Annotated in this window: 36 protein-coding genes and 9 pseudogenes (1 of these 45 cut by a window edge); 30 read left to right on the forward strand and 15 right to left on the reverse strand. The window is 70.4% G+C overall.

The annotated features are described in order from the left end of the window. The 5 genes from KGS77_RS34270 to KGS77_RS34290 all read left to right on the forward strand — a co-directional run. Positions 1-1715, forward strand: the 3' portion of a protein-coding gene (locus KGS77_RS34270; protein ID WP_242587199.1) for a TIR domain-containing protein. 1300 nt of this gene lie to the left of the window's left edge; the window shows 1715 of its 3015 coding nt (coding positions 1301-3015); its start codon lies off the left edge, out of view; its stop codon occupies positions 1713-1715. Positions 1716-1772: 57 nt separating this feature from the next. After that, a complete protein-coding gene (locus KGS77_RS34275; protein ID WP_242587200.1) occupies positions 1773-2360 on the forward strand; it encodes a hypothetical protein in 588 nt (195 codons plus the stop codon). A 533-nt stretch (positions 2361-2893) separates the two neighbouring features. Next, complete coding sequence (locus KGS77_RS34280) at positions 2894-3943, forward strand: protein TolB (protein WP_242587201.1); 1050 nt, start codon at positions 2894-2896, stop codon at positions 3941-3943. A gap of 107 nt (positions 3944-4050) precedes the next feature. After that, positions 4051-4254, forward strand: a complete 204-nt coding sequence (locus KGS77_RS34285; RefSeq protein ID WP_242587202.1) for a hypothetical protein — start codon at positions 4051-4053, stop codon at positions 4252-4254. Further along, entirely contained in the window at positions 4251-4946 is a 696-nt protein-coding gene (locus KGS77_RS34290; protein ID WP_242587203.1) for a hypothetical protein, read from the forward strand. The genes KGS77_RS34285 and KGS77_RS34290 overlap by 4 nt, the downstream gene beginning before the upstream one ends. On the opposite strand, the gene KGS77_RS34295 is transcribed toward KGS77_RS34290, so the two are convergent. Then, positions 4909-5835, reverse strand: a complete 927-nt coding sequence (locus KGS77_RS34295; RefSeq protein WP_242587204.1) for an XRE family transcriptional regulator — start codon at positions 5833-5835, stop codon at positions 4909-4911. The genes KGS77_RS34290 and KGS77_RS34295 overlap by 38 nt on opposite strands. 46 nt (positions 5836-5881) lie before the next feature. On the opposite strand from KGS77_RS34295, the gene KGS77_RS34300 reads away from it, so the two are divergent. Next, complete coding sequence (locus KGS77_RS34300) at positions 5882-6406, forward strand: GNAT family N-acetyltransferase (protein WP_242587205.1); 525 nt, start codon at positions 5882-5884, stop codon at positions 6404-6406. 219 nt (positions 6407-6625) lie between these two features. Here the strand turns inward: KGS77_RS34300 and KGS77_RS34305 are convergent, their stop codons facing one another. Next, positions 6626-7462, reverse strand: coding sequence for a MurR/RpiR family transcriptional regulator (locus tag KGS77_RS34305; RefSeq protein ID WP_242587206.1), 837 nt, complete (start codon positions 7460-7462; stop codon positions 6626-6628). A gap of 65 nt (positions 7463-7527) precedes the next feature. Between KGS77_RS34305 and thrC the strand changes: the two genes are divergently transcribed. Then, a complete protein-coding gene (gene thrC, locus KGS77_RS34310; RefSeq protein ID WP_242587207.1) occupies positions 7528-8592 on the forward strand; it encodes a threonine synthase in 1065 nt (354 codons plus the stop codon). A 220-nt stretch (positions 8593-8812) separates the two neighbouring features. On the opposite strand, the gene KGS77_RS34315 is transcribed toward thrC, so the two are convergent. Next, complete coding sequence (locus KGS77_RS34315) at positions 8813-9685, reverse strand: DMT family transporter (protein WP_242587208.1); 873 nt, start codon at positions 9683-9685, stop codon at positions 8813-8815. 140 nt (positions 9686-9825) lie between these two features. Between KGS77_RS34315 and KGS77_RS34320 the strand changes: the two genes are divergently transcribed. Continuing rightward, positions 9826-10779, forward strand: a complete 954-nt coding sequence (locus tag KGS77_RS34320; RefSeq protein WP_277994301.1) for a LysR family transcriptional regulator — start codon at positions 9826-9828, stop codon at positions 10777-10779. 163 nt (positions 10780-10942) lie between these two features. Here KGS77_RS34320 and KGS77_RS34325 read toward each other — a convergent pair whose 3' ends face one another. Continuing rightward, the gene (locus KGS77_RS34325; protein ID WP_242587210.1) at positions 10943-11677 is read right to left on the reverse strand and encodes a trypsin-like serine protease; all 735 of its coding nucleotides are present in this window, start codon (positions 11675-11677) and stop codon (positions 10943-10945) included. 199 nt (positions 11678-11876) lie between these two features. Between KGS77_RS34325 and KGS77_RS34330 the strand changes: the two are divergent. Next, positions 11877-12020: pseudogene (locus tag KGS77_RS34330) on the forward strand (helix-turn-helix domain-containing protein); the annotation flags it as partial. Between the two features lie 125 nt (positions 12021-12145). On the opposite strand, the pseudogene KGS77_RS34335 reads toward KGS77_RS34330, so the two are convergent. Continuing rightward, positions 12146-12781: pseudogene (locus tag KGS77_RS34335) on the reverse strand (condensation domain-containing protein); the annotation flags it as partial. A gap of 318 nt (positions 12782-13099) precedes the next feature. Then, complete coding sequence (locus KGS77_RS34340) at positions 13100-15181, reverse strand: EamA family transporter (protein ID WP_242587211.1); 2082 nt, start codon at positions 15179-15181, stop codon at positions 13100-13102. A 212-nt stretch (positions 15182-15393) separates the two neighbouring features. Between KGS77_RS34340 and KGS77_RS34345 the strand changes: the two genes are divergently transcribed. From KGS77_RS34345 to KGS77_RS34385, 10 genes and pseudogenes are all read left to right on the forward strand, one after another. Continuing rightward, positions 15394-15846, forward strand: a complete 453-nt coding sequence (locus KGS77_RS34345; protein ID WP_242587212.1) for a hypothetical protein — start codon at positions 15394-15396, stop codon at positions 15844-15846. Further along, on the forward strand, positions 15789-16304 hold the full coding sequence (locus KGS77_RS34350; RefSeq protein ID WP_242587213.1) for an FAD-dependent monooxygenase: 516 nt from the start codon (positions 15789-15791) through the stop codon (positions 16302-16304). Before KGS77_RS34345 ends, KGS77_RS34350 begins: the two co-directional genes overlap by 58 nt. A gap of 284 nt (positions 16305-16588) precedes the next feature. Continuing rightward, entirely contained in the window at positions 16589-17776 is a 1188-nt protein-coding gene (locus KGS77_RS34355) for an MFS transporter (RefSeq protein ID WP_242587214.1), read from the forward strand. A gap of 40 nt (positions 17777-17816) precedes the next feature. Continuing rightward, positions 17817-18059: a hypothetical protein gene (locus KGS77_RS34360; RefSeq protein ID WP_277994340.1), complete on the forward strand. Its 243-nt coding sequence runs from the start codon at positions 17817-17819 to the stop codon at positions 18057-18059. A gap of 32 nt (positions 18060-18091) precedes the next feature. Next, positions 18092-19030, forward strand: a complete 939-nt coding sequence (locus tag KGS77_RS34365) for a hypothetical protein (RefSeq protein ID WP_242587216.1) — start codon at positions 18092-18094, stop codon at positions 19028-19030. Positions 19031-19475: 445 nt separating this feature from the next. After that, positions 19476-19841, forward strand: a complete 366-nt coding sequence (locus KGS77_RS34370) for a MerR family transcriptional regulator (RefSeq protein WP_242587217.1) — start codon at positions 19476-19478, stop codon at positions 19839-19841. Between the two features lie 543 nt (positions 19842-20384). Then, entirely contained in the window at positions 20385-21113 is a 729-nt protein-coding gene (locus KGS77_RS34375; protein ID WP_242587218.1) for a dienelactone hydrolase family protein, read from the forward strand. 97 nt (positions 21114-21210) lie between these two features. Continuing rightward, a pseudogene (locus KGS77_RS34380) lies at positions 21211-21432 on the forward strand (hypothetical protein); the annotation flags it as partial. A gap of 196 nt (positions 21433-21628) precedes the next feature. Next, complete coding sequence (locus KGS77_RS35150) at positions 21629-21739, forward strand: hypothetical protein (RefSeq protein WP_347404566.1); 111 nt, start codon at positions 21629-21631, stop codon at positions 21737-21739. A 74-nt stretch (positions 21740-21813) separates the two neighbouring features. Beyond that, positions 21814-22083 (forward strand): hypothetical protein, encoded by a 270-nt coding sequence (locus KGS77_RS34385; RefSeq protein WP_242587219.1) that lies wholly within the window; start codon positions 21814-21816, stop codon positions 22081-22083. A gap of 132 nt (positions 22084-22215) precedes the next feature. Here the strand turns inward: KGS77_RS34385 and KGS77_RS34390 are convergent, their stop codons facing one another. Beyond that, a complete protein-coding gene (locus tag KGS77_RS34390; RefSeq protein ID WP_242587220.1) occupies positions 22216-22827 on the reverse strand; it encodes a TetR/AcrR family transcriptional regulator in 612 nt (203 codons plus the stop codon). 98 nt (positions 22828-22925) lie between these two features. Here KGS77_RS34390 and KGS77_RS34395 point away from each other — a divergent pair, with 98 nt between their 5' ends. Next, positions 22926-23312, forward strand: coding sequence for a nuclear transport factor 2 family protein (locus KGS77_RS34395; RefSeq protein ID WP_242587221.1), 387 nt, complete (start codon positions 22926-22928; stop codon positions 23310-23312). A 158-nt stretch (positions 23313-23470) separates the two neighbouring features. Here the strand turns inward: KGS77_RS34395 and KGS77_RS34400 are convergent, their stop codons facing one another. Beyond that, positions 23471-24034, reverse strand: coding sequence for an HD domain-containing protein (locus tag KGS77_RS34400; RefSeq protein WP_242587222.1), 564 nt, complete (start codon positions 24032-24034; stop codon positions 23471-23473). 985 nt (positions 24035-25019) lie between these two features. Between KGS77_RS34400 and KGS77_RS34405 the strand changes: the two genes are divergently transcribed. Further along, positions 25020-26321, forward strand: coding sequence for an MFS transporter (locus KGS77_RS34405; RefSeq protein WP_242587223.1), 1302 nt, complete (start codon positions 25020-25022; stop codon positions 26319-26321). Between the two features lie 251 nt (positions 26322-26572). Further along, a pseudogene (locus KGS77_RS34410) lies at positions 26573-26718 on the forward strand (methyltransferase domain-containing protein); the annotation flags it as partial. A gap of 482 nt (positions 26719-27200) precedes the next feature. Here the strand turns inward: KGS77_RS34410 and KGS77_RS34415 are convergent. After that, positions 27201-27406 (reverse strand): annotated as a pseudogene (locus tag KGS77_RS34415) (LysR family transcriptional regulator); the annotation flags it as partial. 134 nt (positions 27407-27540) lie between these two features. Here KGS77_RS34415 and KGS77_RS34420 point away from each other — a divergent pair. Further along, positions 27541-28821: an MFS transporter gene (locus KGS77_RS34420; RefSeq protein WP_242587224.1), complete on the forward strand. Its 1281-nt coding sequence runs from the start codon at positions 27541-27543 to the stop codon at positions 28819-28821. Between the two features lie 271 nt (positions 28822-29092). Here KGS77_RS34420 and KGS77_RS34425 read toward each other — a convergent pair whose 3' ends face one another. From KGS77_RS34425 to KGS77_RS34435, 3 genes are all read right to left on the reverse strand, one after another. Then, entirely contained in the window at positions 29093-29785 is a 693-nt protein-coding gene (locus tag KGS77_RS34425; protein ID WP_242587225.1) for a phosphotransferase, read from the reverse strand. 981 nt (positions 29786-30766) lie between these two features. Further along, on the reverse strand, positions 30767-33316 hold the full coding sequence (locus KGS77_RS34430) for an FtsX-like permease family protein (RefSeq protein ID WP_242577835.1): 2550 nt from the start codon (positions 33314-33316) through the stop codon (positions 30767-30769). After that, positions 33316-34116: an ABC transporter ATP-binding protein gene (locus tag KGS77_RS34435; RefSeq protein WP_242577834.1), complete on the reverse strand. Its 801-nt coding sequence runs from the start codon at positions 34114-34116 to the stop codon at positions 33316-33318. Before KGS77_RS34435 ends, KGS77_RS34430 begins: the two co-directional genes overlap by 1 nt. 277 nt (positions 34117-34393) lie before the next feature. On the opposite strand from KGS77_RS34435, the gene KGS77_RS34440 reads away from it, so the two are divergent. Together KGS77_RS34440 and KGS77_RS34445 are read left to right on the forward strand one after the other, a co-directional pair. Further along, positions 34394-35755: a sensor histidine kinase gene (locus tag KGS77_RS34440; RefSeq protein WP_242577832.1), complete on the forward strand. Its 1362-nt coding sequence runs from the start codon at positions 34394-34396 to the stop codon at positions 35753-35755. After that, positions 35743-36387 carry a response regulator transcription factor gene (locus tag KGS77_RS34445; RefSeq protein WP_242577830.1) on the forward strand — a complete coding sequence of 215 codons (645 nt, stop codon included), beginning with the start codon at positions 35743-35745 and terminating at the stop codon, positions 36385-36387. The genes KGS77_RS34440 and KGS77_RS34445 overlap by 13 nt, the downstream gene beginning before the upstream one ends. Before the next feature lie 20 nt (positions 36388-36407). On the opposite strand, the gene KGS77_RS34450 is transcribed toward KGS77_RS34445, so the two are convergent. Beyond that, complete coding sequence (locus KGS77_RS34450) at positions 36408-37304, reverse strand: IS982 family transposase (RefSeq protein WP_242577829.1); 897 nt, start codon at positions 37302-37304, stop codon at positions 36408-36410. 114 nt (positions 37305-37418) lie between these two features. Here KGS77_RS34450 and KGS77_RS34455 point away from each other — a divergent pair. From KGS77_RS34455 to istB, 5 genes and pseudogenes are all read left to right on the forward strand, one after another. Then, positions 37419-37966, forward strand: a pseudogene (locus tag KGS77_RS34455) (transposase); the annotation flags it as partial. A gap of 415 nt (positions 37967-38381) precedes the next feature. After that, the gene (locus tag KGS77_RS34460) at positions 38382-38540 is read left to right on the forward strand and encodes a hypothetical protein (RefSeq protein WP_242577823.1); all 159 of its coding nucleotides are present in this window, start codon (positions 38382-38384) and stop codon (positions 38538-38540) included. A gap of 1088 nt (positions 38541-39628) precedes the next feature. Beyond that, positions 39629-41200 carry an FAD-dependent oxidoreductase gene (locus KGS77_RS34465; RefSeq protein WP_242577822.1) on the forward strand — a complete coding sequence of 524 codons (1572 nt, stop codon included), beginning with the start codon at positions 39629-39631 and terminating at the stop codon, positions 41198-41200. A 741-nt stretch (positions 41201-41941) separates the two neighbouring features. Further along, positions 41942-43575: pseudogene (istA, locus tag KGS77_RS34470) on the forward strand (IS21 family transposase). Beyond that, positions 43565-44353 (forward strand): IS21-like element helper ATPase IstB, encoded by a 789-nt coding sequence (gene istB, locus KGS77_RS34475; RefSeq protein WP_242577821.1) that lies wholly within the window; start codon positions 43565-43567, stop codon positions 44351-44353. The pseudogene istA and the gene istB overlap by 11 nt, the downstream one beginning before the upstream one ends. Positions 44354-44406: 53 nt before the next feature. Here the strand turns inward: istB and KGS77_RS34480 are convergent. Both KGS77_RS34480 and KGS77_RS34485 read right to left on the reverse strand, forming a co-directional pair. Continuing rightward, positions 44407-45004 (reverse strand): annotated as a pseudogene (locus tag KGS77_RS34480) (DinB family protein). A gap of 93 nt (positions 45005-45097) precedes the next feature. Then, positions 45098-45374: pseudogene (locus KGS77_RS34485) on the reverse strand (hypothetical protein); the annotation flags it as partial.

The raw sequence follows: 45374 nt of genomic DNA on the forward strand, positions 1-45374 counted from the left end.
TGCTCGCCTCGGTTTCCGAGAAGGGCGGGATCGAGTGGTGGCAGGTGGGAAGCGGACACCGGCTGGGAGGACCGCTGCCCGGGTCGCCCGGGGACATCAGCAATCTCACCTGGTCTCCCGACGGCGGACGGCTCGCCGCCGTCGGCGGGCGGGGCCTCTTGGTCTGGGACATGCGGCGGGGCACGCTGTTGTGGTCCGCACCGGCCAAGCACCGTGTCAAGGCGCTGGACTGGTCCCCGGACGGTCGCCGTATCGTCACCGGCGACGAGAAGGGGATGGTTCAGCGGTGGGATACGCGTAAGGGCACGGCATCGCCGGCGTTCGGCCAGGAGACGCAGGGCGACGCGATCAGTGAGGTCCGCTGGTCGCCCGACGGTGCCCGGATAGCCGTCACCGATACCGCAGGAACGCTTCGCCTCTGGGACCCGGCCGCCGGCACGGCCGTCGGACCGGCGCTCGCCAGTGACCGGAACCATGCCCTGGCATCCCTCGCCTGGTCGCCCGACAGCCGGTTCCTCCTGGGGCGGCTCGAACACGCGGACCGCCCCCGGGACCACAACGAGCCGCACAGTGCCGTACTCCGCCTGTGGGAGGTCCAACCGCCCACGGCCCGTCACCGGACCTTGCACGGGCCCACCGGCAGTGTGCTCGCCCTTTCCTGGTCACCCGACGACCGGCGGATCGCCGGCGGCAGCAGCGATGAAACCGTATGGATCTGGGACTCCCGCACCCGGGAACCGCTCCCCGGGAGCCCGTTTCGGCAGTCGGCTCCCGCGGGGGTCCCCATCGACGGGGTCAACAGCATCGTCTGGGACCCCGGCGGGCGCCGGCTGCTGAGGGTCGGCAACCACGGCCTGCGCATCTGGCCGGTGAGCGGGGGAGCGGGGGCCTCGCCGCCTCCCTGGTGGGGCAGCGGGGGCGCGGTCACCGCTGCCTGGTCTCCCGACGGCTCCCGGGTCGCGTCCGGTACGGACGGCGGTGAGGTCCGCGTCTGGGACGCCGCCACCGGCCGGCTGACACCCCGGCAACCCCGGCACGTCACCGCCGTCGGCCGGGCCGGGGCATCCGCGGTCACCGCGGCGGTACGGTCCGTCGCCTGGTCACCCGACAACCGCCGCCTCGCCGCCGCCCTCGCCGACGGCTCCCTGCACTTCTGGGACGCGGCAAGCGGACGGCCACTGGGCCCCGCACCACGGATCTCGCCCCACCTGGCCAGGGCCATGGCGTGGTCCCCGGACGGGGAACTCATCGCCACCGGCGGGGTGGACGGAACCATCCGTCTGTGGGACGGCAGGACCGGCGAGCAGTCCCCGACAATCCTCAAGGAGGGAGACAGTTGGATCCAGGCACTGGCCTGGTCGCCGGACTCCACCCGCCTGGTCTCCGGAGACGGCAACGGCACGATGCGCGTATGGGACCCGCGGCGCGGCGTACCCCTGCAGCGGCGCGGCGGCGCGCACTCCGCCGGTGTCACCGCGCTGAGCTGGTCCCCGGACGGCAGCCGCCTGGTCAGCGGCGGCGAGGATCATGTCGTACGACTGTGGCAGGGCCGGACCGAGCGGGAAATCTGCCGCCTGGTCGACCAGGCACTGCACCGGACGCGGACGACACCCGCACTGACCGGGGCCACCGACATCGCCACCGATGCCTGTGCGCACCCCTCACGGATCCACAACTACCCGGTGCTTCCGCTCCTGTCCGCCTCAGGGAAGTGAGCACACCTGATGCGCAATACACGACATGTCCGGCAAGCAGACAAGATCACTGCCCGCATGCTGACGCCCCTGCTGCTCTCGGTGGGCCTCCTCATCACCGGATGCGGCGACGGCGACTCACAAGGCGGCGGTGCACACAACGGGACCACGCTTCCCGGGACCCCTTCCCCCAACACCCCGTCGAGGCCGGCGAACCCGCCGGGCTCCACGCCGCCGGCATCCACGCCGCTGGCAGACACGGACTGGACCACGGTGATCGACGACATCGACTGCCGGATCACCGGCAACGAGGGAATCGAGGTTCTCGGCACCCGGTTCGCCGACGTCCGGGGCAAGGGCGTTCCCGACGCCTTGGTCTGGTTCGACTGCGTGCACCGGGCCTCCACCTGGCCCGACCAACTGGAGGTCTTCGACGGAACGTCTTCGCCCACCGCGCCGCGCCGGCTCGCCGTGCTCGTCAGCGCCGAGGAGAAGGTGAACGGGCGTGGCGTGAAGATCAGCGCTGTCTCCACCCACGGCGCCACCGTTGTCGTAGACCTGCGCGCCTACGAACCGACGGACCCCATGTTCCAACCGTCGAAGCGCCTGCGGCGCACCTTCACCTGGCGCGGCGACCGTTTCGTCCAGGAACCTGCGACCCCTTGACACCGCCCGCTTCGAGGAAACGTTACGCCCAGGGCAGCGAATCCGCGGGCCCTTCCCAGGTCGGCGAGTACCGGCGGAGCCCCCCGTCACCAGGTCACTGATCGCCCATGCCCATTGACCGGCGATCGGAGCCACTCATCCACCCCCACCACGCGCGCCCCGCCCCCTGCACGGACTGCCGATCAGCTCGCCGGGTTGTACGCATGCGGACGCATTGACCCACCCGAAGGCGGTGCGTTTGCATCCTTCCGGGCCTCCGGCGCAGGGCCGGGGCCAAGGCTCTTCCGGGGGGAAGCATGTCCGCCGCCGCTCCGCACCGTACGCGTACCCACGACATCCGCCGCACCGCTGCACCCGGCGGGCGCCCTGCCGCGAAGCGCGCCGCCCGCCATGGCGCCGCCGTGCTCGGCGCGCTCGCCCTGGCCCTTCTGCCGGGCACCGCGGCCACCGCGAGCCCGACGGACTCCCCGGGCGGGCCCAGCGCGGAGAGACGGCGCACGGAGGCGGGGAGGTTGCCTAAGGAGGCGGGGAGGTTGCGCACGGAGGCGGGGGGATCGCGTACGGAACAAGCCCTACGCGCCAGAACCAAGCCCCGCGTCGAGCGCGCCAGCCTCACCGCCCACGGCACCGAGGCCAACGACGCCTCCTGGGGGGCGGTGATCAGCGCCGACGGCCGGTACGTCGCCTTCACCTCGAAAGCGACGAATCTGACGCCGGATCCGCAGAATCCATACCTCCCCGACACATACGTCAAGGATCTGCGCACCGGCGCCGTCACCTTCATCCGCGACGGCCTGGGCGGCGTACGGATCAGTGCGGACGGCCGCTGCGTCGGCACCAACGACTTCGGGGCCCACGACCTCCAGGGCTTCGTCCACGACCTGAAGGCCGGCACCAGACAAGCGCTCGGGTCCGCCCGCGGCGGCAGCCGGATCACCGGGCTCAGCGGCGACTGCCGGTACGCCGTATACACCGCGAACCCGCACCACCCCGCCGACCCGCAGCGCATCTACCTGCGCGACCGCACGACCGGTCAGGACACCCTCGTCAGCCACCCGCCGACACCCGAGCAGTACGACATGTCCGACGGATCGCTCAGCGCCGACGGCCGCACCCTCGCCTACCGCGCGCACCGCCGCCTCGGCGACGGCCCCGACCGCGACGACATCGTCGTTGCGGACCTGCGCACCGGCAAGCGCCGGCAGCTCGACGGCTCGCAGGACGACGCCACCGCCGGCCTGGTCCAACTCGATGCCGGCGGGCGGGCGGTGGCCTGCACCGTCGGCCCGGACACCTACGTACACGATCTGCGCACCGGCCGGACGACGCGGCTGAACGGCGTCCGGGGCCGGGCTCTGAGCCCGGACGGCGGGCACCTGCTGTACACGGACGGCAGCACCGAGGCCCTGCGCCTGCGCGATCTGCGTTCCGGTGCCGATCACCTGGTCGCCGCGCAGGCGGGCGCCGAGCCCGGCGCACTGACCGCGCACGGCCGCACCGCCGTCTTCGCCACCGCCGCGGGCGATCTGGTGCCCTCGGGCACCAACGGCGTGGCGGACGTCTTCGTCCGCCACCGGCGGTAAGCCGTCCCCAAGGCCCTGCCTTCCCATGGCGATCGGGCCGGCGATCGGCGGGTCGGAATTCCTGGCCCTCAAGCGACGACGTCCGACATCGCCGGGAGACAGGCCGCTTGACGTCTGCCAACGCCTGCCTCGGCGCCGCCCCGATCGCGCTTCCCGCACCCGCCACCGAACTGCCCGCCGCGGCCCTCGCCCGCCCCCTCGGCACCGACATCATTGTCACCGACACATGGCAGCGTGCCACCGCCGGAAACCGGGCCGCCTACGCAGCCGAGATCGGCCACCGCCGGCTACCCCAGGAGGACACCGAATGATCAACCAGGAATCCCGACCGGCCGACGAGGTCTGGGACCCCTTCGGCACCCTGCACCGCGCCTTGTGGATCGGCGGCGGCCAATGGGCCGGCAAGTCCACCGTGGCCCGGCTGCTGGCCGGCCGGTACGGCGTCACCACCTATCACTACGACTACCACGACGCTCGTGGACACGAAGACCGCAGGATCGCCCGCCGCGTCAGCCTCGGCGAGCCCGCCACCGCCCCTGACCCGGACAAGATGTGGGTTCACACCACTCCCGAGGAGATGGCCGCCGAGACTCTGGCGGGCTTCCCGGCCCGGTTCGAATGGGCCCTGGATGACCTGCGCGCGCTCGTCTCGGGCCACCCGATCATCGCCGAAGGCTGGGGACTTCGCCCCGAGCTCGTCGCACCCGTCATCGACTCACCACGCCGGATGATCGTCATGGTGCCCACCCCCGGGTTCCGCCGGTACCAGCTCCGCGAACTACCCCGAGCCGCCTCGCTCGGACACCGCGTCAGCGACCCGGCCCGTGCACAGGCCAACCGCCTCGCCCGGGACCGCCTCGTCGCCGAGGACGCTGTCCGCACCGCCCGCCGGCTCGGCATCCGCGTGATCGAAGTCGACGGTTCCCGCGACGCCGCCGCGATCGCCGAGATGGTCGCCGAGCACTTCAGCCCGTATCTCCCACAGCGCAATCGCGCCGACTGATCACCACGGGCATGCCGCCTGACGGCCGGCCGACCTGGAGGCGGCCCTTGCGAAGGGCGAGCTTCACGCCATTGCTGAGCAGGGTCGCCGCCTTGCGGGGTGGGGCCCGGTGACGGTATGCCCGAAGGGCCTGAACCCGGTGCGAGAAGCCTGCACGTAGGGGCCGGCTGTTGGCCATGGTGAGGTCCCCGGACATCCGCGGGTTCAGGGCGGTCACGGCCGCCTCGGTCCGCGCCCCACCGCGGACTCGCAACTCAGCGGTCCCCCACATGTGACCTGTATTTGGTGTCGGGGTGGCCCTGTGTGGCCTCCCGTGGGCGCGCCCGGCCCGCGCGGGGCGCATGATCAGCGCGGCAACGTAGTACGTGCACGGATCGGGCCCCTCGTTGGCGTAGCCGTGGGTGATGTCCGCGGCGAAGTAGGCCGAGTCGCCCTCGTGCAGGTCGACGGACGTGTCGGCGAGGCTCAGCCGGAGGGTGCCGGATGCGACGACGACGTACTCGTGGGAGCCCGGGGCATAGGCCGGGAACCGGCCGGCGTCGCAGGACGGTGGCAGGGTCGTGCGGATCCATTCGAAGTTCACTCCGGGCACGACCGGCGTGAGGATCGTACGCCGCCACCCCCCGGGTTCATCGATGCTCTCCTGGTCGGCGGCGCGGCGCACGATGACCCGGTGGTCGTCGGGCTGGGTGACGAGACCGGCGAGCGGTACGCCGAGGCCGTCCGCGATGCGGGCGAGAACCACGACTGTGGGCGCCTTTCGGCCGCGCTCTACCGAGGACAGCATGCTCACGCTCACGTCCGCCGCCTCGGCCAACTGCTGAAGGGTCAGTCTCCGGTCGTGCCGCAGTGCCTGCACACGCGTACCCAGTGCCACGAGATCCAGCATTCCTCTATAATGGCAGCGCGTTTCGCGATAGAGAAAAGGGCGTGCCGTGACGGTTCTCCCAGCGGACATCCGCTCAGCCGGCCCCGCAGACCTCGATGCCGTGGCCGAAATCTTCGAGCACTACGTCTCCCACACGGTCATCACCTTCGAACAGACCCCGCCGACCGTGGCCGAATGGCGCCGGCGCTTCGATGACCTCACCGGCCGGGGCCTGCCCTTCCTGGTCGCCGAACTGGACGGCGAGGTGGCCGGGTACGCGTACGCCGGTCCCTGGCGTCCCAAACCCGCCTACCGCTACACCGTGGAGGACACGGTCTACCTCGCCCCACACCTGACGGGCAAAGGGCTGGGCGGCGCGCTGCTCGAAGCCCTGCTGACCCGGTGCGTCCAGGCGGGCCTGCGCCAGATGGTCGCGGTCATCGCGGACACCGGAAATGGCGCCTCCATCGCGCTGCACCGGCGTTCCGGCTTCACCCACGCCGGCCGGCTGACCGGCGTGGGGCACAAGCACGGCCGTTCGGTCGACACGGTACTCATGCAACGGTCCCTGATTACGCGGCAGGAGGGATGAACCGCAGGAGGGGTGAACCGCACGACACAGGACCTGACCGCACTGGACCGTGGCACCAGCCGGCGCCGACGACAGCCATGGGTGACGACAGCCGTGGGCGCGTACGCGTCCGGCCCGCTCGCCACCGCCCCGGCGCGGCCTTCGCGTCCCAACTTTCGGTGATCGGCCGGAAGGGAATGGAACGGACGGTGGCTCGGCCCCGTGCGGCCGGCTCCGAAATCATGGTCCGGGCGGCGGCATCAGAGCCTGGGTGACCGCGTCCAGGTCGGCCAGGCGGGCGGCGGGGGCAAGGTGTGAAGCCGTGGCGACGAGGACGAGTTCGGTGAGGGCGATCTCGTGGGTGAGGGGGGCGATCGGTCCTGCGGCCTCGCGCGGCAGACGGAACAGCACCTCGGCCTGGTCCGCGAGGGGCGATTCCCAGGCGTCGGTGACCAGGACCAGGCGCGTGCCGCGCGAGCGCGCCGCGTGGACGAAGCGCGCGGTGTCGGCGGAGTACCGACGGAAGTCGTACGCGACGAGTACATCGGACGGGCCCATGTCGAGCAGGGTGCGCGCCCGTGCGTGCGGGGCCCCGGGAACCCGGCGCGCACCGGGGCGCAGGCTCGCGAGCTGGCGGATCAGGTACTCCGCGGCGAGTTCGCTCAAGGGACCGCCCAGGGCCCACACCCCGCCGGCCTCGGCCAGCAGCGTGGCGGTCGTGGTGAGCAGGGGCCCGGTCACGGCGGACAGGGTGCCTTCCATGCCGGCCCGCAGGTTCTGCGCTGCTTGATGGGGGCCGGACTGCTGGGTGACGAATTCCCGTAGCCGCGACCGGTCCTGCTCCCGGGCGGTGGCCCGCACGGCGTCCTGGAACTCGGCGAAGCCGCCGAAACCCAGGCGACCGACCAGGCGCGAGGCGGTCGGCGGGCTGACCCCGGCACGGTCTGCGAGCGCCCGCAGTGAGCCGAGCGCCGCGAACGGATAGTCCTCCAGGAGCACGCGGACGACCGCTCGTTCACCAGGCGGCAGTTCGGGATAGATCTCGCCGAGGCGGGGCACCAGAGATTCGGTCTCCATGCTGACGAATGTTACATGGATCGCCCATTGACGTGATCGGTGAAACGATTGTTATGTTTACGTTCATGACTACCTGGCGCGGCCTGATCAACAGCGACTACCGGCGTTGGCTGCCGGTCACCGACACCACTCCCGTGGTGTCCCTCCACGAGGGCAACACCCCCTTGCTCCACTCGGACCGCCTGTCCTCGCTGACCGGATGCGACATCTGGCTGAAGGTGGAGGGCGCCAACCCCACCGGGTCGTTCAAGGACCGCGGGATGACCGTGGCCGTGAGCAACGCGGCGGCGAACGGCGCCGAGGCCGTCATCTGCGCATCCACCGGCAACACCAGCGCCTCGGCCGCCGCCTACGCGGCACGCGCCGGCATCGCGTGCGTGGTGCTCGTTCCTCAGAAGGCGATCGCGCTCGGCAAGCTGGCCCAGGTCGTACGGTACGGAGCGCGGATCGTCGAGGTCGCTGGAACCTTCGACGACTGTCTGCGCATCGCCCGGGAACTCGCTGCTCACCACCGTGTCGCGCTGGTCAACTCCGTCAACAACCAGTGGCGGCTGGCAGGGCAGCGAACGGTCGCCTACGAAATCGTCGACGCCTTGGGCGACGCGCCGGACATCCACTGCCTGCCGGTGGGCAACGGCGGCAACATCACCGCCACCTGGAGCGGCTACCAGACCTACGCCGCCGACGGCCCGGCCGGGCGAACGCCACGCATGTGGGGTTTCCAGGCCGCCGGTGCGGCACCACTCGTACACGGCGCGCCCGTCGCCGTGCCCGACACCGCCGCGAGCGCGATCCGCGTCGGCAACCCGGCGACGTGGGACGGCGCCATCAGTGCCCGCGACGAGTCCCATGGACTGATCCGCGCGGTGACCGACGAGCAGATCTTCGACGCCTACCGTGATGTCGCCCGCCATGACGGCGTGTTCGCCGAACCCGCCTCGGCGGCCGGCCTCGCCGGCATCCTCGACCAGCAGCGCAAAGGCCATCTCGCACCGGGACAGAGGATCGTGATCACGCTGAGCGGCAACGGACTGAAGGACCTCGACGCCTCCATGGGAGACGGTTACACCTCCACCCGTACCTCGGCGTCCACCGCCGAGGTGGCCCACGCCCTGCGCCTGACCGACTGAGAGCCCGGTGCGCTACGGGAAAGCGCGGCGAGCGGGCGCGCGCCAAACCGCAGATTCCCGATGACACCCGTCCAGCGCCCGGGCACCCGGTCCACACCGTGGACCGTGCAGCCGGCCGCGTCGAGCGCCGTCGCTGGGGCCGGTCCCGCCGCCGGGGCCGGTCCGCCGCCGGGGCACAGAGAGCGTTCGGCGTGGTGCGCGAGCCACCCGCTTCCGCAATTCAGGTCGCGGTGGGGCGGGAGGCACGGTTGCCGGCCCATACCGCCCCGATGACCAGAGCGCAGCCGCACAGTTGGGCGTAGGTGGGAGTCTCGTGAAGAATGAGCCGGGCGAAACCGATCGCCATGACGGGTTGCAGGAGCAGCAGAGCGGCTGTGGTGTTGGCCGAGAGGTGCGGACTGCCCTTGCTGATCAGCAGCCATGCCACCACTTGGCCGAGCAGGGCGAGTGCGGTGATCCATCCCCATGAGGCGACCGGGACGGACAGTGCCAGACCCGTGGTGAACACGCTGATCACACCCGAGGTGACGGCCGCCGAAGCGGTGGACAGACACACGGGACCGACCAGGTGCCGGCTTGAGCGCCGGCCGGACCGCCGGCTGAGATACAGATACGCGGCGTACGCGAATCCGGCACCGATGCCCAGGAACGTGCCCCGCACCGGATGACCGGGCTGCCGACCAAAGTTGAGCACGCCGCCGGCCAAGGCGATGCCGACGAGCATCAGGGGGCAGGTCCACAGGAAACGGCGCGGGATCCTCGTGCCGTCGAACAGGCGGGCCAGCAGAGGGAAGACGATGACCTGCACGTTGATGAGTACGGTGGAGATGGCCGCGCCGACGTCCAGGATGCTGAGGGTCCACATCACGTAGTCGGTCCCGAGGAAGATCCCCGCGATGAGCGCGTACCGGCGCACAGGACGTGGCAGCGCCCCGCGGCGCCGGGTCTCGTACACCAGCAGCGGGACCAGGGGGACCAGAGCGATCGCACAGCGCAAGAAGGCCGCCGTGCCGGCGTCGACGTGGGCGAGCTTGACGAAGATCGCGGAGGCCGACAGGCAGGCGGCCCCGCCGATGATGAACAGACCGGCCACCGTCTGGGGCGCCGACCTGTCCCGAAAGAGGGACGAGCGAGGGCGGGTTTCGGGCGCGACATCCACAACCAGCACCCTGCCACCCAAGATCCCACAGCACTATTTACCGTTTGTACGCTCCATTGCATAGTCTCGCTCAGGTGTTGTCATGGGAGAGGCTCAGAGTGTTCGCGGCCGTGGCCGAGCACGGTTCGGTAAGCGCCGCCGCCGAACAGTTGCATGTGACCGGACCCGCGATCTCGCAGCACATCCGCCGCCTGGAACGGGAAGCCGGCTGCAAGCTCGTCGAACCGTCCGGGCGCGGCATCCGACTCACCCACGCCGGACGGGTCCTGGCCTCCTCCGCGCAGAAGATGGCCACCGTCGCCGCCCATGCCACCATGGACCTCGCCGCCGTCAGCGGTCTGATCGCCGGTCCCCTGCGTATCGGGGCCGTCGCCTCCGCCTTGCGGTCCCTGATCCCACCGGCCCTGGTGACGCTGACCGACCGTCACCCGCGGCTGGAGCCGGAGGTACGCGACGGAGAGGCGGCGCACCTGCTGCCCGAGCTGCACACCGGAGAGCTCGACGCCGTGGTCATCGAAAGCTGGACCCACGCACCGGCCCGCATCCCGCCCGGAACCCACACCCACATCCTGGTGCACGAGCAGGCGCTGCTGGCCGTACACCCGCGCCACCCGCTCACCCACCTCCAGGAAGTGCCCCTGAGCAGCCTGCACGACCTGACCTGGGCCAGTTGCCCGCCAGGCAGCGACGCCCACCAGGCCCTCGAACAACTGCTGCGCCGGCACACCGGGCACGACGCGAAAGTCCGCTACTGCGTGGCCGACTACGCCACCCAGATCGAACTGGTCGCCACCGGACTCACCGCCGCACTGATACCGCGGATGGCCGCACCCACCGCAGAGAGCCGGATCCGCCTCATCCCGTGCCGCCCGGCGGTGACACGCACCATCGCCGTGGCCACGGCCCAGACCAATGCCACCCCGGCCGTCAACGCCTTCGTCGCCGAGATGGCCCGCACCGTCCACAGCAGAATCCAGTGCCGGGCCGCAGACCCCGGCCCTCCCGTGACCGGGGCCTGCGGCCCGTAGCTGTCACCGGCACAACCACCCGGCCCCGCTCACGGCACGAGGGCGATGCCACCGCGCACCCGCAGATCGATTCGATCGACATACCCGGCCGGCGGACTTACGAGAAACGCCACCTCGGGCCGCGATGCCCTCGCCCGCGCCCAGTCGGCGACCAGGCTCGGCGCTACCGCCGGGTGACCGAGCGGATCCAGGCGAGTTGCTGGGAGATCTCTCCGGCCTGGGCGACCGTCTCCCGGTCCGAACCGTTGAAGACGCCGAGGAGGGTTTCGGAGCCGCGTGGGCCGATGCTCATCACCGGGCCTCCGGAGTCGCCACCGGCCGGGATCCCGGACACCTTCTCCATGCAGAAGTCCGGGCCGCCCGGTGCGGTGTGGCCCGCGCACCGGCGGTCGTCCGGCCGTATGACCCGCAGGCTGGACTGCTTGAGCACGGGGGACTGACAGGCGTTCTCGTCGTCGGTGCAGGTCGCGCCCCACCCGTACTGCTGCACGCGCTGGCCGAGGCGGACACCGGTCGAGGCCAGGCGCGCCGTGGGGATCTTCATCGGCGGGACCTTGATGAGCATCATGTCGGCGTGCGCGCTGCCGACGCGCTTGCCGGGCACCGGGTGGACCGTGGTGCCCTTGCGCATGTCGAGGTTGCCGATCCGGAAGGAGATCCGCTTGTCGGCGACCGGCTGCGCCTGCTCGTAGAAGCAGTGGGAGGCGCTGAGGATCCACTGGGGGGCGACCGCCGTCCCCGTGCACGCCGGTTTGCCGTCGACGAGCATGCGCACCGCCCACGGGCCATAGGTGCTCTTCGCCCCGCCGATGACGGCGGAGGCCGGCACGGACCACACCACCGAGCCCGTCACCAGCAGTAAGACGGTCAGCAGCAGTACACGAACTCGACGCACCATCCGACAGTTCCCTTCATCGCGCATGAGCCTTACTGATGCTGAGACACATCACAGGGCCAAAAGGTTCCGAATGAGCAGAACGGAGACCCCGCTCCCTCGGCGCCAGCCAGTGCGCCCGTCTCCTGGCGCCCTTCCCGCCCAAGCCGGCTCGCGCCCGGCCCGGACCGCGGCGAGGTCACCCAGGGCCTGAGGAAGAAGGAGGAAGAAGTACGGCTCCGGAGTAAGCATCCGGACCCTGGCGGAGGAGATGGGCCGCTCCTACGGGGGCGGGCACCGGCTGCTCAAGGACGCCGGGATCATTCTCCGTTCCCGGGGCGGAGACCGGCGCACCGCTGATTCCTGACTGCGGAGCGGTCGGACGGCTGCGAAGGCGGTGCAGGTGCCGAGGGTGAGCGTCACCGGATTCAGCGCCGGGCCGGTGAGCCGTCCCTCGCCCAGCAGCGCGGGGTTCTCCCGCAGCAGATCCGCCATGCGATGACGCTGGTGCGGCAGTACGGCGCGGATCCTGGCGGCGGTGGCGTGCACCAGCTCCCCGACGGAGGCGGCCGGATCGACCGGCAGCCGCAGCGGCAGGACGTGGGAGGCCACGCCCATCGCCTCCTGGACGGCCGAGCCGTCCCGTCCCCGTACGACCAGCCCGACCACCGGCTTCCGCGCGCCGGTGTCGGCGTGCAGCACCATGGCCAGCGCCGCCGGGAACAAGGCGCTCGTGCTCACCGCGAGCGCCGCCGCGCCACGCCGCAGGCGCTCTTGGTGCGCCCGCGGGAGCGGAGCCACGCCCACGCCGTAGGGCACGGCCTGTGTCCGCTCCATGAACTCCACCGCCGCGGCGCGCGGGCGCTCGTGCCCGCTGAAGTCCCGACGGACCAGCGGCCAGTCGGCGGCCGGATCCAGGACCTGCGCCACTTCCGGCCCGGTGCCCTCGAACCGTACGCGCAACGTCTCGCTCCCCGCGACGGTCCGCCGCAGCGCCGCTTCGAACAGTTCCTCGTCCAGCGCGCCGCGCAGGCGCACGTACAGTCCGACGTTGTACCGCCATCCGCCGTCGTCCAGCCGTGATCGGACTGCTGTGGGCGGGGGCGGGGCGGCCGTAGCCGGCAGCACGGGGTACTGCGTCGTCGGCTACGGAAGGGGTGCTCGGTGGTGCCTCCGAGGCGGTGATGGTGAGGTTCTGGTGTACTGCTTCGGCCGGCTTGAGGGGGTCGAAGCCGCTGAAGGCGCGGTGACCGGACCGGTCGAAGAAGACGGCATCGCCGGGCCGGACGCCGCCCAGGCAAAGGCGCGGTCTTCCATACCGTCACGCCCGCTGCACCGGCGCGACCGGCGTGACGGGCGTGAGGAGCTGGTGCGCCGGCGCGGCACCGGCCCTGCGGGGACGGTGCCGCGCATCCGGGGTCCGGCCGGGGTGAGGAGGAAGGTTACTCAGCCGGCCCCTACGACCCGGGCGTCCACCGCCTTGCGCAACGCGCGCGACTTGCGCAGGTCCCGGGTCATCGTCATGCGCCGCAGCCACCGGTCCGTACCGTCGTAGCGGGCCGTGAAGGGCTTCCTTCCGTGCACCGCGCGGAAATTGTCCAGGAGGAGTACGGCGCCGGGCTCCAGTACGACGCTGGTCGCGGCCGACTCCAGCTCCGTGCACAGGGCGTCGAGCGCCTGCTGCGCGGCGCTGTCACCGGGAAGGGCGCTCATGAAGGGCGGGTCGATCCGCGCGTACGGGCGGTCGCGGCTGCCGAAGAGGGCGCTGATGGTGCTGGGGCGGCCGTCCTCGTCGAGCCCGGACGTGTGCTCCAGGTCCGGGAAGATCTGGAAGCGTTCGCAGAAGAGGATGTCGGTCTGCTCCGGCGAGAGCCCGCCGGTCGTGACCGGCGACACGGTCGTGGCCGTGCCCGGGTTGCGCAGGCTGACCAGGCCGATGTAGTCGGGCCTGCACGGGTGGAAGGCGTCTTCGACATGCAGGTACTGGTAGGCCGCGCTGGCGTGCCCGCTTTGTGCGTGCTCCTTCTCCCGCAGAGGCAGGATGTCCGTGATGAGGCGGCCGTCCTGGAGGAAGGACCAGCTAAAGGGGTCCCCGAGCTGCGCGCCGAGCAACAGGAGCCAGAAGTCGGCCTCGCGGGTGCGCTGTCCGCAGTGGTCCCGCCAGTGCTCCGGAGTCGGCCCCACCGACTGCGGGTCCCAGGGGTAGCCGGTGACCACGAGGGCCGGGTCCGTCTCCAGGTAGCGCATCTCGCCCAGCGCCTCCCGCAGCACGTCCGGCAGCCGGGCTCCCAAGGCCGGCGCGGAGCGCAGGAAGTGTGGGTGCTCGGGCCGGGCGTAACGGTCGATCTGCTCCCGGACCAGAGCACGTGCCCCGGCCGCCTCGCGGGAAGTGAGGTGGATGGTGCGGATATCGGTATCGGGCCTCTCTGTCATGGGATCGCCCCTCGCAATCGCTGATTCCCCGGCTGCTTGCCTTTTCCGCGCCCCCTCCGTCCTGTCGGTCCCTTCCAATCCGCTGTTCGGTATCGCCGGGTCCATCGCTGTCCTTCCCTTCGTGCTCAACTTGGTGTGCCGGGGTCCGCCTGCGCGGGCCTGCGGCGGGGCTGCCCGGTGGGTGTAGGAGGTGAATGTGATGCTGGCCAGGATCAGGGCCGCACCGGCCCAGTTCCAGCCGGTCAGCCGGTCACCGGCCAGCCAGTAGCCGAACAGCCCGGCGAAAGCCGGTTCGGCCGTCATGATCATCGCGATCCTGGTCGGCGGGAGAACGCGCTGGGCCCGGGTCTGTATGAAGTACGCCAGTGCCGAGGCTCCCACCGCGACGACGGCCAGCGTCGCCCACGTCCCCTGGCCGGCCGGAGCCGACAGGCCACCACCCAGCGCCACCGCGCCCAGGAGCCCGAGCAGCCCGACCGTGGCCAGTTGGACGAAGGCCAGCCGTCCGGTGTTCAGATCCGGGGCGGCCTGGCCCAGCAGGATCAGGTGCCCCGCGAAACACGCGGCACACGCCAGTGCCAGCACATCGCCCCAGTGGACCGCGAGCCCCTGCAGCGTGAGCAGCGCCAGCCCCGCCATCACGAGCCCTGTTCCGAGCAGTTGCGCCCCGGTGAGCCGCTCCCGCAGGAACAGTGCGGCCAGCACGGCGGTGAACACCACGGCTGTGCCCGTGATGAACCCGACGTTGGAGGCCGTGGTGCGGAGCAGGCTCGCGGTCTGGAACGCATACGCCGCGAACAGGACGGTGCCCGCAGTGCTGCCGGCGGTCAGCTCCCGCAGGGTGAGGCGGCACAGTGAACGCGCATGGACCACGCCCAGGAGCAGCGCGGCCCCAAGGAAGCGGTAGGTGAGGACCGACAGGAACGTCATCGTCTCCAGGGCGTCGCCGATTCCCACGAACGTCCAGCCCCACAGCGCGACGACGCCGAGCATCGCCGCGTTCCAGATGCCGCGTTCATGAGCGCAGCGCCACTTCCGGGCGCTCATCATCAACTGCTGCAAACCGGCATTCCCCTTGGAGTCCCCAGTGGGCACCGGCCCGGTGCGTAGAAGATTCCGGACCGATCCGTGCACCCTCCACCCGGACAGACGCCGGCCCGGCCCCGGAAGTTGCCTCTGCGCCCCGGCTCCGCCACACCGCTCCCAGGCCGCAACTCCGCGCCCCGGCCGTGCCTTCGGCCCGCGGCGGCTGCTCCGCCACCCCGGGACGCGGACCCGGCACGGCTGCCCCGTTCCCCCGCCGATCGGTGAAGCCGCCGTCCGAGGCGGCCCGTACGCAGACCTGGAGCCTGCTGTCCTTCCGGGATCCGGCCAAGAATCCGCTGGGGATCGTGCTGGCCGCAACCGCCAACGCCGAGGGCAGCATCATCACACAGGTGGCAGACGTCGAGGATGCCGACCACGCCGGGGCCACCGGAGCCTTCGGGTACGCGCTGAGCGTTCCCATGCTGACGCTCACGCAGGCGCTGCGTGACGCGCCGGCCGACGAGGCGTCGGCGCGGATCATCGAAGCGGGGCCGGTGACGGGGGTAACGCACTCGTTGTCCGGCGGCGCTGTTGTGGAACTGCCCGGGCGGGGGCACGGTCCGCTGCCGGTGGGTGGGTGGCGGGCGGTGGGCAGCGAGCAGCGAGCAGCGGTGGGATGTTCTCTCGGGTGCGCCGCCTGGCGACGACCGTACTGCTGGCCGGGAACCGACTGATCGTCCAATGGCTCGCCAGCTCGCAGGAGGTGGCGCAGTTGCGCGCCACCGATGTGGCCTGGCTGCGCTCTCGCATAAGCGCGGTCCGGCCCGAACTGGCCAATGCGCTGGCAGCCTCGGTGCCCGACTGGGGCCGAGCCCGCATCGTGCGACATCATGTGGTGCAACCGCACCACTGGGGGCGCGGCAACGCCGGGCTGGGCGACGCAGCACACGGAAGCCACTCAATTGCCGGGCAGGGGCTGAGCACGGCTTTGCAGGGTGCCGCGATCCTCGCCCGCTCGCTGACCCAGGCTCAAGGGACCGCGCGTGCCGCGCCGTTCGCGCCGTACGAGCAGATGCGCAAGCCCTTCACCGAACACTTCCAGCGCTACCGGATGAGCCTGCCGCAATTGACGTCACAGCACACTGCTGGCGCCGGGCCCACAGTCCTCTACGCCTCCTCGCGGATGGCATGACGCGAGGCCAACCGGAGGCCGGAGCCTGTTACCAGGATCTGACTGAGATCAGCGGCACGGGGTGCATCTGACCGGTCCCGTCGCAGACGCGGTGCCAAGGGCTCGGCGTGCCTTGCCGCCACTGCATCGATGTGTCCCAGCTCACGCGAGCGCCCCTTGACCTTCACGTACGCGTCAAGGTCATACGGTGACCGCACTCGAAGATCCCGAAGCGAGGAAGCCCAGGCGCAACGATGAGTTCCAGTGAAGCGGATAAGCCAGTTCAGCAGGGTATGACGTGGTTGTTGGGGTTATTGCTGACGACCTTCGTGATCGGTACCGATGACTTCATCATTGCAGGAATTCTCCCGAACATCGCGTCGGACCTGAAGGTCAGTGAGGCAGTCGCCGGTCAACTGGTGACCGTCTTCTCGATCACGTTCGCGGTGGCGGCGCCGGTGATGGCGGTGGCGACGGCGCGGGTCCCGCGCCGGATCCTGATCGTCGGAGGGCTGACGGTCTTCGCGGTGGTCAACTTCGCCACCGTCTTCGCCACCTCCTATCCGGTCCTGATGGCACTGCGGACGGTCGCGGCGCTGGTGGCGGCAACCGTGAGCCCGGCTGCGTTCGCAGTGGCGGGTGCCCTGGCACCGCCCGAGCGCATCGGTCGGGCGATTGGGACAGTGGCCTCCGGACTGACGGTGTCCTTGGTGGTGGGTGTGCTGGCGGGGGCGTGGCTGGGCAGCACCTTCGGCTGGCAGGTGACGTTCGTCTGCGTGGGCGCACTGACCTGCCTGGGCGTCGTCTTGACCGCGACCACGCTGCCGCGTCTGCCGCAGTTGCCGGTGGTGGGCGTGCAGGCCCGACTGGTGCTGCTGCGCCGCCCGGCAGTGCTGATGTGCGTCCTGGGCACCGTCATCGGCGCGTGCAGCGGACTGATGCCGTACACCTTCATCGCGCCCGTCACCCATGACCTGACCGGCCTGGGAGATAGCTGGGTGACGGTGGCTATCGTGGTTGACGGCATCGCCGGCGCGGTGGGCACCTTCATCGGCGGCCGGCTGAACGACCGCTGGGGCACCGACCGTGCGCTGATCAGCCTGCTGGGCGCGGTGCTGCTCTCGACTCTCGCGATGGTTGCGGTCGGCATCGTCTCCGGTGGCAGCGCGCCGTTCTGGCTGCTGTGCCTGCTGCTGATCGTGTGGGGCATGGCAGGCTGGGCCTACAACCCGCCCATGAACGCCCGGGCCCTGCAGATGGCGGGCGCGGCGGGCACCGAGGCGGTGGCTCTCAACACCAGCGGGCTGTATGTAGGTATCGCCCTGGCCGGGATGATCGGCGGCGGCGCGCTCAGCGGAGGCGGCGGAACCGGTGTCCTGATCGCTGCTGCAGCCGTCGGACTGATCAACATCCTCTTCATGTCCGTCGCCGTCCGCCGCTACCCGGCCCGGCGTCCCGAGCCCGCCCCCCGGGTCCCGGCGGCGGCACCGTGACCCGCCGGACAGGGCGGTCCAGGCCGAGAACGAGGCCGCACTGGAGGCACCCCCCACACTGCTGTCGGCCGTGGTGATCGGCCTGCCCGACGACGACCTGGGCAACCGGGCCCATGCCGTCGTGCACACCGGCTCACCGGTCAGCGACGCGGACCTGGAGAACCATGTACGCGAAAAGCTGGCCCCACACAAGATCCCGCCCTCCTCCGAACGCTCCGCCGCGACACCGCGTGACGACGCCGACAAGGTCCGCCGTTCCGCACTGCGCGCCGCCCGCCGCTGACATCCCCGGCTATAGAGGAAAACGAGGTAGCGATGAAATCCGTCGACGACTCCATACTCGACACCCCGCTGACCAACACGCCGGACCCTGATGCATTCATCCAGGCTGCCATGCGATGGCACTTCGGCCCCGATACCGGGCCCTGCTTCTGGCTCGACCGTGCCGCCAGATCAGGCTTCGACCCCATACGCGACGTCACAACCATGGATGACCTGGCGCTGTTTCCCGACTTCTGCAACGAACTGCACGACACCCGCGTGGAAGACCTCATCCCTCGCGGATACTCCGATCCGCAGATCGTCGGTGTATGCGAAAGCGGCGGCACAACGGAACGCCTGGCCGCAGACGAAGAGTTGGTAGACCTCGTACGCGCAAAGATCACGACAATCCAGTGGGGCGGGGCGCACATGGCCCCGGACACTCGCCACTTGCTGCGTACCGAGGTATTCCCCGGCATCACCCTGATCGGGAGCCTCGGCAACACGGTGATTCTCGGCGGTACCCGGCTGCGCTCCGCCGACACCCCGCAGTTCGCCGGTGGGCCTCCTGCGATGGAGAAGCCGTCATCCAGGGAGTGTACTGATGGGCACGCCGCCCGGCACACCGTCGCCGTGCTGTCGGTGGAGGACTGTCAAAGAACCGTCGCACGCGTTTCAGGGCTTCCGCGCAGCATCGTCACATCAACCACCGAAGAGACGCTCTCCACCGCGGCCAGCATCTCCACCTGCCTGCAACAGGCCCGCCCCAAAGGAGCGGTCGAAAGACTGGCGCGACCCCGTGGCCCGTCACGGCAGCGCGAACCGGACCAGGTCGCGTGCCGAGGCGATTGTTCGAGAGTTGGCCGAGCTGCCGAACCTGCCGCCCGGGCATCCTCAGGCGGTGCTGCCGGTACAACTCATCGACCGGGTACGCCAGATGGAGAAGCACGTGCTGATGCGGACCGAGGGTACGGTGGCCTGGCGGGGTGGTGACGGCATCGCTGGGGGCTTCGGTGACGGCTCGGCCGTACTGCGGCTCGCGGTCCACCAGGCCGGCCGGCCCGACACCGTACAAACCCGGGTGGAGCTGCCCTTCCCTTGCATATGGGTCACGCCGTGGTCCCGGGAGGCGGGACTGGCTCCCCTGCATGACACTTTTGTCCTCGCAGCCCTCACCGACGACGAAGACCTGATCGACCGGCTGCTCGCTGAGCCGAGCATCGCCAACCTCTACCTCGGCGGCCACCCCACTCCGGATGATCCGCGGTCTGCCGCACGACGACTTCCTGGAGTCGTTCCTGATGCGAACCAAGACAGTGGTCCACTGAGCACCTGTCCGTCAGCCCCGGTCGCCGAAACCGGTGTTGCGACCCACGGAGAAACCGCATGCGCATAATGAGAAGATCTGAGACCCGAGCATCCGAAGGTGGGGCGAGGCATGCGCATCGGTGAACTGGCCAAGGAAGCCGGAGTCTCAACGCGAGCGCTGCGCTACTACGAGCAGCGCGGCCTCCTGCGACCCCGCCGTCAGCACAACGGGTATCGCGAGTACGACGAGTCCGCGGTCACACGGGTGCTGAACATCCGCACCCTACTGGCTGCCGGCCTCAACGCCGAGAGCATCAAGAAGATGAATGCCTGCCTGGACGGCGATACCGACCATGCCCATATCTGCTCGGAGGCAATCGTCGTGTACGAGCGACGGCTGCAGGTAGTACGCGAACAAGTGGTCATGCTCAGCGCGATGCAGCGCAAACTCGAGGACGCCCTTCGGCATCTGCGAACGGGTATCTCCCAGCATTGACCGGGCTCGTCGCGGCAGCCGGAGCTTGCCCGGCACTTCGGGTTCGCCGCCCGGATCGGTGAAGGGCCGTACGAATTGCCCGGCTCGGACTTGTCAGTACATCCATTGGGCGAATGGCGGCAGACGCCCGCCGGCCGCATGGCATCATCACGTCCTACCTTTCCGGAACCGGAAACAACGAAGGCCGTACACGGACGTCAAGTTCCCGAAACGGCTCATGGCCGGCCACGCCAGCACTGACTGGCTGCGTAGGTGAGAACGGGCATCGGTTGTCGGTGAGCGCCGTCGGTAGTTGCTGATCGATGCGCCGGAAGATTTCGGCGAGAACTGACACCGCTGCTGCGCGTCTGGAGTGTTGGTGGCCACTGAGAAGATCGAGCCATGAATGACCGGACCGCTTCGCACGGAGCAGCGTTAGCGTTAGCAGTTGGGTTTGTGACGGCTCTTGTGAGCCATCGCCGCAGCTCGGAGGCACACCCACGCTGTTCTGCCGGCGGTGAACACCAGCCCGACCGGGCTCGACGATCACTAAAGTCCAGGCTTATGACGACAGTTACAACGCGTACGGTCGAGTACCCGGCCGACGGTCTGACGATGATCGGGCACCTCGCGCTCCCGGCCGGTGTGGGCCGTCGGCCCGCGGTGCTGCTCGGGCCAGAGGGCACGGGGCTCAGCGACGTCGAGCGCCGGCGGGCCGATGCGCTCGCCGAGCTGGGGTACGTGGCGCTGGCCTTCGACCTCCACGGCGGGCGCTACTTGGGTGACCCCGAGGAGATGCTGGCCCGTTGCATGCCGCTGCTGGCCGACCCTGACCGGATGCGGGGCATCGGTCATGCGGCGCTCGACGTGTTGCGCGCCGAACCGCGGACCGACCCCGACCGGATCGCCGCCGTCGGCTACGGCACCGGGGGCGCCATCGGGCTGGAACTCGGGCGCGACGGCGTCAACCTGCGCGCGATCGCCACAGTCAACGGGCTGATCACGGGCCGACCGGGCGAGGCAGCGCGCATCGGCTGCCCGGTGTGGGCCGGGGTCGGGTCGGAAGACCCGATCATGGCGCCCGCCCAACGGGACGCGTTCACCGCCGAGATGCAGGCCGCGGGCGTCGACTGGCGCCTCACGGTCTACGGCGGCGCCTTGCACGCCTTCCACCACCCGCCGGTCGACCACGCCGTGCGCCCCGGCGTCGGCTACCACCCACGGCACGCGCAGCGGGCCTGGCGCGACGTCGTCGACCTGCTCGCCGAGTGCCTGCCCGTGGCCGAGCGATGAGGGCACCACGGGCGTGACGGCCGGGGCGCCGGATACGCGGTGCGGTCGTAGCCCGGCCGGGCCCGGCCGGGCTACGGGCAGGTTCACCGGCGACCAGGGTGTGCCGTATGTGGCCGGTGCCGAGTCCCTGCCGTGGGACGGTGGCATCGGCGCGCAGGACCTGGCCGCCGCTGTGCACCCGCTGGTCGCTGACCTGCGTGGCGAGCCGCTCACCGCTGGTCCGGCATGGTGGGGCGGCCCGGTGGACGATGAGCGGGCTTTGAGGTCTCCTCGCAGGTACGAAAGGAACCCTTCCGATTCACGTACGGACTCGGTGTAGTTGGCGGTCTCGCTGTCCACTCCCGCCGTGCGCGCGCCCTTGTTGCTCCGCACCCGGTCCCGGGCCACCAGCAGGAAGCCCGGATCCGTAGCGAGGTTGTACGGACGGTGCCTCTCATACGGCCGCAACCGGCCAGTTGACGCCCGGACAGACGACGGTCCGTTTCGGTCAGCGTGGTTGGGGCACCTCCCGGGCGTTGCCCGGGCCCCATCACCTCGACCGGCTCGCCGAGGACCTCGCTCGCGCGGTGGACGCGTGCGTGGCGGGGCCGTTCGTCCTCGTCGGTCACTCGATGGGCGTAAGGTAAGTCAGCTTCTCGCGGCCCGTCGCCCGTCGGCCCGTCGCCCGTCGGCCCGTCGGCCCGTCGGACTGGCCGGTCCGGTGTTCGTCGCACCCGCGCCGCCGCAGCCGCCCGCCGCGGTGACCGGGGAGGAGTATCGGCAGGGCCTGTCCCACGCGTACGACTCGCCCGAGACGGTGCGGCCCGCCCTCGACCATGTCATGACCGCCGTACCGCTGCCCGCCGTGGTACGCACCGCAGTGGTACGCGACAGTCTCGCGACCGGGGCGGAGGCCCGGCAGGAGTGGCCGCTGCGCGGAATCGGGCGCAGGACATCACACGTGTCGTACGCGACATCGAGGTGCCGGTGACCGTGCTGGCCGCGGAGAACGACGTGGTGGAACCGCCGCACGTGGGGCGCGAGTGCCTCCTGCCGCACATCCCGAACGCGGTCCTGACCATGGTCCTACCCGTCGGCTCGCCGTGGGCCCGCGGGCCGGCGGTCACTGGGGCGCGGTTCGCTCCGCGTCGCGAGCCGGGAGTGCGAGCTCCCCGCAGTCGTACAACTCGGCGACGAGACCTCGCGCGAAATGCTCGTCCGTTCCCGGGATCGAGAACACCACGCGGAAATAGAGGGGAGCGACCACCCGGTCGAGCACTCGCTCCAGCGAGGGCGTCGTCTCACCCCGCTGGGCGGCGGCTTCCAAGGGGGCCTGGAACCGGGCGCTGACCCGCTGGAGACAGGCGTGCAGGCCGGCCCGGCGGTCGTCCACGTCGGGCGCCACCTCGGCACGGAAGAACGCCACGCCTCCCGGCCGGGACAGGTCCGTGAGCGTCCACACCGCCACCTGCTCCAGGTCCTGGCGCAGGTCACCGAGCAGCTCCGGTGCCTCATCGTCCTGACGCCGGGCGGCCACGTCCGCCAGGAGGGCGGAGACCGTACCCCAACGCCGGTAGACCGAACTGGGGTTGACGCCGGCGCGGCGGGCCACCGCCGGGATGGTCACCTTGTCGGCGCCGACTTCGTGCACGAGGTCCACCGTCGCCTGATGAACGGCGGCGCGTACGCGGGCGCTCCGGCCGCCGGGGCGGCTGTCGTTGCTTTTAACGGGCATACCCTCACCTTAAAGCAATGGTTTGCGCTTTAGCGTGCCCTCTGTCTACGCTGCCTAAAGCAAACATCATTGCTTTAGATGCTCTCCTAGGAGGATCCATGTCCCAGTACGAGATCGCCCACCAGCTCGGCACGAGGTTCCACGCCTTCCTCACCGCCGGTGACTGGGGCGGCATCCGGTCCCTGCTCACCGACGACGCCACCTGGACACTGCCCGGCGACAACACCATCTCCGGTACGGCGGAAGGCGCCGACGCGATCGTGGAACGGGCGAAGAAGATCGCCTCCTACGGTCTCCGCTTCGAGTTGCTGCACATCCTGGTCAGCCGCGAGAACATGGCCCTGTCGCTGCACAACACCGCTCGCCGGGACGATGCCCGGCTCGACGAGTACCTGTCCACCGTCTGCCGCCTGCGGGACGGCAAGATCGCGAGCATCGAGACCTACCTGTCCGACGTTCCGGGCATGAACGCCTTCTTCGTCTGACCCGTCCGGCCGCTGAGACACCGGCCGGGGGACCGGCCGGCCCGCAGGTCACGCATCACCCGTCACCGCCAGGGCCTTCCCGGGACCCGCGGGGCGGCCGGAGCCTCCCTCTCCTCCTCCCTCACTTCTTCTCCTCCTCCTTTTCCTTTTCGTGCCCGTCACTCCTCGAAGGGGGCGGCGAGCAGCAGGTCCTCCACAGTGGGCACCGAGAAGCCGGAGAGGTGACGACGGCCGACTTCGGCGAAGGGATGCATGAGTACCGACATGGGTTTGGTGCGGCACAGCGACAGTATGTTGTCGCGCGCGTCCTGCTTGAACCCTTTCCTGGGGAAGGCGTCAAGTATTTCTTCGAGCGTGTCGGACGGGATGTGCTGGAGGCCGTTCCCGGTGAAATCGAGTCCGGAGCCGACGGAGACCATGGCGATCTCAGGCCTCTTCCGAGCGGCGATGCCGACATTGGTGTGCAGTGCGATCGCGTCCCAGACGACGGAGACTTTTTCGGCCGACATCCGCTGTTCCTTCAGGAACCGCTGTGCGGCGTCGGCGCCGTCCACCTCAAAACGCTCGGTCGGAGTCCGGTACGCCTCGACCAACCCGAGGTCGTGCAGGGCCGCGGCGACGAACGCCAGCTCACGGTCGTAGTGAATACCGCGCCGATCGAACAGGACGCAGCCGTAAAGGTATGTCCGCATGACATGGTTGAAGAGCGTCTCGGAGGACACCTCACGTACGAACGCCGCGGTTCTCCGGGCTATACCGCTGCTGGGAATGCGGATTCCAGCCACTGTTCCGGGCAGGGGCCCGGTACTCGAAGACGAGGCGTTATCGCGCGATACCGGCACCGCGGCGGCAGGCGGAGCGGACACCGCGGCAGCGAGTGCGGACGCCGCACCGATCGCGGCGACTCCGGCGCCACGCCTCAGTGCCGTACGCCGGGTCACGCTTTTCTCGTCATTTCCTTTGACACACACGTGAAAGCCTTCCGTCGGCGGCTGAACAATTGAGTGGCCGAGTGGCCGAGTGGCCGAGTGGCCGAGTGGCCGAGTGCTTGACGGCACGAGCCTATGGACAGTCCCCTAGGGCCAACAGAGGCGAAAATGCCGATGAACCCCCGATTCTCGCCAGGGACGGCTGTGCCTGCTTCTTCCGGGGCCGGCGCACACCCCCGTCGCCTGGCTCGGGTGACCTGTCCCACATCGGGGTGCGGTGCAAGGCCGTCGGCCACCGCGCAGACAAACGGCCGTCTGGGCCCCGGACGGGCGGGTGAGGACCGGACGCGAATGTGGCGTGCGCGGGCTTCAGGGGGGTGTCGTATCGTGCGTGTATGAGTCCCTGCGCCGAAGGCTTCGGCGTCAGTGTCGGACTTCTGGTTCCTTCTGTAGTGGTTTCGAGGTGACGACGTATCTCCCAGGCCAAGTAGCCGTCCGCAGTTCCCCACGTTCTGAGGTTCTGAACGTGTCCGGGGGCGGACGTCGCGCCGGCCTGAGTTGCGTCACCCACCCCCGCATTTCCCTGTCATTTCCCGGGTGCAGCTCTGCCGACTGCCCCGGGTTTCGTGTGTTCTGGCCCCGGCGCGGCTGACGGCGAGCTCCCCGATTCCTGAACCATCTGAACCAGGAGTCCTACCGTGGCTTCCTCCGTGCTCGACAGCGAGCCGCAGCACACCGCAGAGCCCCGGCTGACGACGTACCGGACCGGTCGTCGAAGATGGCCCCGGCCGCCCGGATCGCCCTCGTGGTGCTCCTGGTCGCCGAGCTCATGGACATCCTCGACCAGTCGGTCGTCCTCACCGCCCTGCCCGCCGTCCAGGACTCGACCGGCGCCGGACCGGTGGCGGTGCAGTGGCTGACCGCCGGCTACTCGCTGACCGTCGCCGTCGGGCTGATCACCGGCGGACGGCTCGGTGACATCCACGGCCGACGCAAGATCCTCCTCATCGGCACCGCCAGGTTCACCCTCGCCTCCCTGCTGTGCGGCACCGCGACCGCACCCGGCACGCTGATCGCCTCCCGCGTCATCCAGGGCGCCGGCGTCGCCGTGATGATCCCCCAGGTCCTGGCCACCCTCCATGTCACCTTCGACGGCGAAAACCGCAGCAGGGCCTTCGGCCTCTACGGGGCCGTCCTGTCGCTCGGCAACGTCCTGGGTCCGGTCCTGGGCGGCGTGCTCACCGGGGCCGACCTGTTCGGACTGGGCTGGCGGCCGATCTTCCTGATCAACGTGCCCGTCGGCCTCGCCGTACTCCTTCTCGGCCGCAGGTTCCTCCCCGAGTCGACCGCGCAGAGGGCCGACCGCCCCGACCTCACCGGCATGCTGCTGTCCGCGCCGGCCGTGGTCCTGATCATCTTCCCGCTCACCGAGGGCCGTTCCCGCCACTGGCCGTTGTGGTGCTTGGCCATGTTCGCCGCAGGACTTCTCGTGTTCGGCGTCTTCCTGCGTCACCAGCAGCACAGGCAGGGCAACGCCCCGCTCGTGGCAGTGTTCCTCTTCCGGGGCAAGCAGTTCTCCGGCGGCCTGTCCGCGCACCTGGTGCTCGGCCTGCTGTGTGGCCTGTTCTTCATGACCTGGACGCTGTACCTCCAGCGGGGCCTGGGCCTGAATCCGCTGATGGCGGCCGTGGCCTTTGTGCTGCTCGCCCTGGGCGAGCCGGCCGGTGCGACGACCGCGATGAAGACCGCCGGGCGCTTCGGGCGCCGCCTGCCCCAGGCCGGAGCGGTGATCACACTCGCCTCGATGGCGGCCTACGGACTTCAGATCAGCAGCCGGCAGGCCGGCCTGACCTTCCTGACGATGACCGGGCCTGTCCTGCTGATCGGCTTCGGCCTCGGCAGGGGTCGGTGGCCCGCTCGCCGACATGTCCCTCGCCAAGGTCCCACACGAGAACGCCGGTTTCGCCTCGGGCCTGTTCAACACCGCAATGCACCTGGGCATCGCCCTCGGCACCGCGCTGACCGCCGTGGTGTTCTTCGCCGCCACCGGCGGCTCACCCGACGGCGCGGTCAACCGTGACGCGTTCACCGGCATCCTCTGGTGGGTCGGCGGCGCCCTCGTATCGATGTGGGCCCTGATGTTCTGCCTGCCCACGTCCACGAACGTCCGGGCCCGCTGATCCGGATCCGCCTCCTCGGGCGGCGGCCCCCGCATCTGGTGCCACCGCCCCTCGCCCCCTACCCCTGGCCCCTGCCCTCCCTCTTTGGGCTTCGCTCCTCGCGGCCACCCACGGTGACGTCCTCCGGCCGCACGTGAAGCGGCCCTGATATGCGAGTGGGAACGGTCAGGTCGCGGATCTGGGGTGTAGGCCCGGTCATATCGCCGCCTGTCTGGACAAATTGGGGTTGGCGGCGTTCGGCGTCGATGCCTCTCCTGCGATGATCGAGTTGCTCGACAAGCCCATCCGGGTCTGCGGCAAAGCCTGGCGGGCACCGGGCCGGTGCCCGCGTCGCGGTGGCAGGTGTAGAAGGGCCGCAGGACATCTCGCCGTACGTACGGACCGAGGCAACGTACGGATTCTCGTACGGCTTCCCTCCCCTTCCCCTTCCCTTGCCCGGCATGGCCGGCCCGACGGCGTCGGTGCGGACGCGACGGCCGGTCCGCGAATTGCAGCCGGCGGGAGAGGTTCCTCGTTTTGATCCGGTGGATCGTTCGTGGTCACCGGCTCTCTACCCAGGGCCGGGACAGGGCCGCCAGGTCGCCATGGCCGGGCGCGCGGGAGGGCTTCGTACCGGGGGCCGCGTACTGCCTCGCCCCTGGTGACGCCCGCCGTTGACCACCGTTGACTGCCTGATGTGGCGGCGCTCAGCGTGGAATCACCCGGTCCGGCCGTCCAGGTCCCGGCGGCGTCGTGGTCGGCCGCTGTGGCGGTGAGTTGGGCGCGGAGGGTGGCCGGCGCCGGGCGTGGGGCAGGAACGCCTGCCCGTCGGCGGTCAGCTCGGCGCCGTGCGCGGTACGGGTGAACAGCCGTACGCCGAGGTTGTGCTCCAGTACGGCGATGCGCGTGGAGACGCCTGCTGGGTGGCCTCCAGCTCGGCCGCGGCCTCCTGGAGCCGCCCCGCGTCGGCGGCGGTGACGAAGGTCCGAACGGTGTCGACGTCCATGTCGACATCCTACGGACACAACCGTTGGTTGTGGCTGAGCGGTCCTTCGGTTGTTTGACCACCGGATGTGGTGATCGCTTTGATGCCTCCGACGCGGATCGGTTGTGCAGTGCGGGTAGCGAAGGGCGGCGGGCATGGCGGGTGGGCACCGGCTGGGACATCTGCTCGGTCATCGGCTGGGTCATCGGCTGGGGCGGCAATTCGGGTGGCTCTGGGCGGCGTACGGGACCAGCGCGCTCGGCACATGGCTCGCCTTCGGCGCATTCCCGCTGATCGCCGTCCAGGTGCTGCACGCCGGACCGGCCGAGGTCGCCGCACTCTCCTCCGTGGGAGCTGTGGTGGGCGCGGCCGTGGCGGTGCCGCTCGGCCCGTGGGTGGAGGTCCGTCGCAAGCGGCCCGTGCTGATCGCGATGGACCTGGTGCGGTGCGCGGCGCTGCTGACGATCCCCGCCGCGTTCGCGCTCGGCGCGCTGACCTTCCTTCAGCTCCTGCTGGTCTCGGTCGTCACCGCGGCGGCCGACATCACCTTCCGCGCCGCATCCGGCGCGTACCTGAAGACGCTGCTGCCGGCCGGGGGCCTGCTCGCCGCAGGCGCCCGATTGGAGTCCACAACCTGGACGACCACGATCATCGGACCGCCGCTGGGCGGCGCCGCGATCGGGCTCCTCGGGCCGGTGGCGACGGTGGCGGCCGACGCGGTCAGTTACCTGCTCTCGGCCCTGGGCATCCGTGCCACGGGCGGCCGGGAGCCGCGGCCCGGGCGCCGGGAGGCCACGCGGCTGCGGGCCCGGGACCTGCTCGACGGCTGGCGGTACGTCCTCGCCGACGCGACGCTGCGTCCGCTGTTGTTCAACACCGCCTTGTTCAACGGCCTGGTGGTGGCCGCCCAGCCGCTGCTGGCCGTCCTGATGCTCGACCAGCTCGGGTTCGCGCCATGGCAGTACGGCCTCGCCTTCGCCGCGCCCTCGATCGGCGGGCTGCTCGGTTCGCGGCTGGCCCGGCCGCTCGTCACCCGACTCGGACAGCACCAGGTCCTCATCGCGTCCGGGGCGCTGCGCGTGATCTGGCCCATCGGCCTGGCCTTCCCGGGGCCGGGCACCGGCGGGCTGCTGCTGGTGATCGGCGTCGAGCTGGGGCTCATCTTCTGCTGCGGCATCTTCAACCCCGTCCACACCACCTACCGCCTCGAACGCATCCCAACCGAGCGGGTCACCCGCACGCTGACCGCCTGGGCGGTGACGACCAGGGCCACGACCGCGCTCCTGACGGCCGTCTGGGGCGTGCTGGGCAGCCTGCTCGGCCCCCGTACCGCCATCGGCCTGGCCGGCGTACTTCTGCTGGCGACCCCGTTGCTGCTCCCTCGACCCGGCCACACGCCACAGCACCAGCCGGAACCGGCCCGCGGCCGACCATGACACACCGCGACCCGCCGTGGAAGCGCCCTGCTCGGCGCCGTAGAAGAATCCGCAGAAGTCCGTAGAAGTACAAGTAGAAGTGCGCAGAAGCAAAAGGGGCCATCGCCGACGTTCGCGCCAAACGGCGGCGGCACCATCGCCCGCGTGCCCGTCGGCTTCCCCATGCCGCAGGCCGGGATACGGCCTCGGCCCGCGGCAAGGCACTCTCCTGACTGAGCCGACCAGCAAGAAGGCGGGGATGTCCGTGGGGGTTGGCTCCCTTGAAGACGGCTCAGCTGTGGGTCGGCGGAATCCAGAAGGAGGCGGGCAGCCTGTCGATTTCGTGGGCGGCTTGGGCCAGTTCGGTGGCGATCGGCTCCAGCGCGGTGTAGGCCGGGTTGCCGTCGGCGGCCATCTGGTGGATGACCTCTGCGTTGGTTCTGGCCCGCGTGGCCACCACGGTTCCGAACGCTGTGCGGTCGCCCGCGTACCCGTAGGCGTCCAGCAGCCGGTGCAGCCGCCGGGAGCGGTCGGTGAAGGCGGTGAAGCCGGTACGTTCGGCAAACCCGCGCGTGTGCAGGGGTACCCAGGTCAGCGCGATGAAGGCCAGGTCGAACTCGCGTGTTTGGGGGCCGGCGGTGTCCCAGTCGAAGAAGCCCGCCAGGTGCCCGTCGCGCCAGACGGCGTTCCATGGGGCGGCGTCGTGGTGGCCGATGATCAGGCCGGGCCGCCAGGCCTGGCCGGCGAGCCAGCGTGCATCGGGTGGCGGAGTGAAGGACTGGGTCGCATCGTGCAGCGTCCGGGCCCACCGGCCGACGTCCTCCAGTGCGGTCTGCGAATAGACCCAGGCGGGCCAGGGAAGGTCCTCGCCCGCCGTCTCACCGTCGAGATAGGTCAGCACCTCACGCCCTTGGCTGTCGACTCCCAGCACCCGGGGCGCACCCTGCAGCCCGGCCGCCTCCAGGTGGCGCAGCACCGCATGCACCGCGGGCGTCCATGGCTGTAGGGGTCGGTGGACCGCGCCGTCACGGCGTACCGCTCCGGTTGTCCTGCCGCCAGGCAATCGCTGCTCGGCCATGAGCCGGTTCTACCCGGCAGCCCCGGAATCAATGTCGGACGCGTCCGGCGCTCGGCCTGCTGCGGGAATGACGAGGCCCCTTGCGGCTGTCCGCCTCGTTGGCCGGTCCTGACGGAAGGGGGCGGTCCGCCTCTGGGCCGGGACCACGTCCTCCCGCACGGCACCGCCTTAGGGGTGGGGTGGTGAGTGGGTGTCTTCTTGGAAGAAGGGTTGTGGGCAACGGTGAGGGCATGGCGCAGATGCGGGGGGGGGGTACTGCGTGATCTGCTGGTGGTGAGGGCAGTGCCTCGTGTGGGGCAGTGTCGAGCCGTGGCGGGTGGTGCGGGAGCGGACGGGGCGGGTGTGGGGTGTGTATCCGGTCCGGGTGCGGGGCGGGTGTGGGGTGTGTATCCGGTCCGGGTGCTGCAATGTCCGTACCTGCCTATCCGTAGCTGGGGGAGGATGAGTCTGCCGGCCGGCCGCTGGGGATGCCGTCGCTCGGCTGGTCCGTTTCGCCGTTGCTGGGGCGCGGGTTTTCTCCGGCTGGTACCCGAAGTGCATGTCATTGTTTGCGGGGACCGGTTCCGGCCGCACCGCATCATCGGGTCGTGTTGGTGGTGTTACCGCGCTCGCGCAGCCGGGCCGGCGGACTTCGGCGGTGCGGGCCGGCGGTGCGGGTCGGCGGTGCGGTGTGCCTGTGGGATGGCGCCACCGGCGGGGCACCCCTGCTGTCCCGGTTGCCGGTTGCGGTTGTCGGCCGCTTCGCGCGGCGGTGGGGGCGGTCCGGCGGGAGGGGCGAGGGGTGTGGTCCATCAGCGTCTCAGAGGGGTGTGGTCCATCAGCGTCTGAGGGCGTTGTGCGGGCCGCGGCCGGGTGGTGGGGGGCGTGTGCCGGCCGCGGCGCCGTTTTTCAGGTGGCGGAGGTGGCTGCCTGTGCCGGGCGGAACCGGGTGGCCCGCCAGGCCGGCAGGAGTGTCGCCGCGAGGGTGACGGTCGCCGCTCCGGCCACGACCGCCCAGTAGATCCACACCGGTACGCAGGGCAGGACACGGTCCAGCTTGGCGAGGCTGTACGGGAAGACGGTGATCGTGGCGGCGACCGACCCGAGGAGGATCCCGGTCACCGCGGTCAGCCCGCTTTCGACCGCCATCATGGTCATGACCTGGCGCCGGGTGAAGCCGGTGAGCCGCTGGAGGCCGAACTCCCGGCGCCTTCGCCCGGTGGCCGAGACCAGGGTGTTGACCACCGAGATCACGGTGTATCCGGTGATCATGCCGACCACCAGGTAGTTGATGGTGGCGAGCTGCTGCTGGCCGGCGGTGCGGTCGGCGCTGAGCGCGCCGCTGCCGGACACCTGGGCCCCCGGCTGGTCCTCGACCGCCGCGCGCAGTGCCGCGGTGACCGTGCCCGGGTCGGCCCCCGGGGCCCGCTGCACCACGATCTGCGTGGGTGTCCCGTCCGTGGTGTGGGCCGCCAGCAGTGCGGCGGGCAGCAGCAGCGAGGTCGTCAGGCCCTGCGGCCGGTAGGTGGCGACCACGGTGACCTTCACCGGGGCGCCGTCACCCAGCCGCAGGGTGACCGTGTCCCCGACCGCGCGCCGCAGTGATGCGGCGTGCGCCACGGGCAGGGCCACGCTGTTGCCGCGCAGGGCGGCCAGCGAACCGGTGGCGGCGCGTACCGAGAGGTTGCGGTCATCGCTGACGCCCTGGAGCGGCCATCCCTCGGCGGTCTGCTGCGGGTCCCCGGGTTCCTGCACGAAGCCGGTGCTCGTCACGTACGCCGAGGCCGCGGTGACGCCCGCAACCTTGCGGACCCTCTCCAGCGTGCCGGGGGCGAGGCCGCCGGTGTGTGAGGTCAGGACGTGGTCCGCCCGCAGGACACCGGTCCGCGCGGCGCGGTGGGAGGCGTCCTCGATCTGCTGCATGTACAGCGTGCCGGTGGCGATGCCGGTCAGCAGGACGATGGGGGTGACCGTGGCGGCCATCGGCTGCGCGTGCATCCGGGAGTTGAGGATCGCGAGCCTGCCCGGCAGCCCCGATACCGCACGGAGTGGCACCTTGAGGACGGCCACGACTGCTGTGGCGCAGCCGGGGGCCAGGAGGGCCAGGGCGATCGCCCACAGGATGCAGGCGGGGGCTGCGATGCCGGCCGTGGTGTCGTCCACCGGCATCGTCATGGTCGTCGCGGCCAGTGCGAGACCGCCGAGCAGGAAGAGGGCGGACCAGATGATGCGGGCCCGGGCCGGCCGGCGCTTGTCCCTCGCGCTTTGTGCCGGCGCCTCGGTGGCCCGGGTGGTGGCGATCCGGCGGGCGGTGAGGTACGCGGCGCCCACGCCGGCCAGCAGCGAGGCGGCTACCGCCACGGCGCCCGGCAGTGCGCCGAGCCTGAACTCCACGGCTGCGGAGACGATTCCGGCCGAGATGAGCTTGTCGAACAGGAGCCGGCTGAACAGCGCGCCGGGCAGGCAGCCGAGCACGGACGCCACCAGGCAGACGGCCAGCGTCTCGCCCAGGATCATGCGGCGCAGTTGTTTCGGGGTGGTGCCGATCGCCTTCATCAAAGCCATCTCGCCCAGGCGCTGGCGGGTCGTCAGGCCCAGCGTGGACGCCGCCCCGAACATGGCCACCAGGACCGCCCAGCCCCCGAAGATGGAGGCCAGCATCAGCAGGTTGCGGCGGCTCGCGGCGGCCTGGGGGAACTCGGCCAGGCCTCGCTCGTCACCGGTCAGCGCCACGGCCTTGCCGCCCAGTTCCCGCTCGATGCGGTGGCCGAGCGCCTCCGCGTCGGTGCCGGATGCCGGCCGGACGCCGATGGCGTCCACCGCCCGCGGGTGACCGCTGAGCGTGCGGGCCTGTGCGTCGGTGAAGAACACGGCGGGCTGGAAAGCGTCCCGGCCGCCGGCCTGCCGGACCACACCGGTGAGCCGGAACTCCCGCGGGCGGCCCTGGACCGTGACGAGGACCTTGTCACCGACCACGGCACCGGCCGCCTTGGCCAGGTCGGCGTCCAGGACCACCTCCCGCGCGGCGGTCGGCGCGGTTCCGTGGGTGAGGCGGTAGGGCGCCAGGCGCGCCGACTCCCAGCCGTGGCCCAGCGGACGGTGGTCGGCACGGGCGACGCTGTCGGGCAGGGCGGTCACCGGGCGGCCCTCGCGCACGACGGCGACGGGGAAGGACACCTCGGGGACCGCCTCGCGGACGCCCGGCACGGCGGCGACCCGGCGGACCGCGCCGGAGTCCAGCCGGACCCGCTCGGCCAGGCACGAGGACGCGTAGGACTGGTCGCCGGCCACCACCACCGGGGCCGCGGCGAACCGCTGGGAGGGCACCGCGTTGTCCACGCCGCTCTCCATCAGCCCGCCACAGGCCATGATCAGGGCCGCGCCGAAGAACATGGCCACGAACGTGGCGGCGAAACCACCCTTGCGGTGGCGCAGGGTGCTCAGGGCCAGGGAGAGCATCAGTATCCGCCCCCCGTCGCGGTGCGGGCCCGCGGGTCATCCGCGCCCCCCTCGTCCGCCCAGGCACCCAGGCGCGTCATCCGCTCGGCGACCATCTCGGCGGTCGGGTTGCCCACCTCGCCCACGAACCGGCCGTCGGCGAGGAAGACCACCCGGTCCGCGTAGGAGGCCGCCACCGGATCGTGGGTGACCATCACGATGGTCTGCCCCAGGGCCTGTACGGACTCGCGCATCAGCCGCAGCACCTCGCGGGCGGTACGGGTGTCCAGCGCGCCGGTCGGCTCGTCGGCGAACACCACGGCGGGGCCGGTGACCAGGGCACGCGCGATCGCCACCCGCTGCTGCTGGCCGCCGGACAGCTCGGCGGGACGGTGCCCCGTCCGGGAGTCCAGACCCACCCGGCGGATCACCTCCTGGATCTGCGCCCGGTCCGGCTTTTGGCCGGCGAGCTTCAACGGCAGCGTGATGTTCTGCATCACCGTCAGAGCCGGCAGCAGGTTGAAGGACTGGAAGACGAAGCCGATCCGCTCGCGCCGCATCTTCGTCAGCGCCGTCTCGTCGTACCCGCCGAGGTCCTCACCGTCCAGCAGGACCGTGCCCGAGGTGGGCCGGTCCAGCCCCGCCGCGCAGTGCAACAAGGTGCTCTTGCCCGAACCGGAGGGTCCCATCACGGCGGTGAAGCTGCCGCGCCGGAAGGACAGGCTCACGCCGTCCAGTGCGGTCACCGCGTGGGCGCCCTCGCGGTAGACCTTGCGAACCGCGTTGAGCCGGACTGCGTCGGCCACTGCGTTGGTGTCCATTCAAAGCTCCTGTACCTGTCGCGTGGAAGACGCGATCACACCGCCGACGCTATGGAGGAGCCGCTCGCCGGCCCAGGGGCCTGCGCCCACACAGGGGGTGGAGAAAACTCCACCCTCCCCAGGGCCCTCCTCCACTGCGCCCGGCCCGTGCGGCGGCGATGCTGGTGGACGCGGGCGGGCGGACCGGCCGGTCGTACCGCCTGCGTGTACTGCGATGATGAGGCGCGCGGGGCGAAGTGCCCCGGGTCCGGGGAGGGCGGAACCAGGTGTGCGAGGCGTGGACCCCAAGGCCGGCGGGCGGCGCGGGGAGGACCGGAGCGGTCCGGCGGCGGGCGGCGGTGGACCGGTGGTGACCGCACGGGGTCGCGTGGCCGGCCCGGCGGCGGGCGGCGGCGGGGCCGGGCGGCTGCGCTGGTGCGCGCGCGGCCTGGTGGTCGCGGTGCTCTCCCAGATCGGCAGCGTCGCCCTGTTCACCGTCACCGTCCTGACCCTGCTCGCCCTGGCCGTCGGCGTGGGCGTCCTGATCCTGCCGGTCGTTGTGGCCGCGGTCCGCGCGCTGGCCGGCTACCACCGGCGGACGGCCGGCGAGTGGACCGGCACCCTCATCGAGACCCCCTACCGCCATCTTGTGGAAGCGGCACCCCACGACGTCTCCGCGTCCTTGCGGCAGTGCCGTCGTCTGCTGTCCGACCCGGCCACCTGGCGCGACGTACTGTGGCTGTTCCTCGACGGGCCCCTCGGCCTCATCCTTGGTCTGCTGCCCGCCTCCCTCGTCGCCTACGGCCTCAACGGCCTGCTCGTGACCCCCGTCCTCTGGGAAGACATGGGACCGCACTGGGGCTTCGGGGTGATCTGGCCCATCGCCGACCAGACCGACGCCTGCCTCGCCATGCCCCAGGGAGCGGCACTGGTGGCCCTCGGGCTGCTGAGCGCCGGGCCGCTGGTGCGGACGCACGGCCGCTTCAGCCGGCTGCTGCTGGCTCCCACCCGCAGCGCCCGCCTCACCCTGCGCGTCGAGCGGCTGACCGAGACCCGCTTGCAGACCGTGCAGTCCCAGGCGGCCGAACTCCGCCGCATCGAGCGGGACCTGCACGACGGCGCCCAGGCCCGCCTGGTGTCCCTGGGCATGAAGCTCGGCCTCGCCGACACCCTGCTGGAGGAGGACCCCGAGATGGTGCGCACCCTCCTCGCCGACGCCATGGACTCCAGCAGCCAGGCACTCACCGAACTGCGCGAGCTGGTCCGCGGCATCCATCCGCCCGTCCTGGCCGAACGCGGACTCCACGGCGCGGTCCGGGCGCTGGCGGTCGGCCTGCCGCTCCCCGTCGAGCTGGCCATCGACCTGCCCTTTCGCCCGCAGCCACCGGTCGAGTCGGCCGCCTACTTCGTGATCGCCGAGACGCTCGCCAACGTGACCAAGCACAGCGGCGCGTCCCGCGTGGGGGTGCGCCTGTGGTACGCGGACGGCGTGCTGCAAGCCTGCGTCACCGACGACGGCCGCGGCGGCGCCGACCCCGAAGGCGGCAGCGGCCTGCGCGGGCTGCAACGCCGGCTCGCCGCCTTCGACGGAGTACTGGAGGTCCACAGTCCGCAGGGGGGACCGACCGTGGTGAGGATGGAGCTGCCGTGCGCGTGGTGATCGCCGAAGACCTGGCCCTGCTGCGGGAGGGCCTGGCACAACTGCTGACCGCACACAAATTCGACGTGGTCGAAGCGGTGGACAACGGGCCCGCGATGCTGCGCGCCCTGCTCACCCACCGCCCGGACGTGGCCGTCGTCGACGTGCGCCTGCCCCCGACCTTCACCGACGAGGGCCTGCAGGCCGCGATCCAGGCCCGCCAACAGGTCCCCGGGCTGCCCGTCCTGGTCCTGTCCCAGCACGTGGAGCAGATGTACGCCCGCGAGCTGCTGTCCGACCAGAACGGCGGCGTCGGCTATCTCCTCAAGGACCGCGTCTTCGACGTGCGCCGCTTCGTCGGCATGCTGCGCCAGGTCGCGGACGGCGGTACGGTCATGGACCCCAAGGTGGTGTCGGAACTCATGGTCAGACAGAAGGCGGCCAGCCCGGTGCAGTCCCTCACCGAACGGGAACGCGAGGTGCTCGCCCTGATGGCCGAAGGACGCTCCAACGCGGCGGTCGCCGCCAAGCTGTTCGTGTCCGAGAAGGCCGTCAGCAAACACACCAACAGCATCTTCACCAAGCTGGGACTGGCGGCCTCCGCAGACGACAACCGGCGCGTCCTGGCCGTACTGGCCTACCTCAACTCCTAGACGAGTAGTTCCGATGTGGCTCAGTGGTCGTAGGCGATCAGTGATCTGGTGGTGGGTGCGCCGATGATGCGGTTGTGCCAGATGGCGCAGGTCATCGCCAGGATTCGCTGGGCCACCCGGACGCCGACGCCGTCGATGGTGCGGCCGCCGTGCTGTTCGAGGTCGAGCTGGCCCTTGAGGGTGTCGTTGACCGACTCGATCAGCTGGCGGACCGTCTTGAGCAGAGGTTCGGCCGGGTGCGGGGTGCCGCGGTTGCGGTAGGAGGGCCGCAGCAGGCTCACACCGCGGGCGGCGAGGAAGTGGTCGAGTTCGGCGGCGATGTAGCCCTTGTCGGCCAGGATCAGCAGGCCGGGCCGGGTGCTGGCGAGGTGTGGCTCGTTGTCGATGAGCGCGGCCAGAACCTGGCGTTCGTCGATCTTGGGGTCGGCCAGGGCCCAGGTGACGGGCAGCCCGGCCGGGGTGCATACCAGGTGGAGTTTCAGGCCCCAGTGGAAGCGGGAGTGGGAGCGGCAGTAGCCGTAGTTCGCCCAGCCGGCGAGGTCGGAACGGCGCACGGTCTCGCGGGAGCGGGCGCACTCGACGGGGGTGGAGTCCACGATCCACAGGGGGTCGAGCCACAGGTCGGTGTCGATGGCCAGGAATCGGATGGCCCGTTTGACCAGGGGCAGAGCGGCCCGCAGGCGCTTGTTGTAGGCAGGGCGCTGGGGCAGGTAGGGGAACAGGCCGTGCAGGTGGGCGTGGGCGAAGCGCAGCCAGCGGGCTTCGCAGTGGAAGCCCAGGATGGCCTGGGCCACGGCCAGGGTGACCAGTTCGGCGTCGGTCAGCCGAGGCGGCCGCCCACGCCAGCGCGGGGTCTTCAAACGGTCATCGATATGCACGTACAGTGCCGTCAAGAGGGTGTCTAAATCGGTCGTCACAACCCGATGTTGGACACCCTCCCTGCGTCTGAGAACCCCGCAATCGGAACTATTCGTCTAGTACTGCAGCGGTGCTTGCCGTGACTGATGGCCGGGTCGTTCGTGGGTGGGGTTATGGGCGGGGACCTTGCTGGTGTCAGGTTGTGGGCGGATGAACTGGATGCTGTGCAGGAGCGGTTCGTGCACCGTTTCAGCAGATCGGAGCCCCGAAGGTCGGCGCCGGCCTATGTGCGGGGCCGGATCGCACCCCTGCAGCGGAAGAACGGCCGGACGCCGGCGGAGGAAGCCGGCCACGCAGGCCCGGACCGCCTCCACCGGATGCTGAACCGGTCCGAGGGGACGCCGATGAGGTCCTCGATGCCGTGCGCCAGTACGTCATCGAAGACCTCGGCGACCTCGGCGCCGTCCTGGCCGTGGACGGCCCGGGCTTCCTGAAGAAGGGGACGCGGTCGGCCGGGGTGCAGCGGCACTACTCCGGCACCGCCGGGCGCACGGAGAACTGCCAGGTCGGCGTCTTCCTCGCCTATGCCACAGACCGCGGGCGGACACCGATCGCCCGGCGTCTGTAGCTGCCCGCCTCCTGGACCGACGACCGCGAAAGGCGCCGCCGGGCCGGCATCGCCGACGAGATCGGCTTCGAGACGAAGGTCGTCACGGCCCAGACCACGGCTGCTGTGCCTAGGGTGGTCTGCATGCGTTCCGGGGTGTTCCGGTTCGTGTTTCCTCTCATGTTCCCCGAGGTGCGGATGGTTTCTCCTCCGGTTCCCTGCTGGAGAGCTGTGGGCATGCACCCGTGGTGGTGCTGTGGGGTCAATGCGTGACATGACGTGTTGAGAGGCGTGCTTGTGGTCATGTGAGAGCGGTCTGCTCCGCGCCGGGTCTGCTCCGCGCCGGGTCTGCTTGGCGGCGGTCTGTTTGGCGGCGGTCTGTTTGGCGGCGGTCTGTTTGGCATTGGCTGGTGAGGGCTCGTGTAGGGCCTGGTGCCTGGTGCCTGGTGAGATGCCGGACGGGAGGGGCGGGCAGGGGCGTCGGGCGAGGAGCGGTGGATTTAAGATCACCAGGCAGGGCATCCGGCGGATGATGGGGGTGATCCAGCGGGAGATGGACATCTACCCGGTCACCGCCAGGGTGCAGGCCGATCCGGATGTGTCCTTCGGCGATACGAACGTCTTCAACGGCCCGGTCATCCATGGCGTCGTCCGCGGTTCCCGCATGCTCTGGGGAACCCCTCCGTGAACCAGGCCAGGACCAGAGCAAGCCGATCGCCCCGGGCTTCGAGGCCATCGCGCAGTCTGTAGCGGGCATGTTGAGGCAGCTTCCGACTCCTGGTGTGCTGGACGAGGACCTGGAAGATGCCCCGGCTGTCGGCGAGGAGGTCCTCAACGTCTACAGCCCGAGCCGGACCGTGGGGTGATCCGGCGTGCTGCGGCTGCGCTCAAGGGCTGCCTTGCGCCGATTGCCACAGGTGCGGCCGGGGCCGGGGCCGTGACCGGGGTGAGGAGACCGCACGTGTCCTGATCGGGCGTCTCAGTACCGCTCTGGAGACCGGGCCCGCACTGCCGGCTGATGCCTGTGCTGGGCGCCCACCGTCGTGGGTGCCTGGGGTGCCTGGCAGAGGCATCAGTGCTTTTCGCTGCTCAGTCATCCGCCGTCGAAGGTGTCTTGGGGGCTTGAGCAGGGCCAGGCCGGAGAAATGCGGTGGGTCCGGTCCGGAGCTGTGCCGGTACTGGCGCCGACGGAAGTGAGGCTCCCCTGCCGCAGGTTGAACCGGGTGTTCTCGGCGCCCTTGTGGGAGCGGCGAAGGACACCGTTTCCTATGAGGCCATTGCCGTCGTGCTCGCACCGGCGGGCATCGACACGACCACGGCCGCCTCTCCGCCATCTTCACCGGGCACTTTCGATCCACGCCCTGGTGCAGTGGTCCACGTCGCCGCTGGGGTTCGGTGAAATGCGTCCGGGCCTGTTCCGTAACCGGCTAGGGCCGGCTCGTGCCGGTGGGGTTTTTGAGTAACGATCAGGTCGGGGCGTACGGGATGTGCGCCGGGGAGCGGGCGAGGCCGGAGCCGGAGCGGGGCGGTTTTGTTTTCTGGCCGCTGTCGGCAGTGTCCTGGCCTGGTCACTGAGCGCGTCAGCGCAACGTTCGCAGCGCTGACCGTCTGGCCGCCCGGCCACCTGTCGAGCCGATCGGGCCGGCCGGGACTCCGGCGGGGACGGGTGGGGCGGAGAAGGAGCGCGGGGCCCGCTTCCCGTCCCTCCGTGCGGGCCGGCTCCTTGACACCGTGGCGGCTTTTTGGCCTTGGTGGCCCTCGGTGATAGTGGGCGCCATGGACTATGACGTAGTGGTGGCCGGGGGCGGCCCGGTCGGGCTGATGCTGGCGTGCGAGCTGCGGCTCGGCGGCGCGCGGGTGGCCGTCCTGGAGCGCCGGACCGAAGTGGACCCGACGATCAAGGGCGGGGCGATCACCACGCCCAGCGCCGAGGCGCTCTACCGCCGGGGGCTGCTGCCCGCGCTGGCCGCGGTGCAGCGGCAGGCGGTGGACCGCATCCAGGCGTTCGTGCACGAGCAAAACGGCGGGGAGACAGGCGGGGCTGCGGGCCAAGGGCTCGGGATCGTCGGGCACTTCGCCGGGATCATGCTGCGTGCCGATCTGGTCGACCGTACGGAGCCGGGCCTTGGCGATGCCGGCCCCGCCGCCGGGATCGCTTTCGTGACGCAGCAGGACATCGAGCGGCTGCTCGGCGGGCGGGCGGACGAACTCGGCGTCGAGGTGCGCCGGGGGGTGGAGCTGACCGGCTTCGACGCGGACGGCGGGGGCGTGACCGTGCGGACCAGCCACGGGGCCATACGCGCCGGCTGGCTCGTGGGCTGCGACGGTGGCCGCAGCACGGTCCGCAAGCTCGCGGGGTTCGCTTTTCCCGGTACGGACCCGGAGATCACCTGTCATCAGGCGGTCGTGGAGATGACCGGCGCCGAGGGACTGACGGCCGGCTGGAGGGCCACGGACACCGGGGTGTACGCCTACGGGCCGATGCCGGGCCGCGTCGTGACCGTGGAGTTCGACGGCCCGCCGGCCGACCGGGACGCGCCGGTCACCGCCGAGGACCTGCAGGCGCGGCTGCGCCGTGTGTCCGGGGTGGACGTCACGATCACCGGGGTGCGGACCGCGACCCGCTTCACCGACCACGCCCGCCAGGTCACCGAGTACCGCAAGGGCCGGGTGCTGCTGGCGGGCGACGCGGCGCACGTGCACTCCGCGTTCGGGAGCCAGGGGCTGAGCCTGGGGATCGGGGACGCGGTGAACCTCGGCTGGAAGCTCGCCGCGGTGGTCGGCGGCCGGGCGCCGGAAGGGCTGCTGGACTCCTATACCTGCGAGCGGCACCCGGTCGGTGCGTGGGTTCTGGACTGGACCCGGTCCCAGGTCGCGGCCATGCGCCCGGACCCGCAGTCCCGGGCCCTGCGTGAGATCGTCAGCGGCCTGGCGGGGACGGTCGCGGGCACCACGTACCTGACCGCGCGGCTCAACGGTGGCGGGGTGCGGTACGAGCTGCCGGGCGAGCACCCGCTGACCGGCCGCAGCACCCCGGACCTCGCACTCGCCGACGGCCGCCGCCTGGCGGACCACCTCCACGGCGGCCGGGGGCTCTTGCTGGACCTCACCGGCGACCCGGAGCTGCGGGCCCTCGCTGCGGGGTATGCCGGCCGCGTCGAGACCCTGAGGGTCGGCTGCCCGTCCCGCCCGGAGCTGGCGGCGGTCCTCGTCCGTCCGGACGGCTTCACGGCCTGGGCGGCCGACGCCGGGGCGCCGGCATCGACGGCCGGGCTGGCGGAGGCGCTCCAGGAGTGGTTCGGGGTGCCCAAGGGCGCGGTGACGCCGGGCGGTCCCCCGCTGTGCTGACCGGCTCGAACCACGAGCCGATGCCCCACGGCCGCCGCACCCGCCCGGTGTGGCGGCCCGCCCGCACTCCTGTTCCGGCCCAGCAGCAGCCCAAAGCTCTCGCCGGCCGCCTGCCGCACCCGCCGCCATCTGTTCCGGACCCCGGTGCAGAAGGTGCTCCTCGACCTGCCGCGGGGCCCGGCCGGCTCGCTCCCCGACCTGCCGCAAGGTCGACCACCGGCCATCTGCCGCGCCGTGCTCGAGCGCCCGCCGACAGCTGCGAGGTCGTCAGGACCTGCTGCTGTGACGGAGCAGTGATCTTCAGGTGGCTGGACTGGTTTGGTGTGGTGTTTCGTCTTTGAGGTGGGGTTCGGGGTGGCTGAAGTGGTTGTGCTCGGGTGTGGTGGGCGTGGCTTGGGGGTGTGTTCGGTTTGGTTGTTCGGGGGTTTGGCCTGCGGTCCGGTAGTTGTGTGGGATTGATCTTGGTTTTCTCGTGGGTGGGGTGGTGCGTCTATAGGAGACTGCGCTTTCTGGGGGCTTCGGTGTGTGGTGTGGCTGGTCAGTGGTGTGTGTGGGTGAGGAAGACCCGGAGGGATCGTTCGCGTTGCTGGCCAGGCGTGTGGTTATGTGCGTGACTTCGGGAGCCGTTTCGATGTGACTGTGGGAGTCGCCATCTGACCGAGTTTGCGATGGCAGTTTGTTTTGACGTCACTTGAGGGCTTGCGGTGGGACTGTAAGGTGTGCTTCTCCGCTGGGGGCCTCATGGGTAACTCGCAGTCGAAGGTCGAGTTGTACGCGGCGATCCGCCGGGATCACCGGATGGGGATGTCGTTGCGGGCGCTTCAGCGCACGCACAACGTGACCTGGAGGACGGTCCGGCGGGCCCTGGACGGGCAGTGGCCCGAGCCGCGGAAGAAGCAACGACGCAAGGAGTCCCGGCTCGATCCCTACAAGCCGTTGATCGACGGGATGCTGCTGGCTGACCTGGACGCTCCGCCCAAGCAGCGGCACACCGCCCAGCGCATCTACGACCGCCTGGTCGGAGACCATGCGGCCAACGACATCTCGTATCCCATGGTCCGCGTCTACGTGAAGGACCGCTGGGCCCGGACGCGATGTTCGTGCCGCAGACGCATCTGCCGGGAGCGGAGGCGGAGGTCGACTTCGGTGAAGTGCACGTCATGCTCGCGGGCAGGATGACCAAGGTCTATCTGTTCTCGCTGCGGCTGTCCTACTCCGGCAAGGCGGTGCACCGGGTGTTCGCCTCCTGCGGCCAGGAGGCGTTTTTCGAAGGGCACGTGCACGCGTTTCGGGTGCTGGGCGGCATACCCCGCGGCCGCATCCGCTATGACAACCTGCGGGCTGCGGTCGAGCGGGTTCTGGGCCTGTCCAGGGCGAGGGTGGAGAACGACCGCTGGACGGCCTTCCGCTCGCACTGGGGCGTCGATGTTTTTTTACTGCCGTCCCGGCATCGAGGGCGCCCACGAGAAGGGCGGTGTCGAAGGGCAGATCGGCTACTACCGCCGCAACCACTTCGTCCCTGTCCCCGAGGTGGCCTCGCTGACCGAGCTGAACGCCATGGTCGACCAGTGGGACCTGGACGACGAAGGCCGGCGTCTGCGCTCGAAGCCCCGCACTATCGGTGAGTGCTTCGCCCAGGAACGGCCGCTGCTGCGGCCACTGCCCCGCGAGGTGTTCGAGACCGGGCGGTGGTTCACTCCGCGGGTCAACCGGTTCGGCCAGGTCACGGTGCGCTGCAACTCCTATTCGGTCCCGGTCCGCTTCATCGGACGCCAGCTGCGGGTGCTGCTGCACGCCAATGACCTGGTCGTCTATGACGGGCGGACTGTGGTCGCCCACCACGAACGCCTCAGCGGCCGGGGCGAATCCCGCCTGGTCCTGGACCACTACCTGGAAGCACTCCTGCGCAAGCCGGGCGCCTTTCCTGGAGCGACCGCCCTCGAACAGGCCAAAGCCGCAGGGAGGTTCACCCCGTCCACGAAGCCTGGTGGGCCGCAGCCCGCGCCGCGCACGGCGAGGCTGCTGGCACCAGAGCCTTGATCGAGGTGCTGCTGCTGGGCCGCCACATGGAACACGAACACGTCGTCGCCGGACTCGCCGCAGCCCACCAGGCAGGCGCCCTGACCGCGGACGCGGTCGCGCTGGAGGCCCGCAAGGCTGCCGAAGGCGAGACCTTCACCGAGCCCGCGAAGCCCACCCCGGCCCATCCCGTCCAGCCGCAGGAGGAGCCCGGCGGCACTGTCACCTTCCTGTCCGACTGGAAGCTGTCCCACCTCCCGCCCGACAACCGGCCGCTGCCGTCGGTGGCCCACTACGACCAGCTCCTGAAACGGCACGGCCGCACGGCCGAGAGAAAGAGGGATCATGACACGTAAGCGCGGACTGACCGAAGAAGCCGCCACCGCCTCGATCGACCAGGCATGCCGCATGCTCAGGCTGCCCTCCATCCGCCAGCAGTTCGCCGACCTCGCCGAAGGCGCCGCACGCGATCAGATGTCGTATCGGGCGTTCCTCGCCGAACTGCTGATGACCGAGTGCGACGACCGGGCCCGCCGACGCTCAGAACGCCGGATCAAGGCCGCTTCCTTCCCCCGCGACAAGAGCCTGCGGGTATTCGACTTCGACGCCAACCTCAACGTCGACCCGGCCACCGTCAACACCCTCGCCACCTGCGAATGGGTCAAGAAAGGGGAGCCGCTCTGCCTGATCGGCGACTCCGGCACCGGCAAGTCCCACCTGCTGATCGCCCTGGGCACGGAGGCCGCGATGCACGGCTTCCGCGTCCGCTACGTGCTGGCCACCAAGCTCGTCAACGAACTCGTCGAAGCCGCCGACGAGAAGCAGCTGTCCAAGACGATCGCCCGCTACGGCCGCGTCGATCTGTTATGCATTGATGAACTCGGCTATATGGAGCTTGACCGCAGGGGCGCTGAGCTGCTGTTTCAGGTTCTGACCGAGCGCGAGGAGAAGAACAGCGTTGCCATCGCTTCGAACGAAAGTTTCAGCGGGTGGACGAAAACGTTCACGGATCCGCGGCTCTGCGCGGCCATAGTCGACCGCCTGACCTTCAATGGCGCCATCATCCAGACCGGCACCGAGTCCTACAGCCTCGCCCATACCAAAGCCCTGGCCGAACAAACCCAGGCCAGCTGAACGACGCCGCAGGGCCGACCCCGGAGCCAGCGGGGTCGGCAGCAGTGGAGAGATCAGCCGTCGACTTCCCGCGCCACGCGCTCCAGGCGGCTCCGGTGGTCCTCCCACCACGCCTGATCCCCTGGCGGCATGTTGTCCTTGCCCTGCAGATACCCGACGGATCCGTCGATGAGCTCTCGCACGATGTCCGCGTGGCCGGCGTGCCGCTGAGTATCGGAGATCACGCGCACCAGGATGTGGTGCAGTGTCACCTCCCGACGTTCCTCCGGCCACCACGGGACGTGTCCTGTCGCCTCAAGCGGCAGCGTCGCGATCGTGCTGTCGGAGTGCTTCCACGCCTGTCGATACAGCCCGACGATGTATTCGCGTGACTCGTATGCCGTGGCCCACATGTCCGAGTTGGGTTCTGTGTCCTCCGTATACCACCAGGGCGGCGGGTCCTCGTCGAAGAACGGCCGCCCGAACGTGTCACCGAAATAGCCCAGTTCCACACCGGCGACATGCTTGACCAGCCCCAACAGGTTCGTGCCTGTGGAAGTCAGCGGACGGCGGATGTCGTACTCCGAGAGCCCATCGAGCTTCCACACCAGGGCTTCACGCGCTTCTTGCAGGTATCGGAGAAGGTCCGCTTTTCGGGTTCGGTTCGATCATGCCGGGCAGTCTTCCACCCGGCACTGACAGTCGAGAGTGACATCAAAAGCCACTGACGTTGATCTTGTCTGACGTCACGAAACGACCCCCAAGTCACCTCGAAATGACTCCCCGTGAAAGTGGCACAGCCAGGCGTGGGAGTGCGAGTCGGTGGGCGATGAGGCTGAGGTCGTCGTCCGTGGTGCGGTGTGGCCGGTTGGGCAGGGTGGCGAGTGTGCGGGCGAGGGCAACGGTTTCGGGATAGGTGATCAGGTCGCGGGTCAGGAGGGCGGGGGAGGCGCTGCTCGTGGTGGTCAGGTGAGGGTTGTCCTTGCAGAGCCGGGTCAGGCGGGTGTGCCAGCGGTGGGTGAGGTGTGGCTGGTGGTCGTAC

This window comes from Streptomyces sp. MST-110588 (assembly GCF_022695595.1).
Lineage (GTDB): Bacteria > Actinomycetota > Actinomycetes > Streptomycetales > Streptomycetaceae > Streptomyces.

What these genes read in the sequence shown, in the direction of transcription:
- KGS77_RS34275 (WP_242587200.1), top strand. Translation starts at nt 1,773, where the DNA reads ATGCTGACGCCCCTGCTGCTCTCGGTGGGCCTCCTCATCACCGGATGC.
- KGS77_RS34290 (WP_242587203.1), top strand. Translation starts at nt 4,251, where the DNA reads ATGATCAACCAGGAATCCCGACCGGCCGACGAGGTCTGGGACCCCTTC.
- KGS77_RS34295 (WP_242587204.1), bottom strand. Translation starts at nt 5,835, where the DNA reads ATGCTGGATCTCGTGGCACTGGGTACGCGTGTGCAGGCACTGCGGCAC.
- KGS77_RS34305 (WP_242587206.1), bottom strand. Translation starts at nt 7,462, where the DNA reads ATGGAGACCGAATCTCTGGTGCCCCGCCTCGGCGAGATCTATCCCGAA.
- thrC (WP_242587207.1), top strand. Translation starts at nt 7,528, where the DNA reads ATGACTACCTGGCGCGGCCTGATCAACAGCGACTACCGGCGTTGGCTG.
- KGS77_RS34325 (WP_242587210.1), bottom strand. Translation starts at nt 11,677, where the DNA reads ATGGTGCGTCGAGTTCGTGTACTGCTGCTGACCGTCTTACTGCTGGTG.
- KGS77_RS34350 (WP_242587213.1), top strand. Translation starts at nt 15,789, where the DNA reads ATGTTCTCTCGGGTGCGCCGCCTGGCGACGACCGTACTGCTGGCCGGG.
- KGS77_RS34365 (WP_242587216.1), top strand. Translation starts at nt 18,092, where the DNA reads ATGAAATCCGTCGACGACTCCATACTCGACACCCCGCTGACCAACACG.
- KGS77_RS34370 (WP_242587217.1), top strand. Translation starts at nt 19,476, where the DNA reads ATGCGCATCGGTGAACTGGCCAAGGAAGCCGGAGTCTCAACGCGAGCG.
- KGS77_RS34375 (WP_242587218.1), top strand. Translation starts at nt 20,385, where the DNA reads ATGACGACAGTTACAACGCGTACGGTCGAGTACCCGGCCGACGGTCTG.
- KGS77_RS34390 (WP_242587220.1), bottom strand. Translation starts at nt 22,827, where the DNA reads ATGCCCGTTAAAAGCAACGACAGCCGCCCCGGCGGCCGGAGCGCCCGC.
- KGS77_RS34395 (WP_242587221.1), top strand. Translation starts at nt 22,926, where the DNA reads ATGTCCCAGTACGAGATCGCCCACCAGCTCGGCACGAGGTTCCACGCC.
- KGS77_RS34405 (WP_242587223.1), top strand. Translation starts at nt 25,020, where the DNA reads ATGGCCCCGGCCGCCCGGATCGCCCTCGTGGTGCTCCTGGTCGCCGAG.
- KGS77_RS34420 (WP_242587224.1), top strand. Translation starts at nt 27,541, where the DNA reads ATGGCGGGTGGGCACCGGCTGGGACATCTGCTCGGTCATCGGCTGGGT.
- KGS77_RS34430 (WP_242577835.1), bottom strand. Translation starts at nt 33,316, where the DNA reads ATGCTCTCCCTGGCCCTGAGCACCCTGCGCCACCGCAAGGGTGGTTTC.
- KGS77_RS34435 (WP_242577834.1), bottom strand. Translation starts at nt 34,116, where the DNA reads ATGGACACCAACGCAGTGGCCGACGCAGTCCGGCTCAACGCGGTTCGC.
- KGS77_RS34460 (WP_242577823.1), top strand. Translation starts at nt 38,382, where the DNA reads ATGATGGGGGTGATCCAGCGGGAGATGGACATCTACCCGGTCACCGCC.
- KGS77_RS34465 (WP_242577822.1), top strand. Translation starts at nt 39,629, where the DNA reads ATGGACTATGACGTAGTGGTGGCCGGGGGCGGCCCGGTCGGGCTGATG.
- istB (WP_242577821.1), top strand. Translation starts at nt 43,565, where the DNA reads ATGACACGTAAGCGCGGACTGACCGAAGAAGCCGCCACCGCCTCGATC.